This is a genomic window from Aquirufa aurantiipilula (genome assembly GCF_019923745.1).
Taxonomy (GTDB): domain Bacteria; phylum Bacteroidota; class Bacteroidia; order Cytophagales; family Spirosomataceae; genus Aquirufa; species Aquirufa aurantiipilula.
Window position 1 is genome coordinate 288356 of the sequence record NZ_JAANOG010000002.1, and the last position, 57671, is coordinate 346026.

At 38.4% G+C, this 57671-nt stretch carries 57 protein-coding genes and 1 tRNA gene (2 of these 58 running past the window's edge); 26 read left to right on the forward strand and 32 right to left on the reverse strand.

The window, feature by feature from the left end:
* The 3 genes in view from bamA to G9H60_RS03145 are tightly spaced (at most 30 nt apart) and all read left to right on the forward strand, a layout consistent with a single transcriptional unit that may run on beyond the window.
* Window positions 1-1495: the 3' portion of an outer membrane protein assembly factor BamA gene (gene bamA / locus G9H60_RS03135; protein ID WP_262899931.1), read on the forward strand. 1166 nt of this gene lie to the left of the window's left edge; 1495 of the gene's 2661 nt are visible here — the last part of the coding sequence; its start codon lies off the left edge, out of view; the stop codon is at window positions 1493-1495.
* A gap of 17 nt (window positions 1496-1512) precedes the next feature.
* The gene (locus tag G9H60_RS03140; protein ID WP_223142650.1) at window positions 1513-2076 is read left to right on the forward strand and encodes an OmpH family outer membrane protein; all 564 of its coding nucleotides are present in this window, start codon (window positions 1513-1515) and stop codon (window positions 2074-2076) included.
* Between the two features lie 30 nt (window positions 2077-2106).
* Window positions 2107-2709: an OmpH family outer membrane protein gene (locus G9H60_RS03145; protein ID WP_223142651.1), complete on the forward strand. Its 603-nt coding sequence runs from the start codon at window positions 2107-2109 to the stop codon at window positions 2707-2709.
* 322 nt (window positions 2710-3031) lie between these two features.
* Here the strand turns inward: G9H60_RS03145 and G9H60_RS03150 are convergent, their stop codons facing one another.
* From G9H60_RS03150 to G9H60_RS03170, 5 genes are all read right to left on the reverse strand, one after another.
* Window positions 3032-4366: a DEAD/DEAH box helicase gene (locus G9H60_RS03150; RefSeq protein WP_223142652.1), complete on the reverse strand. Its 1335-nt coding sequence runs from the start codon at window positions 4364-4366 to the stop codon at window positions 3032-3034.
* A gap of 88 nt (window positions 4367-4454) precedes the next feature.
* On the reverse strand, window positions 4455-4931 hold the full coding sequence (locus G9H60_RS03155; RefSeq protein ID WP_223142653.1) for a Dps family protein: 477 nt from the start codon (window positions 4929-4931) through the stop codon (window positions 4455-4457).
* 165 nt (window positions 4932-5096) lie between these two features.
* A complete protein-coding gene (locus tag G9H60_RS03160; RefSeq protein ID WP_223142654.1) occupies window positions 5097-5825 on the reverse strand; it encodes a sulfite exporter TauE/SafE family protein in 729 nt (242 codons plus the stop codon).
* 29 nt (window positions 5826-5854) lie between these two features.
* Complete coding sequence (locus G9H60_RS03165) at window positions 5855-6499, reverse strand: lipoprotein signal peptidase (RefSeq protein ID WP_223142758.1); 645 nt, start codon at window positions 6497-6499, stop codon at window positions 5855-5857.
* Between the two features lie 2 nt (window positions 6500-6501).
* On the reverse strand, window positions 6502-7674 hold the full coding sequence (locus tag G9H60_RS03170) for a proline dehydrogenase family protein (RefSeq protein WP_317197216.1): 1173 nt from the start codon (window positions 7672-7674) through the stop codon (window positions 6502-6504).
* Window positions 7675-7814: 140 nt separating this feature from the next.
* Here G9H60_RS03170 and G9H60_RS03175 point away from each other — a divergent pair, with 140 nt between their 5' ends.
* Entirely contained in the window at window positions 7815-8909 is a 1095-nt protein-coding gene (locus G9H60_RS03175) for a chorismate mutase (protein ID WP_223142656.1), read from the forward strand.
* 106 nt (window positions 8910-9015) lie between these two features.
* On the opposite strand, the gene G9H60_RS03180 is transcribed toward G9H60_RS03175, so the two are convergent.
* Window positions 9016-9912, reverse strand: a complete 897-nt coding sequence (locus tag G9H60_RS03180; protein ID WP_223142657.1) for a DMT family transporter — start codon at window positions 9910-9912, stop codon at window positions 9016-9018.
* 74 nt (window positions 9913-9986) lie between these two features.
* On the opposite strand from G9H60_RS03180, the gene G9H60_RS03185 reads away from it, so the two are divergent.
* The 4 genes from G9H60_RS03185 to gatC are packed head-to-tail and all read left to right on the forward strand — an operon-like array spanning window position 9987 to window position 12334.
* Window positions 9987-10358 (forward strand): RidA family protein, encoded by a 372-nt coding sequence (locus G9H60_RS03185; RefSeq protein WP_223142658.1) that lies wholly within the window; start codon window positions 9987-9989, stop codon window positions 10356-10358.
* Window positions 10359-10364: 6 nt separating this feature from the next.
* Window positions 10365-11867: a glutamate--tRNA ligase gene (gene gltX, locus G9H60_RS03190; protein ID WP_223142659.1), complete on the forward strand. Its 1503-nt coding sequence runs from the start codon at window positions 10365-10367 to the stop codon at window positions 11865-11867.
* A 1-nt stretch (window position 11868) separates the two neighbouring features.
* Complete coding sequence (locus G9H60_RS03195; RefSeq protein ID WP_166231475.1) at window positions 11869-12060, forward strand: hypothetical protein; 192 nt, start codon at window positions 11869-11871, stop codon at window positions 12058-12060.
* Entirely contained in the window at window positions 12047-12334 is a 288-nt protein-coding gene (gatC, locus tag G9H60_RS03200; protein ID WP_223142660.1) for an Asp-tRNA(Asn)/Glu-tRNA(Gln) amidotransferase subunit GatC, read from the forward strand. The genes G9H60_RS03195 and gatC overlap by 14 nt, the downstream gene beginning before the upstream one ends.
* Here the strand turns inward: gatC and aroB are convergent, their stop codons facing one another.
* Window positions 12335-13363: a 3-dehydroquinate synthase gene (aroB, locus tag G9H60_RS03205; protein ID WP_223142661.1), complete on the reverse strand. Its 1029-nt coding sequence runs from the start codon at window positions 13361-13363 to the stop codon at window positions 12335-12337. It abuts the gene before it with no gap.
* 142 nt (window positions 13364-13505) lie between these two features.
* Here aroB and G9H60_RS03210 point away from each other — a divergent pair, with 142 nt between their 5' ends.
* Window positions 13506-14489, forward strand: a complete 984-nt coding sequence (locus G9H60_RS03210; RefSeq protein ID WP_223142662.1) for a pyruvate dehydrogenase complex E1 component subunit beta — start codon at window positions 13506-13508, stop codon at window positions 14487-14489.
* A 242-nt stretch (window positions 14490-14731) separates the two neighbouring features.
* Here G9H60_RS03210 and G9H60_RS03215 read toward each other — a convergent pair whose 3' ends face one another.
* On the reverse strand, window positions 14732-16207 hold the full coding sequence (locus G9H60_RS03215) for a Do family serine endopeptidase (RefSeq protein WP_262899932.1): 1476 nt from the start codon (window positions 16205-16207) through the stop codon (window positions 14732-14734).
* Between the two features lie 337 nt (window positions 16208-16544).
* Between G9H60_RS03215 and lysS the strand changes: the two genes are divergently transcribed.
* A complete protein-coding gene (lysS, locus tag G9H60_RS03220) occupies window positions 16545-18260 on the forward strand; it encodes a lysine--tRNA ligase (RefSeq protein WP_223142760.1) in 1716 nt (571 codons plus the stop codon).
* 148 nt (window positions 18261-18408) lie between these two features.
* On the opposite strand, the gene G9H60_RS03225 is transcribed toward lysS, so the two are convergent.
* Window positions 18409-18603 (reverse strand): cold-shock protein, encoded by a 195-nt coding sequence (locus tag G9H60_RS03225; RefSeq protein WP_109322468.1) that lies wholly within the window; start codon window positions 18601-18603, stop codon window positions 18409-18411.
* Window positions 18604-18925: 322 nt separating this feature from the next.
* On the opposite strand from G9H60_RS03225, the gene G9H60_RS03230 reads away from it, so the two are divergent.
* A complete protein-coding gene (locus G9H60_RS03230) occupies window positions 18926-19147 on the forward strand; it encodes a PspC domain-containing protein (RefSeq protein ID WP_223142663.1) in 222 nt (73 codons plus the stop codon).
* Here G9H60_RS03230 and G9H60_RS03235 read toward each other — a convergent pair.
* Entirely contained in the window at window positions 19144-20151 is a 1008-nt protein-coding gene (locus G9H60_RS03235; RefSeq protein WP_223142664.1) for a glycosyltransferase family 2 protein, read from the reverse strand. The two genes, G9H60_RS03230 and G9H60_RS03235, sit on opposite strands and share 4 nt — an antisense overlap.
* A 103-nt stretch (window positions 20152-20254) precedes the next feature.
* Here G9H60_RS03235 and G9H60_RS03240 point away from each other — a divergent pair, with 103 nt between their 5' ends.
* Complete coding sequence (locus G9H60_RS03240; RefSeq protein WP_223142665.1) at window positions 20255-21967, forward strand: amino acid permease; 1713 nt, start codon at window positions 20255-20257, stop codon at window positions 21965-21967.
* Window positions 21968-21993: 26 nt separating this feature from the next.
* Here G9H60_RS03240 and G9H60_RS03245 read toward each other — a convergent pair whose 3' ends face one another.
* Genes G9H60_RS03245 through G9H60_RS03255 form a run of 3 tightly spaced genes read right to left on the reverse strand, consistent with a single transcriptional unit; the run spans window position 21994 to window position 24152 of the window.
* A complete protein-coding gene (locus G9H60_RS03245; RefSeq protein ID WP_223142666.1) occupies window positions 21994-22686 on the reverse strand; it encodes a zinc metallopeptidase in 693 nt (230 codons plus the stop codon).
* 4 nt (window positions 22687-22690) lie between these two features.
* Window positions 22691-23173, reverse strand: coding sequence for a D-glycero-beta-D-manno-heptose 1-phosphate adenylyltransferase (rfaE2, locus tag G9H60_RS03250; RefSeq protein ID WP_223142667.1), 483 nt, complete (start codon window positions 23171-23173; stop codon window positions 22691-22693).
* The gene (locus G9H60_RS03255) at window positions 23157-24152 is read right to left on the reverse strand and encodes a lysylphosphatidylglycerol synthase transmembrane domain-containing protein (protein ID WP_223142668.1); all 996 of its coding nucleotides are present in this window, start codon (window positions 24150-24152) and stop codon (window positions 23157-23159) included. Before G9H60_RS03255 ends, rfaE2 begins: the two co-directional genes overlap by 17 nt.
* A 133-nt stretch (window positions 24153-24285) precedes the next feature.
* Between G9H60_RS03255 and G9H60_RS03260 the strand changes: the two genes are divergently transcribed.
* Genes G9H60_RS03260 through G9H60_RS03270 form a run of 3 tightly spaced genes read left to right on the forward strand, consistent with a single transcriptional unit; the run spans window position 24286 to window position 27213 of the window.
* Window positions 24286-25095: a glycogen/starch synthase gene (locus G9H60_RS03260; RefSeq protein WP_223142669.1), complete on the forward strand. Its 810-nt coding sequence runs from the start codon at window positions 24286-24288 to the stop codon at window positions 25093-25095.
* Complete coding sequence (locus G9H60_RS03265; protein WP_223142670.1) at window positions 25046-26416, forward strand: DUF4270 family protein; 1371 nt, start codon at window positions 25046-25048, stop codon at window positions 26414-26416. Before G9H60_RS03260 ends, G9H60_RS03265 begins: the two co-directional genes overlap by 50 nt.
* An 11-nt stretch (window positions 26417-26427) precedes the next feature.
* Window positions 26428-27213, forward strand: coding sequence for an amidohydrolase (locus G9H60_RS03270; protein WP_223142671.1), 786 nt, complete (start codon window positions 26428-26430; stop codon window positions 27211-27213).
* Here the strand turns inward: G9H60_RS03270 and G9H60_RS03275 are convergent.
* Window positions 27210-27917 (reverse strand): ABC transporter ATP-binding protein, encoded by a 708-nt coding sequence (locus tag G9H60_RS03275; RefSeq protein ID WP_223142672.1) that lies wholly within the window; start codon window positions 27915-27917, stop codon window positions 27210-27212. The genes G9H60_RS03270 and G9H60_RS03275 overlap by 4 nt on opposite strands.
* 90 nt (window positions 27918-28007) lie before the next feature.
* Between G9H60_RS03275 and G9H60_RS03280 the strand changes: the two genes are divergently transcribed.
* Window positions 28008-29228, forward strand: a complete 1221-nt coding sequence (locus G9H60_RS03280; protein WP_223142673.1) for a bifunctional 3,4-dihydroxy-2-butanone-4-phosphate synthase/GTP cyclohydrolase II — start codon at window positions 28008-28010, stop codon at window positions 29226-29228.
* A gap of 237 nt (window positions 29229-29465) precedes the next feature.
* Here G9H60_RS03280 and G9H60_RS03285 read toward each other — a convergent pair whose 3' ends face one another.
* Window positions 29466-30371, reverse strand: coding sequence for a prohibitin family protein (locus tag G9H60_RS03285; protein ID WP_223142674.1), 906 nt, complete (start codon window positions 30369-30371; stop codon window positions 29466-29468).
* 187 nt (window positions 30372-30558) lie between these two features.
* On the opposite strand from G9H60_RS03285, the gene G9H60_RS03290 reads away from it, so the two are divergent.
* From G9H60_RS03290 to kdsA, 3 genes are read left to right on the forward strand one after another with little or no spacing between them, the layout of a single operon-like run.
* Window positions 30559-31287 carry an ABC transporter ATP-binding protein gene (locus G9H60_RS03290; RefSeq protein WP_223142675.1) on the forward strand — a complete coding sequence of 243 codons (729 nt, stop codon included), beginning with the start codon at window positions 30559-30561 and terminating at the stop codon, window positions 31285-31287.
* Between the two features lies 1 nt (window position 31288).
* On the forward strand, window positions 31289-32329 hold the full coding sequence (gene murB, locus G9H60_RS03295; RefSeq protein ID WP_262899933.1) for a UDP-N-acetylmuramate dehydrogenase: 1041 nt from the start codon (window positions 31289-31291) through the stop codon (window positions 32327-32329).
* A 1-nt stretch (window position 32330) separates the two neighbouring features.
* The gene (gene kdsA / locus G9H60_RS03300) at window positions 32331-33140 is read left to right on the forward strand and encodes a 3-deoxy-8-phosphooctulonate synthase (protein ID WP_223142676.1); all 810 of its coding nucleotides are present in this window, start codon (window positions 32331-32333) and stop codon (window positions 33138-33140) included.
* On the opposite strand, the gene G9H60_RS03305 is transcribed toward kdsA, so the two are convergent.
* The 12 genes from G9H60_RS03305 to G9H60_RS03360 all read right to left on the reverse strand — a co-directional run bounded on the left by G9H60_RS03305 (window position 33135) and on the right by G9H60_RS03360 (window position 44143).
* Window positions 33135-33272 carry a hypothetical protein gene (locus G9H60_RS03305; RefSeq protein WP_223142677.1) on the reverse strand — a complete coding sequence of 46 codons (138 nt, stop codon included), beginning with the start codon at window positions 33270-33272 and terminating at the stop codon, window positions 33135-33137. The two genes, kdsA and G9H60_RS03305, sit on opposite strands and share 6 nt — an antisense overlap.
* A gap of 186 nt (window positions 33273-33458) precedes the next feature.
* Window positions 33459-35093, reverse strand: a complete 1635-nt coding sequence (locus G9H60_RS03310) for a ComEA family DNA-binding protein (RefSeq protein WP_223142678.1) — start codon at window positions 35091-35093, stop codon at window positions 33459-33461.
* Window positions 35094-35159: 66 nt separating this feature from the next.
* Window positions 35160-36098 (reverse strand): hypothetical protein, encoded by a 939-nt coding sequence (locus G9H60_RS03315; RefSeq protein ID WP_223142679.1) that lies wholly within the window; start codon window positions 36096-36098, stop codon window positions 35160-35162.
* Between the two features lie 2 nt (window positions 36099-36100).
* The gene (gene rnc, locus G9H60_RS03320) at window positions 36101-36847 is read right to left on the reverse strand and encodes a ribonuclease III (protein ID WP_223142680.1); all 747 of its coding nucleotides are present in this window, start codon (window positions 36845-36847) and stop codon (window positions 36101-36103) included.
* Window positions 36848-36851: 4 nt separating this feature from the next.
* A complete protein-coding gene (fabF, locus tag G9H60_RS03325) occupies window positions 36852-38099 on the reverse strand; it encodes a beta-ketoacyl-ACP synthase II (RefSeq protein WP_223142681.1) in 1248 nt (415 codons plus the stop codon).
* A gap of 123 nt (window positions 38100-38222) precedes the next feature.
* Window positions 38223-38459 (reverse strand): acyl carrier protein, encoded by a 237-nt coding sequence (locus G9H60_RS03330; RefSeq protein WP_092019417.1) that lies wholly within the window; start codon window positions 38457-38459, stop codon window positions 38223-38225.
* A gap of 164 nt (window positions 38460-38623) precedes the next feature.
* Window positions 38624-39541 carry an ROK family protein gene (locus G9H60_RS03335; protein WP_223142682.1) on the reverse strand — a complete coding sequence of 306 codons (918 nt, stop codon included), beginning with the start codon at window positions 39539-39541 and terminating at the stop codon, window positions 38624-38626.
* A 76-nt stretch (window positions 39542-39617) separates the two neighbouring features.
* Window positions 39618-40073: a YkgJ family cysteine cluster protein gene (locus G9H60_RS03340; RefSeq protein WP_223142683.1), complete on the reverse strand. Its 456-nt coding sequence runs from the start codon at window positions 40071-40073 to the stop codon at window positions 39618-39620.
* Between the two features lies 1 nt (window position 40074).
* Window positions 40075-40656: a thymidine kinase gene (locus G9H60_RS03345; protein WP_223142684.1), complete on the reverse strand. Its 582-nt coding sequence runs from the start codon at window positions 40654-40656 to the stop codon at window positions 40075-40077.
* Window positions 40657-40704: 48 nt separating this feature from the next.
* Window positions 40705-41463 (reverse strand): succinate dehydrogenase/fumarate reductase iron-sulfur subunit, encoded by a 759-nt coding sequence (locus tag G9H60_RS03350; protein ID WP_223142685.1) that lies wholly within the window; start codon window positions 41461-41463, stop codon window positions 40705-40707.
* Between the two features lie 9 nt (window positions 41464-41472).
* On the reverse strand, window positions 41473-43452 hold the full coding sequence (locus G9H60_RS03355; protein ID WP_223142686.1) for a fumarate reductase/succinate dehydrogenase flavoprotein subunit: 1980 nt from the start codon (window positions 43450-43452) through the stop codon (window positions 41473-41475).
* A gap of 22 nt (window positions 43453-43474) precedes the next feature.
* Complete coding sequence (locus G9H60_RS03360) at window positions 43475-44143, reverse strand: succinate dehydrogenase cytochrome b subunit (protein ID WP_223142687.1); 669 nt, start codon at window positions 44141-44143, stop codon at window positions 43475-43477.
* Window positions 44144-44316: 173 nt separating this feature from the next.
* On the opposite strand from G9H60_RS03360, the gene G9H60_RS03365 reads away from it, so the two are divergent.
* Both G9H60_RS03365 and G9H60_RS03370 read left to right on the forward strand, forming a co-directional pair.
* Entirely contained in the window at window positions 44317-47157 is a 2841-nt protein-coding gene (locus tag G9H60_RS03365) for a T9SS type B sorting domain-containing protein (protein WP_223142688.1), read from the forward strand.
* Entirely contained in the window at window positions 47157-47531 is a 375-nt protein-coding gene (locus tag G9H60_RS03370) for a thiol-disulfide oxidoreductase DCC family protein (protein WP_223142689.1), read from the forward strand. Before G9H60_RS03365 ends, G9H60_RS03370 begins: the two co-directional genes overlap by 1 nt.
* Here G9H60_RS03370 and G9H60_RS03375 read toward each other — a convergent pair.
* Window positions 47512-48609, reverse strand: a complete 1098-nt coding sequence (locus G9H60_RS03375; protein WP_223142690.1) for a hypothetical protein — start codon at window positions 48607-48609, stop codon at window positions 47512-47514. The two genes, G9H60_RS03370 and G9H60_RS03375, sit on opposite strands and share 20 nt — an antisense overlap.
* Before the next feature lie 100 nt (window positions 48610-48709).
* On the opposite strand from G9H60_RS03375, the gene fabD reads away from it, so the two are divergent.
* From fabD to G9H60_RS03400, 5 genes are all read left to right on the forward strand, one after another.
* Window positions 48710-49591: an ACP S-malonyltransferase gene (gene fabD / locus G9H60_RS03380; protein ID WP_223142691.1), complete on the forward strand. Its 882-nt coding sequence runs from the start codon at window positions 48710-48712 to the stop codon at window positions 49589-49591.
* 134 nt (window positions 49592-49725) lie between these two features.
* Window positions 49726-49799: transfer RNA gene (locus tag G9H60_RS03385), tRNA-Gln, on the forward strand.
* Between the two features lie 120 nt (window positions 49800-49919).
* A complete protein-coding gene (locus G9H60_RS03390) occupies window positions 49920-50417 on the forward strand; it encodes a tetratricopeptide repeat protein (protein WP_223142692.1) in 498 nt (165 codons plus the stop codon).
* A 148-nt stretch (window positions 50418-50565) separates the two neighbouring features.
* Complete coding sequence (locus tag G9H60_RS03395) at window positions 50566-51729, forward strand: hypothetical protein (protein ID WP_223142693.1); 1164 nt, start codon at window positions 50566-50568, stop codon at window positions 51727-51729.
* Window positions 51730-51840: 111 nt separating this feature from the next.
* On the forward strand, window positions 51841-54021 hold the full coding sequence (locus tag G9H60_RS03400; protein WP_223142694.1) for a sialate O-acetylesterase: 2181 nt from the start codon (window positions 51841-51843) through the stop codon (window positions 54019-54021).
* On the opposite strand, the gene G9H60_RS13540 is transcribed toward G9H60_RS03400, so the two are convergent.
* The 4 genes from G9H60_RS13540 to G9H60_RS03420 form a co-directional block, all read right to left on the reverse strand.
* Window positions 54018-54878 carry a TonB-dependent receptor plug domain-containing protein gene (locus G9H60_RS13540; RefSeq protein ID WP_223142695.1) on the reverse strand — a complete coding sequence of 287 codons (861 nt, stop codon included), beginning with the start codon at window positions 54876-54878 and terminating at the stop codon, window positions 54018-54020. The genes G9H60_RS03400 and G9H60_RS13540 overlap by 4 nt on opposite strands.
* Window positions 54879-54889: 11 nt before the next feature.
* Complete coding sequence (locus G9H60_RS03410) at window positions 54890-56173, reverse strand: AGE family epimerase/isomerase (RefSeq protein ID WP_223142696.1); 1284 nt, start codon at window positions 56171-56173, stop codon at window positions 54890-54892.
* Between the two features lie 2 nt (window positions 56174-56175).
* A complete protein-coding gene (locus G9H60_RS03415; RefSeq protein WP_223142697.1) occupies window positions 56176-57165 on the reverse strand; it encodes a bifunctional heptose 7-phosphate kinase/heptose 1-phosphate adenyltransferase in 990 nt (329 codons plus the stop codon).
* 138 nt (window positions 57166-57303) lie between these two features.
* A protein-coding gene (locus G9H60_RS03420; protein ID WP_223142698.1) for a GyrI-like domain-containing protein crosses the window boundary here: on the reverse strand, window positions 57304-57671 show its 3' portion. 115 nt of this gene lie beyond the right edge of the window; the window shows 368 of its 483 coding nt (coding positions 116-483); its start codon lies beyond the right edge, outside the window — the gene reads right to left on this strand; the stop codon is at window positions 57304-57306.

Genomic DNA, 57671 nt, shown 5'->3' on the forward strand with positions numbered 1-57671 from the left:
TACCATCAATAAGGTTATTTTGAATGGAAATACGAAAACCTCCGACCACGTGGTTATGCGTGAAATTCGTACATTACCAGGACAGAAATTCAACAAATCAGCGATTATTCGTACTGTTCGTGAATTATCCCAAATTGGATATTTTAACCCAGAAAAAATCACACCGAATCCACAACCAAGAGCAGATGGTACAGTAGATATTGAATATAACGTGGAGGAAAAACCATCCGATCAAATTGAATTATCAGGAGGTTGGGGAGGCTATGTAGGCTTTGTGGGTACCTTGGGGGTAGTTTTCAATAACTTCTCTGCTAAAAATTTAACCAATTGGGCAGCTTGGCGTCCATTACCTGCGGGAGATGGACAAAAATTAGCGGTTCGTTTTCAAGCGAATGGTGCAGCGTTCCAAAATTACAGTTTGACATTTACAGAACCTTGGTTAGGAGGGAAGAAGCCTAACTCATTCTCTATTGCTTTGAATCGAAGTATTTCCTATCCTTACCAGTTTAGAACTACTGGTTATGGTGGCGGAGGCTATGGTAGTGGCTTAGGTGGCTACGGTGGTGGTTATGGCGGATACGGCGGTTACGGTGGATATGGAGGCTACGGTGGTTACGGTGGAGCCTACGGAGGTTATCAGAGTTATTCAGTCCCAGATTCATTATTGTCAGCTCACTTTAATGTCAATAGTATCACATTCAGTTTAGGAAAGCGTTTGAAGTGGCCAGATGATTATTTCTCTTTGAGTCACTCACTTTCTTTTTCTCAGTATGATGTAGATCGTTATTATACTTGGGCATACCCTCAAGGTATTTCCACCTCGGTAACTTTCATGACGAATTTCTCACGAAATAGTATTGATAATCCTACATTTGCTCGTTCGGGATCTAGTTTCTCATTAACCGCTTCATTGACACCTCCATATTCTTTATTAGGAGGAAATAAAACTGGACAACTTATTGAGTACCACAAATGGATGTTGGATGCAAGTTGGTTTAGTCCATTGGCTGGTAAATTTGTCTTACACACAAGAGCTCACTTAGGTTTCTTGGGGTCTTATGGAGGAAAGGAAACGACTCGATTTGAGCGTTTTGACCTAGGAGGATCTGGGATGGTACAAGGTTTCTCATTCAACCGTGATATTGTTGGCTTAAGAGGTTATAAAGATCGTGTTATAGGACCATCAGGATCTTATGGAAACGGTGGTGTTGCTTACAATAAATTTGTGATGGAGGTGCGTTATCCTGTGTCATTAAATCCATCAGCAACAATTTTCGTGTTGGGATTTGCAGAAGGAGGAAACAACTTCTCTACCTTATCTGATTACAATCCGTTTAATTTGTATAAATCTGCAGGTTTTGGAGCTCGTATATTCATGCCAGCCTTTGGTATGATTGGTATTGATTATGGTTTTGGATTTGATAAACCTAGACCAGGGGATTCTGATTTTGGACGTCAGGCCTTTACATTCTCCATTGGTCAACAGATTAGATAGTGATTTAGCAGCATACAATGAAAAAGTCGATTTTTTTCTTAATTTTGATGCTTACGGTGCTAGGACAAAGGTCATTTGCACAGAAATTTGGATACATTGATACGGAATTTATTACTTCTAAAATGCCTGAATATAAACAAGTTCAAGGCAAGATAGATCAAATGACAAAGCAATGGATTCAAGAGATTTCAACTAAAAATGAGGAAGTCGCTAAATTAGAAAGAGACTATAAATTAGAAGAGCTATTGTTGACAGAAGATTTACGTCAACAAAGGTTAAGTGCCATTCGTCAAAAAGACAATGAAGCAAGGGCTTTTCAAAATAAGATATTTGGAACAGAGGGGGAGTTGTTTAAGTTCAAACAGGCAGCTTTGAAACCGATTTTGGACGAGATATCCAAAGCAGTAGAAAAGGTAGTTCGACAAAAGCGATTAGATTTCTTATTTGATAAAGCAAATGATGGATTGGCAATGATTTATACCAATCCAGTACACGACTATTCTGATTATGTATTAGAAGAATTGGGATTGGAATTAGATCCTAATTTGGTCGATAAATCAACCGATAAATTAAACAAGTAAAAGAAAAATAATAATCAATTAAACTCACGTATGAAAACCAAATTTTTGTTGGCCATGGGCCTAGTGTTCGGAATGGCTGTTATGCCTCTTAAGGCGCAGATTAAGATCGGATTTATCAATGCAGATTACATATTAAGTCAAATGCCTGAAGCTAAACAAGTGGAAGAAGATTTGAAAAATACGCAAAAGCAATACGAAACCTTGTACCAAGGAAAGGTAAAAGACTTTCAAGATAAATTAGCTGTATTCGAAAAATTGCCAGCTAGCACTGCTGATATCATCAAACAAGATAGAGAGAAAGAATTACAAAATTTACAGACTTCTATCCAGGAATTTCAGCAAAATTCTCAGTCTTCTTTACAAAAGAAACAAGCTCAATTGTTACAGCCATTGTTAAAGAAAATTGAAGAGAATATGCATGCGGTAGCTAATGAAAATGCGTATACTTATGTATTCAATTATGATGCTGGTATGGGAACAGCCCCTATTTTATTGCACTACCCAGCGGATGCTAGCATCTCTGATTTGGTGTTGAAGAAAATGGGAATTACGCCTAAGCCAGTAACGGCTACTCCAGCTGCTGCAACTACTGCTCCAGCTACGAAAACGGCTACTCCAGCAACCAAGAAATAAGATACTATTTACTGTAGAAAAGGGTGCAAGTTTAACTTGCACCCTTTTTTTATGCCATATCATTTGATTGATAAAAATGAATTATGGAGCATTTTACCAAGTAATTGATTGGATTAGTTGCTAGTTTTGCCAAAGATTTGTCAACTTTTAAAAAGTTGACAAATCTAAGAATCAAGAATCAAGAATCAAGAATCAAGAATCAAGAATCAAGCTCAAGCTCAAACCTAAACGAAAGTCCCAATTCAAGTTCAAAAATCAATCAGCAGCCTTCAGACCTGTGCATCTGCCTAATATCTAATAACTAATACCTATCACCTAATCCCTAAGCCTTTCCTCCCTGGTATTTATTCTTTTTCCAACCCGTATAAGGAGTATTCTTTTTAGGCGCGGTAGTGCCTGAAGCATTGGCCCCAGCAGGAGCACCTGTACGAGGTGTACCACTGTTCCTATGCGAGGATGTAGCTCCAGCTGCTCTAGGTGGGCGCTGTGGCTTTACAGCCTTTTTAACAATGGTATGATTCATTAATGGATAAGGATGATCCTCTATCACTGGAATTTGTTTACCAATTAATTTTTGAATATCCCGTAAATATTCTTTCTCTTCTGCCTCACAAAAACCTATGGCTATACCACTTGCTCCCGCTCTTCCCGTACGACCAATACGGTGTACATAGGATTCAGGAATATTGGGTAATTCATAGTTAATGACGTGGGTTAATTCATCAATATCAATACCTCGCGCAGCAATATCAGTGGCAACAAGTACTCGAGTCAATTTGGATTTGAAATTATTCAAGGCCGTTTGTCTAGCATTCTGCGACTTATTTCCATGGATGGCTTGAGAATTGACTCCAGCTTTGGTTAAATCTTTTGCTACTCGGTCAGCTCCATGTTTCGTTCTTGTGAAAACAAGAGCTCTTTCAATGGATTTATCTTTTAATATATCAATCAATAATTTACGCTTGTTATCCTTATCCACAAAATAAACCACTTGGTTGATAGTGTTTGCCGTAGAGGAAACAGGTGTTACTTCTACCTTAGATGGATTGTGTAAAATGCTATTGGCCAATTCTACAATGGCAGGAGGCATGGTAGCTGAAAAGAATAAGGATTGTCTTCTTTGGGGTAAACGAGCAATGACCTTCTTGACATCATGGACAAAGCCCATGTCCAACATACGGTCTGCTTCATCCAATACAAAAAACTGGATATTTTGAAGGCTTATAATTTTTTGATTCATCAAATCCAACAATCTTCCCGGTGTAGCCACTAAAATGTCTACTCCAGCACGAAGTGCTTCCACTTGACCATGTTGACTAACCCCTCCAAATATTACTTTGTATCTTAAATTCGTATTTCTACCATAACTCTCGAAACTTTCTCCAATTTGTATGGCTAATTCACGCGTAGGTGTTAAAATAAGACTTCTGATGAGTCTTTTACCTGCTGGCAAATGCTTATCTTCTGTAAGCAGTTGTATAATAGGTATTGCAAATGCGGCAGTTTTACCTGTACCTGTTTGGGCACATCCCAATAAATCTTTTCTGTCCAAAACTAAAGGTATAGCTTTGGCTTGAATAGGAGTGGGGGTGGTATAACCTTCTGATTGTAAAGCCTTCAGAATAGGCTCAATTAACTTTAAATTTTCAAATGACATAATGCCTTTTTGTTTATCGACCGGATTGTTTTGATTTCTTGATCACCGGTCGGACGAAAAGGAACTCGTTGTCTAGAAATTAGACGTATTATTTTTTAAGAAATGCAGCGAACATCCAGATTAATTTCTCTTGCTCACGAATGTAATCGCTCATTAACGCATTAGTACCTTCATCTTGTGCATCAGAAGCCAAATTCAATAATTCTCTCTCTAAAACGATAAGAGCTTGAAAGCCTTCCAAAATATGAGATAAGGCTTCCTTTCCATTGGATACATGTTTCACCTCTTTAATTGTAGCTGTAGCCACATAATCCGTGAAAGAATGTAAGGGAGTATGGCCCAAAGTAAGAATTCGCTCGGCTATTTCATCAATTTTCAATAAAGCATCATTGTAGATTTCTTCAAACTTTAAATGCAGTTCAAAGAATTTTTCACCTGAAATATTCCAATGAAAACCTCTTGCATTGATATAAAGTATCTGATAGTCAGCTAAAAGAATGTTCAATTTAGCTGCTAGTTCTTCTGCTTTTCGACTGTCTAGTCCGATGAGGTTCGTGTTAGCCATGATTGATGAAAATAATTATTACGCTGTTTGTTCAAACGGAAAATTCAATGAATTGGTTCAATTGATTGGATATAGCTCGCCTAATTTGATGCAATTTCGGCATTATTCAGCTAGTAACACATTATTCGGTTAAAAAATCTCAATTTGACTATCGATGGAGCTAGTTTAATCCTGAAAATAATGGATGGTTTGAAGGACAGTAGTAATGATGATGACCGACAAAACTAGGTAATGAAATACTTTTTCTGAAATTTTAGTCAAAATCATCTTTCCCAAATATGTGCCTACAATACTGATGATAATTAAAAATGGAATCAATATAAGATGCTCCTGATGAAAATAGCCTTGAGAAAGATAGACGACAGCTCTGCTTAAATCTACACCAAAATCAATAACAGCAGAAGTGGCAATAAATACATCTTTTTCTAATTGAAATGCCGCCAAAGTTATCCCGCGGATGGCACCTCCAGTGCCAATCAAGCCAGCTAAAAAGCCCGAAATAGCTCCACCTGTGTACAGATTTTGATTGTTTTTTTGGATTCGTGTATGAGCACCAGACATCAAATAAATGGACAAAGCCAAAATGATGATGTTCATGCTTAATTCAATCTTTTTTTGCGGGATATAATTAGTGAGTAAGGCTCCTAAAATGACAAAAAGTACTGCAGGGATACCCAATTTTAGGACTATATTTTTGTCAATCCCATTTCTGAACAAAAGAATTTTAGAAGTATTACTGAAGACATGAAATACTGCCGTAACACCCAATACGATTTTGAAATCTAAAATTAAGGAAGCCAGTGGTACAAATAAAATGGATGAACCAAAGCCACTAACTGTTCCGATTACTTCGGCTAATAGCGCTAAAAAAAAGAAGAGGGTATAGGTTTCCATTCTTCAATATAGCAATTTGACATCACAAATTAGTTTATTTCATCTTCTTCCTTGCCGGTTTCCAAAGATTCTGGGCTCGATTCATCCACTAGTTCCGTTTCATGTTTTTCCAAAAACCTATTTTGAAAGATTAGAAAGAGAACCACTCCACAAAAAATGGAAGCATCAGCAAAGTTGAAAATAGGTGTCGAATAATAGCTGCCACCCCATATTGGCACCCAATTAGGTAATATGCCTTCCCAAATATCAAAAAAGAACATGTCGATCACTTGTCCGTGAAACCAAGTCATCGGAGCATTTGCGGGAGCATTATTAAACCAAACTCCATAAAAAATGGAATCAATTAAATTGCCTATGGCGCCACCTAAAATCAATCCCATGCAAACCAATAAACCCGCATGCATTTTTTTCTTGGTGAAACTGTAGAGATAATACCCTATGCCAAACATAGCAATAATGCGGAAACTAGTGAGCATAAGTTTGCCATAAATAGTTCCTAGTTGAATCCCAAATGCCATGCCAGGGTTCAATGTATAATGTAATTTGAAATAACTACCAATGATTTCAATTTGACCAAAATATCCGGGCTCCATGAAAAAATGCACCGATAGTTTAATGGCTTGATCAATAAGTATGATGGCAATGCTGACTAAAAAGTAGCGGTAATTTTTCAACTTCATAGGTTTTTTCTTCGGCTCACTTCTTTTTGTAAAAGGGCAAACTCTCTTGACGTTTGACCCGCAATGGAGCTATTTTCTTCAGCTCGACGGAATAAATAAGGCATAACGGCAGAAACTGGCCCATAAGGCACATATTTGGCTACGTTATATCCTGAAGACGCTAAATTGTAAGAAATATTATCTGACATGCCCAATAATTGAGCAAAGTAGATATGGGGATGGTTTTGTGAAATTCCTTTTTCCTCCATCCATTGGCAAAGTAATCGACAGCTTTGCTCATTATGCGTTCCAACACAAAAATGAACTTGTTCTAAATGATCTAAACAAGCTTGTATTCCTAAGTTGAAATCACGGTCAGTCGCTTCTTTTTCTTTGTGCAATGGCTCAGAATATTCATCTTCGTGGGCTCTCAATCGCTCTTTTTCTAAATATGCACCACGCACTAATTTTACCCCTAAGAAATAGGATTGATCCTGTGCCACCTGAATAGCGTGATGTAAATTCTCTAACATATCAACGCGATACATCTGGAAAGTATTAAAAATAATGGCCGTCTTGTGATTGAAGCGCTGCATCATTTCATAACACAATTCATCGATGGTGTTTTGAATCCAACTCTCTTCAGCATCTATGAATAGCCTAACTTCTTGATTATAGGCTTCTTGGCAAATTTCAATTAAGTAATCTTTGCTTTTTAAAAAGTCAATTTCTTCTTCTTCAGACAGTCCTTTTTCAGTTTGGTATTTTTCCAATAACTCACTATTGAAAATCCCAGTCATCTTGAAGACCGCATAAGGAATAGCACTACTTTCGTGCGACTGAATAATTGTTTTAAGGATTTCATTTTTAGTTAATTGGAAAGATTTGTCGTTTTCTTCCCCCTCAACCGAATAATCAAGAATTGTACCAATATGAGCTTTATCTAGTTCTTGGATAGTAGTTTGACACTCCTGTATGGATTCTCCTCCGCAAAATTGGCCAAAAAGAGTAGTTTTTATTATTTTTTTAACAGGTAAATGCAAGAAAAGGAACAATTTGATGAAAAAAGTCCCTAACTTTACAAGCCAATTTTGGTTCATTATCGCAAATATCCAATAGGACTTGCGGAGTTGAAAATCACTTTTAGAAGCAAAGGCGATTTGGGTGTCCTCAAAAGATAGCTTTTTCAAGTTTTTCGAAGATGTTTGGTGGGTCATTTTTTTTAAATTGCCTGCAAATATAAGTGAATAAAATTTAACCGAATCTGTAACACAAGAATATTAATATTAAAACAGTTTTGAGCTTAGGCTCTTTTAATCTATCCAAATTTATGAATGCCAATTTAGAAGTAGTGCCGATGCAAGAATGGATTCAGACAGATGGCAAGCCGCTTATCATTGCGGGACCTTGTTCTGCTGAAACTGAGGATCAAGTATTAGAAACAGCCCGCCGTATCAAAGCGGAAGGTTATGCGCATATTATGCGTGCTGGTGTTTGGAAACCTCGTACTCGTCCAGGAAGCTTTGAAGGCATGGGAGAGCCAGCTTTAAAGTGGTTGGTTGAAGCAAAGAAAGAAACAGGATTACCATTAGCTATCGAAGTAGCCACTCCAGAGCATATTGAATTAGCACTGAAGTATGGTGTTGATGTTTTGTGGATTGGTGCTCGTACAACTGTTAACCCCTTTAATGTACAAGACCTAGCAGATGCCTTGAAAGGTGTAGATATCCCTGTATTAGTGAAAAATCCAGTTAACCCAGATTTAGCTCTTTGGGTTGGTGCATTCGAACGTTTACAAGGTTCAGGAATTAAGAAATTAGGTGCTATTCACCGTGGTTTTTCTAATGCGCAAGAAACAAAATACCGTAACTCACCTATGTGGGCTATGGCTGTGGAATTGAAGCGTTTATTCCCTCAAATGCCAATCATTGGTGATCCTTCACACATGGCTGGTAAGCGTGCTTTATTGATGGAATTGTCTCAGCGTATCTTGGATTTGAACTACGATGGTATGATCATCGAAACTCACCGTGATCCAGATGCAGCTTGGTCTGATGCTTCTCAACAAGTTACTCCAGAGAAATTAGGAGAAATGTTACGTGAATTAGAAGTTAGAAAAGCTAGCTATGGTGCCGACTTTTCTGATGAATTAGCTGCATTACGCGAGAAAATTGACAATATCGATCGTGAGTTATTAGAAGTATTAACTGCTCGTATGGCCGTAGTTGAAAAACTAGGAGAATACAAGCGCGATAACAATGTAGCTGTTTTACAATTAGATCGTTGGAAGCAATTACATGGCGACCGTGCTAATCAAGCTAAAGGTTTAGGTTTATATCCTGAGTTTGTAGAAGAATTATTCAAATTGGTTCACTTAGAATCTATCCGTAAACAAACGGAAGTTATGAATTCAGCTACAGCTTAATTAATAATTGATAATAAAGCTCAAAAGGCCAGCAAATGATCGCATTTGCTGGCCTTTTTTTGAACCTAGATAGCGTATCAAAGGCAGTTGAAGTTAAGTAAATCATTTATTTTTTTGAAATCTGATAACTTCCAATGAATACCAAAGCCATTCCAATCATCACCGTCAAATCAGGAAGTCCATGCCCTAAGATGATTTCTATCAAAATAGAAAATATGACTGCACTATTTCCTACAGCTCCCACAATACTCGTCTTCTCAAATCTCAGTGCTTGAGTAGTGAAACTTTGAACACCTAATGCCAAAAGTCCCATGATGATAATCTCGATGTACTGAGTTCCTTGAGGATTAACCCATTGACCTGACCAAAAGCTATTAGGCAAATTCCCCCAAGTTCCTAAAATTAAGGAGATACAGGATGCCGTAAAGCCAGCAGCCATGAATGAAAAGATTACCCATCGAGAGTCGTAGTATTTTTGAGCTTCTTTTATAGCCATATAGCCAAGAGCGGTACCTATAGCGTACAATAAGCCAACTGAATGGTTTTGCCAATGTTTATCTGCTGAAGGTTGGAATATCAACAAAATACCCATGAATCCCATTAAAAGAAACAAGACTTGTTTACTTTTTAAACTTTCGGTAGGTATCCAAATAAAGGTGAATATGGCAATGAATAAAGGAAAGGCTTGTCCATAGGTATTCGTTAAGGACAAACCCAAGTGTTCTAAAGCATAAAACAGGCAATACAAAGTAAAGGCACCTAATAATCCTCTGAATATCAGAAATCCTAATTTGCCACCACTTTGTATAGCAGGATTTTGCCAAAGGCTGACAATTAAAAAGGGTAATCCAACAGCATTTCGAAATAAGACCAATTCGACTGAAGGAAAATGCTTACTCATATTTTGTGCCATAGCCGACATCAAAGCAAAACATAAGGAGGATAAAAGCATGAAGCCAATTCCTTTGTTTTTGCTGATGAATGGATGGATTTTAACAGGCATATTTTAGGGAGAAAGCTTGTCGGAGATTCAATAATCCTTATTTTTTGGTAACTTGCATTTCTTTTTTCAAAGGTATGACAAAAAAAATAATTTTATCGGATTCAGCTCCAGCTGCAATTGGCCCCTATTCTCAAGCGGTTGCCATTAACGGGGCCTTATATGTTTCAGGTCAAATTGCCATTTCGGTATTGGAAGCTGGAGGAGATATTGAAGAAGAAACACACCAAGTATTGAAAAACCTAGGCTACATTTTGAAAGAGGCGGGTTATGACTATGAAGATGTTGTAAAATGCTCCATTTTTGTTAAAGACATGAATCACTTTGCACAGATAAATCAAGTATATGCCCAATATTTTTCTGTGAATCCACCCGCTAGAGAAACAGTGGAAGTAGCTCGTTTACCTAAAGACGTTCGTGTAGAAATTTCTTGTATTGCCCATAAATAAATTCATATGCCTAATTCAGTACGTGTTCGTTTTGCCCCAAGTCCTACAGGACCATTGCACATTGGTGGGGTTCGAACAGCCTTATATAATTTTTTATTAGCTCGTAAATTGGGTGGTACTTTCATTTTACGTATTGAAGATACCGATCAAGCTCGTTTTGTTCCAGGTGCTGAAGCTTATATCTTAGAAAGTTTAGCTTGGTTAGGTATTTCACCTGATGAAGGTATCGGTGCTGGTGGGCCATTTGAACCTTACCGTCAAAGTGAAAGAAAAGAGATGTATAAAGCCTATGCCGATGAATTAATTCAATCGGGTAAAGCCTATTATGCTTTTGATACTTCGGAAGAATTGGATGCTATGCGTACCACCTTTGAAAATCAAGGCTCAGCCTTTCAATACAATGCGGTGACGCGTGTTAAATTGCGAAATTCTTTATCCCTTTCTAAAGAGGAAGTAGATCAATTATTGGCCAATAATACACCTTATGTAATCCGATTAAAAGTTCCAGCCAAAGGTGAAATTCGCTTTCAAGATATTATACGAGATTGGGTTCATGTGCATACCTCCAGCATTGACGATAAAGTGTTGATGAAGTCTGATGGCATGCCGACCTACCACTTAGCCAATGTGGTAGATGACCATATCATGCAAATTACGCATGTAATTCGGGGAGAGGAATGGTTGCCATCTGCCCCATTACATATATTATTATATCAAGCATTCGGTTGGGATGCTCCACAATTTGCCCATTTACCTTTATTGTTAAAACCTGAAGGAAATGGTAAGTTATCCAAAAGAGATGCTGATTTAGGAGGATTCCCCGTATTTCCTTTGGAATGGAAAGATCCACAAACGGGAGCCATCTCAAAAGGCTTTAAGCAAGAAGGATATCTGCCAGAAGCTACCTTGAATTTCTTAGCCTTTTTGGGCTGGAATCCAGGAACAGAACAAGAGCTTTTTTCATTGGATGAATTAATTGCAGCATTTTCTTTGGAAAGAATTAATAAAGCTGGAGCCAAATTTGATGTTAAAAAGGCACAGTGGTTTAATGAGCAATATTTGAAACAACATGATGCGAAAGAACTAGCGGCGACTTATTTGCCTTCCATTGAGGCTGAGAAAGGTGAAGCTTATGTGCATTTATTTTTAGATCGAATTACTTTTCCGCAACAATTGGGACAAATGGTACAAGAATTTTCTGAGTTTCCAGCTAGTTACGATGAAGCCGTTTTGACCTCAAAATGGAATGCTGAAACCAAACAAGCTTTAGAACTTATTTTAGGGGCACTGCCAACTTGCACCCATTGGCATGCAGAAGAAATTAAACAGTGTATTTCACAATGTTTGGAAGTAGCTGGAATTAAAATGGGTAAAGTAATGCAGCTATTTCGTGTAGCAATGAGTGGAAAAGGAGCAGGTCCAGATTTAATGATATCTTTGGAACTTTGGGGAAAAGATCAAGTGTTAGCTAGACTAAATAAAGCATTGGAAAAATTTCCCAACATTTGATATGAAAGATAAATCAAAGAAAACCAAAGAAAAAGCGCCTAAAGTACATCCTGATTTGGCTGGCTTTGAGATGAATATTGATTCATTTGGGCAAATTACTTCTACGTTAAATCGCGATGCATTGAATGCTTTTTTGGATAAAGAGATGCCAGATGATAAAAAATTAAATCCTAAAAACGATGAAAGTAAATAAGGAAGATGTTATTAAAATTGCTCATTTGGCTCGTCTAGAACTTAAGGAGGAAAAAATTCAAGACATGCAAGATTCCATCAATAAAGTGTTGGATTGGATGGAAGCATTAAATGCTGTAGATACATCGTCGGTTGAGCCATTGGTACACATGACCCCCGCAATCAATCATTTTAGAGATGATCAAGCCAAAGCTATGTTGGATCGTCAACATGCCTTGAACCTAGGCCCAGATACCAATGAAAGTTATTTTAAAGTACCTCAAGTAATCGAATAATTAGCCAATGTAGTATTGTAAGGCTTTTTTCATTTCTGCCTTACTTACTGGGATATCGTATCCACAATCTCCAATACCGGTTAATAAAGAGAACCGAACCTCATTTCCGAGGTTCTTTTTGTCTTGCATGGTCAAACGGATAATTTCAGGAATTTCACTTTCTTGGATGGTTACTTTTCCATAAGTAGCAAATAGGTATGCCTCAATCTCTTCTAATTCGGCTAAACTGATTAAACCTCTTTCATACGAGAGGAATGCTTCTGTGATGATTCCTACTGCCACAGCTTCACCGTGTAAGATTTTCCTTTTCCCCTGATTCAACAAAAATGTTTCAACGGCATGCCCCAAAGTATGTCCTAAATTGAGGATTTTACGGATGCCCGCTTCTTTAGGATCTTTTGTAACTATGGCTTCTTTAATAGCGACAGAATGTGCTACTAAGGTGGCAAAATTGTTTTCTTGCCAATCCACTTGACTTATTTCAGACCATTTTGCGGCATCTCGAATTAAACAATGCTTGATAATTTCAGCGAAACCAGACCTTTTTTCTCTTTCAGTCAATGTTTCTAGGAAATTTGGATCAATGAGCACCGTTTTAGGTAATTGGAATACCCCCAAATGATTTTTGAAACCTTGAAAATCGATACCCAATTTACCTCCTACACTTGCATCAACTTGAGCCAATAGGGTAGTAGGTATTTGAATGAAATCGATACCTCTTTTATAGGTTGATGCACAAAATCCTCCCATGTCACCAATAACTCCTCCACCCAAATTGATCATTAATGCATGTCTATCTAAATTTGCTTGGGTCATAACTTCCCAAATTTTTACACAAGTAGTTAGGTTTTTATTCGCTTCACCTGATTTGATGACAACCTTAATGAAATTTTTAGGTAGAATATTTTCAATCTTAGGTAAACAATGTTTTTGAGTTAGCTCATCCACTAATACAATAACTCTAGAATAGTTTTTATGGGCTAAAAAAGCAGGTAGAGAAGTGGAAATAGAAGCTATTTGAACAGACATAAGATGTAAAATTGGTATTAAAGTTTAAAAATACCACGAATTTCTCAAAATGGGCAATTTGAGAACCTAATTTTGGTTTTGTGGTATGCTTTTTCTTGCCTAATTTTGCGCGGTTATGTTTTTTCATACACCTTAAAATTTTATGAGAGAGATTCAATTCAGAGAAGCCTTGCGTGAGGCAATGCAAGAAGAGATGCGACGCGATGCATCCGTTTTTTTAATGGGTGAGGAGGTAGCAGAATACAATGGTGCATACAAAGTTTCCCAAGGTATGTTGGATGAGTTTGGTCCAGACCGGGTAATTGATACTCCGATTGCAGAATTAGGTTTTGGTGGTATTGGAGTGGGAGCTGCGGCCAATGGTTTACGTCCGATAGTTGAGTTTATGACTTTCAACTTCTCCTTGGTAGCCATTGATCAAATTATCAATTCGGCCTCTAAAATGATGTCGATGTCTGGTGGTCAATATTCTTGCCCTATTGTTTTCCGTGGTCCTACGGGTAATGCGGGTCAATTGTCATCTCAGCACTCATCCAACTTTGAAAATTGGTATGCCAATACTCCAGGTTTGAAAGTGGTAGTTCCATCTAATCCAGCCGATGCCAAAGGTTTATTGAAAGCCTCCATTCGTGATAACGATCCCGTTATTTTCATGGAATCGGAATTGATGTATGGAGATAAAGGATTGGTACCAGATGGAGAATTTTTAATTCCAATTGGTAAAGCTAACATCGTGAAAGAAGGAAAGGATGTTACTATTGTCACCTTTGGAAAAATGCTTTCTCGCGTGGTAATGCCAGCTGTAGAAGAATTAACTAAAATGGGTATCAATGCTGAGGTAATTGATTTACGCAGCGTACGTCCAATTGATTACATCACAGTGGTAGAATCCGTTAAGAAAACTAACCGTTGTGTGGTTGTTGAGGAAGCCAATCCATTGTCGGCTATTTCTTCTGAAATTACCTATCACTTACAACGTTGGGCATTTGATTATCTAGATGCACCAGTAGTACGTGTTAATTCTAAGGATTTACCTTTGCCATACGCGCCAACCTTGATTGAAGAAATTTTACCTAGTATTGAGCGTACAATTCAAGCAGTAAAAACAGTTACTTACAAAAAGTAATTCGAATAAAATATACGTGTCAAGAGCCGAGCATAAACTCGGCTTTTTTTGTGCCCAGTTCACATATGGTATTAATATCAACTTATTGGACAACATATGTATTTCAAAAAACGTTATGAACGCTCAACGCTGTCAAGGTTTTGAACCTTGACAGCGTTAGGGAATTAGCGTTCAAAAACACAAAAAAGTCCCCCAATTTTGGGGGACTTTTAAATTTTCAATACCTTAAATTGTCCTGAATCTTACAAGACATAAATGAAACGTGAACCGTCTACATCAACTCCTTCTAATTTAATTCGGCCTTTGCGCGCTTCTAATAACTGAACAGCCTCCTTTGGATCACTAACAGCTTTATCGTTTATTTTTGTGATGATAGAACCTTTAGATAAACCATACATTTCTAGTCGGCCATCAGCTAATACCTCAATGATTTTTACACCATTACTAACTTTGAATTTCTCTTTGTCTGCGCTACTTAGTGTTCCAAATTTGGCCCCTAAAAATTCAGACTTAGTAGACTCACCTACATCTCCTTTTACAATGGAGGTATTCCCGTCTTTGTTTTTCAACGTTACTTTGAATTCCTTGGTTTGACCATCACGATTTACTGTCACTAAAATGCTTTCACCCGGACGCTTTCTTCCTACTATTTCCATTAATTTGGATGAAGATTTGGTATCGGTTCCATCGATTTTAGTAATGACATCATTGATTTTGATACCGGCATCTTTTGCTGCCGAATTTTCTGAGAATCCACCTACATAAACCCCATCCTTAGATTTAAGGTCTTTTTCCTCTGCCAATTTGGCATTTACTTCGGTAATACTCACACCCAAGAAACCACGTTGTACATTGCCATATTTAATCAAATCAGATGACACTTTCTTTACAATACTTACTGGGACAGCAAAAGAATAACCTGCAAATTGGCCAGTTCTAGAATAGATAGCTGTATTGATACCAATAAGTTCCCCTTTTAGATTAACCAAGGCGCCCCCAGAATTTCCTGGATTTACCGCAGCATCTGTTTGAATGAAAGATTCTAGAGGATTGGTATCTCCATCACGGTCAATGATGTTTTGACGGCCTTTAGCGGATACAATACCCGCAGTAACTGTTGATTCCAAGTTAAAAGGATTTCCCACAGCTAATACCCATTCCCCTACTCGCAATGCATCTGAATCTCCGAATGTCAAGAAAGGTAAATTTTCTGCCTTGATTTGAATGACCGCCAAGTCTGATGAAGGGTCAGTTGAAATTACTTTAGCTTTAAATTCACGCTTGTCATTTAAAATTACACTCACTTCTTCTGCCTCTTGTACTACGTGGTTATTTGTCACAATGTATCCATCTGAACTAATGATGACCCCAGATCCAGAAGCTTCTTGTGTTTGTGGAGCTTGTTGGCGTCGACCACCAAATGGGTCTCCAAAACCGAAAAAGTCATCAAATGGACTGGAGGATTGACGACCCTGACGAGCTGTCATTTTAGTTTTAATGTGCACCACGGCAGGAGTTGTTTTTTCTGCTGCAAAGGTGAATTCGCCGGGATTTCCGGGGACATTTTGAATGTTGGAAACAGAACTTGTAAATGCTGAAGGTGCATCACCTATGGTGTGCGAGGAACCTAGATTAAGTAAAGAATAGGCGCCAAGAGTGATTCCGCTAGATAGTAATGCGATAATCACATACGTTTTAAGGTGGTTTTTGATTTCCATAATTTTAAAAATGCGTTAGATTTTTGTTTTGCTAATTTAACGCAAATTGTGTGCCATTGTTCTGTCCTAACTATTTTATTAACAAGATTTAAGAATTGGCAGAATGACTGTTTTATGTTTCCAATAAAAACTGACAAAACAACAAGTAATAGGACTTTGGAAAAATTGAATTAGTCAAATTGTCCAGCATTTAGCAATCGCTATGTTCTATTATCCAGCTTTTTTGTCATTTTATTTTGATTACCAAAGAATATTCAGCCTGAGATAGAAGTCCATTTTTTAATCGGCCTATAATTGGTTAATTTTGCAATTCATTTTAGAAATTAGCAAATACCCCATGGTTTTAAGTGAGCAAGAACAACTAAGAAGACAGAAAAGATTGGATTTAATGGCATTAGGCATTGATCCTTATCCAGCAGAAGCTTACCCCGTTTCTGTTTATGCCAAGGAAATTTTGTCTGATTATTCCGCAGAGGCTGCCAACTTTCAAGACGTAACTTTGGCAGGTCGATTGATGGGTTTTCGTATTATGGGAAATGCATCTTTTGCAGAATTACAAGATGCAAGTGGCCGTATTCAATTGTATTTCAGAAGGGATGATTTGTGCCCAGGAGAAGATAAAACCTTATATAATACAGTTTTCAAAAAGCTTTTAGATATTGGGGATATTATAGGTGTAAAAGGATATGTCTTTACTACTCAAATGGGAGAAATATCAGTGCATGTACGCGAATTCACTCTTTTGTCTAAAGCATTAAAACCTTTACCCGTGGTGAAAGAAGCCGAAGGACAAACCTTCGATGCTTTTTCTGACCCAGAAATGCGCTACCGCCAGCGTTATGTTGATTTGATTGTTAATCCTTCAGTTAAGGATATTTTTATCAAAAGGGCGAAAATCATTTCTACCATGAGGTCCATCTTTGATGAGCGTGGTTGGTTGGAAGTAGAAACACCCGTTTTACAAGCAATTCACGGAGGTGCTTCGGCCAGACCATTCAAGACGCACCACAATACCTTGGATATGCCTCTTTATTTGCGAATAGCCAATGAGTTGTATTTGAAGCGTTTAATTGTTGGAGGTTTCGATGGCGTATACGAGTTTGGTAAAATGTTTAGAAATGAAGGTATGGATCGTACCCACAATCCAGAGTTTACTTCATTAGAGTTTTATGTGGCGTATAAGGACTATCACTGGATGATGGACTTGACGGAAAAAATCTTTGAAACAGTTGCTCAAACCTTACATCAACAAACGAAGGTAATGGTAGGTGAAAATGCCATTGAGTTTGCTGGACCTTACCCTAAATTATCCATTTCTGAAGCCATTTTAAAGTATTCAGGCGTTGATGTGGATGCTTTATCTGAAGATGCTTTGCGTGCCAAATGTCTCGAGTTTGGTATGGAAGTAGATGAACAAATGGGAAAGGGCAAATTAATTGATGAGTTATTTGGGGAGAAAGTCGAAGCGAATTTAATTCAACCAACATTCATTATTGATTATCCTGTTGAAATGTCACCTTTGACTAAAAAACATCGCTCAAAGGAAGGTTTAGTAGAACGATTTGAATTATTTGTAAATGGTAAAGAAATCGCCAATGCGTATTCAGAATTAAATGACCCAATCGATCAAAAAGAGCGATTTGAGGACCAATTGAGGTTAGCTGAGAAAGGTGATGATGAAGCCATGGCTATGGATCATGATTTTATACGTTCTTTGGAATATGCCATGCCGCCAACTTCTGGTATCGGTATAGGAATAGACCGTTTGACTATGTTGATGACAAACCAAGCATCTATTCAAGAAGTATTGTTCTTCCCTCAAATGCGTCCCGAAGTAATAAAAGAAGTGTCCTCTGATGCTGATTTTATACAAGCTGGTGTGGCTGAACATTGGATTCCTGCCTTACAAAAAATGGGAATCTTGACTTTGGAGGCTTTGAAAGCGGCCAATCCAAATAAAGTCTTTAATGATTTAGGAGGCTTGCGTAAAAAATTGAAGATAGAAGCGGCAATGCCAAGCAAAGAAGAAGTTGTTGCTTGGATAGAATCATAATTTTATCACTGCTTAAAATCAAAAAAGCCATCTCGAAAGATGGCTTTTTCTTTTCTCTTTATTAGAGATCAATGTTGCAATTTTAATAGGATAACCTAATATATATTGGAAAATACTGATTTGCTCTAATCAAGGACATGTAAGAAAATTAGATTTTCTTTACATTGATAGCGTTAGCTCCACGCTTTCCGTCAGTTACTTCGTAGGAAACGCTGTCATTTTCGCGGATCGTAACACCAGCTAAGCCAGTTACGTGTACAAAAATGTCTTCACCTGTTTGATCGTCAACGATGAATCCGAAACCTTTCGTCTCGTTGAAAAATTTTACTTTACCAGTTTGCATAAAAAATTAATGTTAAAAATTAAATCTTAAAGAATTTTAGACGCAAGAATTTTGACTGGGACAAACTTATAGAATCAAATGGAGTGTAAACCGGGAAGATACTAGGAGGGATGAAGTCGAGAATTTTGCTGAATTAAAACTTTTAAGTGTCCAAATGTATATAAAATTCAATTGCATGCAAGCAAATTCAAATTAAATATTACAAATTATCAAATATTTTATTTTATAATTGTAATATTTGTATAATTATTTGAATTATTCAAATTCGATGTCTAGAAACGGGTAATTAATTAATATTTTTGTAGGTATTAAATTTAGCTACATGGAAAAAGTAAAGTATTTCGTTGAAAATCAAGCTTTTGGAGTTTGTACTAGATTAGGAGAGAAGTTTAAAATTTCCACCTCCAGCATTCGATTATATTTCATTTACACCTCTTTCATCACCATGGGGTCTCCCATCATTCTTTATTTAATTCTTGCTTTTTGGATGAATATTCGTCGGTATTTACGCCAAAGAAATAACCCAACAGTTTGGGAATTCTAGAATTTTAAATCAGTAAATTTTTTCTTTTTTTGTATAAAATAGTCCCAAATGATGGATTTGGAATAGCTATTTATGTCTGTACGTCTTACTAATTCTGTTGCCAAGTTCTGTTTAGGATGTTGAAATAACACATAGTAGTAAAAAGAAAAATGTGCTTTAAGAATGGCCCAAATTAAAGATAATTCACCTGATGTTAGATATTTTATTCCCGCTAATCCATCTGCTGCCATTCGTAATAAAATGATGACATATTTTTTCAAGCCGGATTGATTCTTATATAGTAATATTAGATTATTTCTAAAGTTCAAATAGGTTTTAAATGGATTTGCTTTGTCCAGAGTACCGCCTCCAACATGTTTGACGGTACTTTCTGCTACGGCAGCAACTTGATATCCAGCTCTTTGAAATCTCCAACATAAGTCAATCTCTTCCATGTGAGCAAAAAAGTAATCATCTAAACCTCCCACTAACCAATATAGGTCGGCTCGTACCAACAAACAGGCCCCTGTTGCCCAATTGACTAGGCTAGTTTTGTATTGACCATTATTTTTTTCCAAGGTATCGAATATTCTACCTCGACAAAACGGAAAGCCCAACTGATCCCAATAGCCACCAGCTGCACCAGCATACTCAAAATGGCTCGGGTTTTGATAGTCTAAGATAAAAGGTTGAACAGCAGCTATTTGTGTATTGCTTTCCATGTAATCAATTAATGGATTCAACCAATTTTCACTCGGTTCGATGTCAGAATTCATTAAAACGAAGTAATCTGCTTGAATGGATTTCAATGCTCGATTATAACCTCCAGCATATCCTAGATTACCTTCGCCAAGTAAAATATGCACTTCAGGGAAATGATTTTTCAGGAAGTCAACAGAATCATCCGACGAACCATTATCCGCAACATAGATGGATCCGACAGGACAACTAGCTATCACGGAGGGTAAGAATTTTTCTAAAAAATGCTTTCCATTAAAATTTAATATGACAATCGCTACCGACATAATCTTCCTTTGTTACAAAGGTAAGTAAATCGTTCAAATTAGAATTTATTCGGGAAAGATGTATTTTTGTTAATCTTACCATCACATCAACTAATCAAATTGCATGAATTCATCCTTTTTTCGCAAAAAGTCCATTGATAAAATAGTTTCTGATCAAATCGAAATTGAAAAGCTGGAAGGTGGATCCATGGTTCGGAATTTGGGAGTGCGTGACTTAACTTTTTTGGGAGTAGCCGCAATTATTGGAGCTAGTATTTTTTCGGCCATAGGGCAGGCTTCCGCCAATGGTGGTCCGGCAGTTTCTTTATTATTTGTATTTACGGCGGTAGCTTGTATGTTTACAGCCTTTTGTTATGCTCGATTTGCCGCAACTGTCCCTATCAGTGGAAGTGCATATACTTACGCTTATACCAGTCTTGGAGAGATAGTTGCTTGGATATTAGGATGGAATCTCTTGTTGGAATATGCTATTTCCAATGTAGCTGTCGCTATTTCTTGGTCAAAATATTTTGTTGATTTAGTCGAGGGTTTGGGTTATCATATTCCTGATTACTTGACCATGGATTTTTTGTCGGCCAAAAGAGCTTATTCTGAAGCCCAAGTAGCCATGTCTCAAGGACAATTATTAGAATCTCTATCCGTCAATGTTCGTGAAGGTTATGCCGCTTATGCAACTGCTCCTTTGTTATTTGGCTGGCATTTTGTGGCCAATATTCCAGCTTTATTAATCACGGCAGCCATTACTTATTTAGTATATATTGGTATCAGAGAAACCAAGAACATGAATAATATTTTGGTTATTCTTAAACTTTTGGTGATTGTCATTGTAGTGGGAGTGGGAGCTTTTTATGTGCAGGTTGACAACTGGTCGCCTTTTGCACCAAATGGCATTAGCGGCGTATTAAAAAGTGTGGCAGCGGTTTGTTTTGCCTACATTGGCTTTGACTCTATTTCCACGACAGCGGAAGAATGCACCAATCCCCAGCGCGACATTCCTAAAGCCATGATGTGGGCCTTGATAATATGCACGGTTTTGTATGTATTAGTTACTTTAGTACTAACCGGAATAGTTCCTTCTGCATCACTCGCTGGCATAGAAGATCCATTGGCATATATGTTCACCCAAGTAGGTTTACATGGAGTAGCAGGGGTGGTTGCCGCCAGTGCGGTAATTGCCTTAACAAGTGCTTTGTTAGTGTATCAATTGGGCCAACCAAGAATTTGGATGACCATGTCGCGTGATGGATTATTGCCTAAAGCTTTTTCAAACATTCATCCTAAATACAGAACGCCTTCTTTTTCAACCATCATGACAGGTGTTTTGGTGGGGATTCCTGCCTTGTTTGCCAATTTAGAAGAAGTCATCAATCTAAGTAGTATTGGTACCTTATTTGCCTTTGTATTGGTTTGTGGAGGGGTATTGATTTTAGATTTAGATCCTGAAAATCAAAAGAAATCCAAGTTTAAGATTCCGTACATCAATGCCAAATATTGGATAGGGTTATGTTTTGTGATTTGCCTGTATTTCTATTTACCCACTGCAGATGCCTGGTCAAACTATTGGTCAGCACATTGGGTAGGCGAGGCACGAGTAGATCATTTCTTACTTTCTGCTTTCTTTCTAATTTGGATAGTATTAGCCTACTTTAGTTTTACGATCAATTTATCCTTGATACCCGTTTTGGGATTATTGGTTAATCTGTATCTGATGACTCAAATGGGAGCGACCAACTGGGAACGCTTCTTGTACTGGTGTATCGCAGGATTTGTGATCTATTTTAGTTACAGTTATCGAAAGAGTAAATTACATGTATAAAAAAAGGGCCCAAGGGCCCTTTTTTGTTAGTCGTTACTTCTTCGACCACCTAGTAAATTTAAGTAGTAGAGCAATTGTGCCAACATGGCTAATGCCGCTACTACATAGGTCATTGCTGCCCACCAAAGTGCATCTTTTGACATTTCATATTCACTGGCATTGACAATTTGGTTGTTTTTAATCCAGGCTAATGCTCGATTAGAAGCATCAAATTCTACTGGTAAGGTAACAAAGCTGAATAAAGTAGCTAAGGCAAAAAGAGCCACTCCAATACTCAATAAAGTTGCATTTCCTGTGGAATATAAAATCATCATACCAATCATTAATAAAATGGGCATGAATCCATTTGCAATGTTCAATAAAGGAACCATGGCGCTTCTAAACTGTAAAAAGGAATAAGCCTTGGCATGTTGAACAGCGTGGCCGCATTCATGAGCTGCTACTGCAGCTGATGCGGCATTTCTGCCATGAAAGACATCTGCACTTAAATTTACTGTTTTGTCACTTGGGTTATAATGGTCAGTCAATTGTCCATCTACAGAAATAACGCGCACATCGTAAATGCCATGATCCGCAAGCATTTTTTCAGCGATTTGTTGGCCAGATAAATTACTCTGTAATGGTATTTCTGAATACTGTTTGAATTTGGATTTTAATCTCCAAGAAATCATCATTCCGATAACTCCAAAAAGGATGGTTAAAACATATATTCCTGTCATTTTTTTATTTTTTAAGTTTGTTAATAATTCCTGTTGTTGAATAATTGGGTACTAAATCAATGGTACTAACTTCTCCTCCTGCTGCTAATACCTCTTTTGAACCGACAATGGTATCAATGGTGTAATCGTTTCCTTTGATTAGAACATCGGGTAAAAGAGCTTTGATCAATTCTAAAGGTGTTTCTTCATCAAAAATGATCACCATGGAAACAAATCCCAAAGCCGCTATTAATCGAGCACGTGCATATTCTGAATTCACGGGTCTTTCTGGTCCTTTTAATTCTCTGACAGATCGATCTGAATTGACGGCAACAATCATTTGATCGCCTGCTTGACTTGATTTTTCTAGGTAATCGACATGTCCAAGGTGTAAAATATCAAAGCAACCATTGGTAAAAACGACTTTTTGCTGGTCATTTTTCCATGTTTTGCGAATTTCAATAGCTTCACTGAGTGTATGAATCTTATGTTCACTGAGAGTTGACACTGCTTGTTTTTTTAGGTAAGAAAAGAGTTAAAATAAAACTGATACCCCCAAATAACAAGATCGTTGCCATTTGAGTTCCGTGAAAAAAAGTAGCTAGAGCGGTGGCTTCTTTCATGGGGATTTGATAGAAAAATAAGGTGGATGCCACCAAACTATGGTAGGCCCCGATTCCACCTTGAGTAGGAGTAGCCATGCCAAAAGTGCCCATCACTAAAATGCTTAATGCAGCCGAAAAACCTAGGTTTTCACTACTCGAAAAAGCTAAAAGCAAGGTATATGCATTCAAGAAATAAGCAACCCAAATAGCTAGGGTGTAGATCAAGAATAAGCCTGGTTTTTTAACGTCTTTGATACTGATAATGCCATCAATCCAGCCTGAAAGTATTTGTCCAACCTTGGAACTTTTTGAGAGTACTTCCCATTTTGCAAGGATGAAATCTTTGGTGAACCATAAGGTGATAAGTCCGATTAAGCCAAGGATAATCAAACCCATGATTAAGGTCAAAGGTGGAGTATCTGTTTGTGGAAATAGGAAAGATTGGATGGGCTTCCATTCGACTAAAAATGTAATTCCAACTAAGGCTACGAGGCCTAATAAATCGACAATTCGTTCCGTAATGACTGTCCCAAATGACTTTTCAAAAGGAATATCGGCGGTTTTTTGAAGGGAACCACAGCGAGAAACTTCACCCATTCTAGGAACGATAAAATTGGCGAAATAACCAATGAGGACAGCTGAGAGGGTTCTGACTTGGCCTGGTTGATAATTTAGACTATCGAGTAATTGTTCCCAACGTAAGGCTCTTAACCAATGTGAAATCAAGGAAATGACAATGGCTACAGTTACCCACTGGTAATTTGCCTGTAATAGCGTTTGGTAAATATCATCCCATTCTAGTTGACTTTTGGAAAATGCCCAATACAAGAGTGAGGCAGCTAATAAAGTCGAGAATAAGTACTTAAGAATGGATTTTATCATGTTGTGGTGATGGATTTCGAGAATCACAAGGCAAAATAAAGAGCTTTGCTTAAATTATATAGCTGGAATCCGATAAAATTTTTATATTTTTGCAAAGTTTTTTTGGGATAATTTTCCCCTAAATCAATTTAGAATGTCCAAATTACGTATTCTTTACGTTTCGAGTGAGGTTGACCCTTTCCTTAACACCTCCAGAATTGCAGACTTCGTTCGTAACCTTCCAACTGCCATGCAGGAGAGGGGAATGGAGATTCGAATCTTGGTTCCAAGATTTGGTTCTATCAATGAACGCAAAAACCGTTTGCACGAAGTAGTTCGGCTTTCCGGAATCACCATTCCCATGGGTGAAGAAGAAAAACCGTTAACGATTAAGGTCGCTAGTATTCCTGCAGCAAAATTGCAGGTTTATTTTATTGATAACGAAGATTATTTCCAGCGTAAATTTGTTTTAAATGACAAAGAAGGAGCATTCTACGAAGACAATCATGAACGTGCTGCATTCTTCTGCAAAGGAGCATTGGAGACGGTTGTGAAATTAGGTTGGTCGCCAGATGTAGTTCATTGTAATGATTGGATGTCGAGCTTAGTGCCATTGTACATCTCAACACATTACAAAAACCATCCAATCTTCAAGGATTCAAAAACTATTTTCTCTCCTCACAATTCTGAATTTGATTTTACGTTCTCTAATGACGATTTGTTAGAGAAAGTGAAGTTAGGCGAAATAGAAGACGAAAATTTAACTAGTTTAGCAAATTCAGATTATTCCGCCTTCATTAAAATTGGAGCAGAATATGCCGATAAAGTAGTATCATTAGAAAATGCGGAAAATAGCCGTATCCAATCCATCATTGATGAATTCAAATCAAAAACCTATCAAAATATTGCCGAAAATGATCTCGATTTCTTCGAAAAATTGTATTTGGAATTGGCCGGCAATTAAATGGGTAGGGATTCTTTCCCTTTTCCTTACTTCTTGTGATTTGCCCAAAGAAATTGGGTCTGATTTATTTAGTGTAGAAGTTGGTTTGAACTATACGGATTCATTGAGTATCCAATCATCTACGGTATTAATTGACTCAATTTACACGAATCAAACGGGTGCATTTTTAGTTGGTTCTCATCAAGATCCTATATTAGGAACCATTGCGGCCTCAGCATTTACGCAAATAGCGAATGTAGATACGTTGAAAAGTAAAGAGACTTCCATCTTGGATTCCTTGAAAATGAATTTGATTTATCAGTCTTTTGTGGGTGATACAACTCAGAAACAGACCATTTCGATTTATCGCTTGAAGGACAGTGTGAGTCGCAATGTTGATTATTTCAGTACATCAGCAATTCCTTTTGATCCTACACCGATAGGTACACACTCATTTTTTCCTCGTCCTATTAAAGCAAAAACAGCAAATGGGGATTCGTTGAAGTACGATACCTTAAGCTTTAAGATGAATGCTTCTTTCGGAAGAGAATTATTAGGAAAATATACAGACAAAACCATCGCAGCAGGTGGAGCAGCCTTTAGAGAATATTTTAAAGGAATGCACATTAAATCTAGTTCAGCTGGAAAAGCAGCCATTATTGGATTTACTCCAACGTACTCGGTTATGACATTACACTATCATAATCCGAATGATACAATTAAATATGCCATCAATTATTATTTTAGTTTATCAACGGCTTTAGTAGCAGAAATTCATGGTCGATTTAATCAATTGAACATTGCTCGCTCGGGTGTTTTGGGGAATTTACAAAAGCCAGGCGACAGAATTCCGGCTTCTCAGACTAATATGGTGACATACGTTCAGTCGGGAACAGGTTTAGCTACAAAATTGGAAATACCTTACTTATTGAATTTAAAGGGGAACAAAAATGTGGCCATTAATAAAGCGGAATTAGTTATCCCTGCAGCTGATTCGTATGAATTATCAAAAACGCTAGGATCATTATCCTTAGTAGAAACTGATGCTAGCAATAGAACGCTTAAGAATGCCTACGGTTTACGTTATTTATTAACTGAAGGTGGATCCGGAATCCAAACGGCAAATTTTGATTCAGGTTCTAAGACCTATAGTTTTAATATTACCACGGCCATTCAAAATATCATTGCCAATAACCGTAAGAATTTTGCTATTTTGGTTACAAGTCCATTGACGAGTAATTCCGCAGGTTTTAGCCGAATTATTGGTGATAATATTCGATATGTGCCTTTGAATGCAAGTAAAATCAAATTGAAGGTTTATTATACTTACATTGCGAAATAATTCCTAAGATTATGGATTCCCCGAATAGCCATTTACGGGTGAGTATGGTACAGACATCCCTTGTTTGGGAGAATCCTGCTGCCAATTGCGCTATTTTAGAGGAGAAATTACAAGCTTTACAAGGTAAGACGGATGTAGTTGTTTTACCGGAAATGTTTCTAACAGGCTTTAGTATGAGTGCCGAAGGGGCAGATTTCCCCAAAGGAGCTCAAGTGCAATGGATGCAAATGATGGCCAATCGGCTCGATGTATTGTTGATAGGGAGCCTTAAAATCAAAGAAAATAATCAATTCTATAATCGACTGTTAGCCGTTTTTCCTGATGGAAAAATAGTTGCTTATAACAAGCGCCATTTGTTCCGAATGGGCAATGAACATCAGTTTTATAGCCCAGGGGAGGAACATGGGATTTTATCTTTTAAATCCTGGAAAATAGCCTTATTTGTGTGCTATGATTTACGTTTTCCGGTTTGGTCTAGAAATGTGCAAATGGCTTACGATTTAGCTATTTATGTGGCGAATTGGCCTGCTGTGAGAGCTCATGCATGGTCTACTTTACTAAAAGCGAGAGCTATTGAAAATTTAGCTTATGTGGTAGGAGTGAATCGAGTAGGAAAAGATGCCAATGACTTGGATTACCAAGGAGATTCGGTGATAGTTTCGTTTAAAGGAGAAGAAATAGTTCATCTTTGGGATGAAGATACCATACAAACTAGTAGTATTTCCAAGGAATCCTTACAAGAATTTAGGGATAAATTTCCGGCTCATCTTGACGCCGACGCCTTTGAATTGAATTAGGTAGTTTTATCTTTAAAGAAAGCTGCCAATCCCCCAGTATAGTTTTGAGCTTCCTGAAGCGAGCAATCGGCTACTAAATTTCCATGACTGATCAGTAAAATGCGGTCGCAAATGGATTCGACTTCAGTTAATAGGTGACTTGAAAACAAAATAGTTTTACCCTGGCTTAATGATTGAATCAATGATCTGATTTCAGCCATTTGGTTGGGATCTAGGCCACTTGTGGGCTCATCTAAGATTAGTACAGATGGATTATGAAAGATAGCTTGTGCTAGTCCAACTCGTTGCTGGTATCCTTTCGATAATTCTGATATTTTCTTTTTTTTCTCTTTTTCTAGTCCCACCAATTGAATAACTTCTTCTATTCTCTTTTTTCTCTGAGAAGTCGAAATACCATGAATTTTACCAATAAAATCCAGAAATTCCTGAACGTACATGTCGGGGTAAAGGGGATTGTTTTCAGCTAGATAGCCTACTTTTCTTTTCAATTCCAAATTATGATCTTTTACATTCAGACCAAGTACTTTGGCTTCTCCTTCGCTAGCTGGAATTAAACCAACTAGCATTTTGATGGTGCTTGATTTTCCTGCCCCATTGGGTCCAAGAAATCCAATGATTTGACCTTCTGAAGCTTGAAATGAAATGGAATTGACGGCGATTTGTGCACCGTAAATTTTAGAAAGATTGGCAACTTCAATCGACATACCTGGTAAGGGATAGATTATCTGACAAAGGTAGTAAAATGGGAACTAAATCTGCTTACCTTTGTGTTTTGGTTCATAAAGCTTAAATACATGCAGGAAGATTCCATTCGTTTGGATCGTATTGAAGATGCGATAGAAGATATTCGACAAGGTAAAATTATCATTGTAGCCGATGATGAGGACCGAGAGAATGAGGGTGATATGATTTGTGCATCCGAGGCTATTACTCCTGAATTGGTCAATTTTATGATTCGAGAAGCACGCGGTTTGATGTGTGTTTCATTGACAGATGACCGCTGTGGAGCCTTAGGACTCGAAATGATGGTAGATAATAACACCACTTCACATGAAACACCATTTACAGTTTCGGTGGACCTATTGGGAAATGGTTGTACTACCGGTATTTCTGCTTCTGATCGTGCCAAAACCATTCAAGCACTGGTTGATCCCTTGACAAAACCAAGTGATTTGGGACGCCCAGGTCATATTTTTCCTTTGAAAAGTAAATCAGAGGGAGTGCTTCGTCGGACTGGACATACAGAGGCATCCATGGATTTTGCTCGATTGGCTGGATTTCAACCTTCAGGTGTGCTCATTGAAGTATTAAATGAAGATGGAAGTATGGCACGTTTGGCAGACCTTCGTCGGATTGCCGATAAGTTTGATCTTAAGTTGGTGACAATCAAAGATTTGATTGAATATCGTTTAGATAAAGAATCCTTAATTCAACGTGAGATTGGAGTTGATATGCCTACTCAGTGGGGAAATTTTGATTTGATAGCTTTCAAACAGAAAAATACGGGAGATACTCATTTAGCATTGGTGAAGGGTACTTGGGAAAAGGATGAAGCCATTATGGTGCGTGTGCATAGTTCTTGTGTTACGGGTGACATCTTTGGATCTTGTCGTTGCGACTGTGGCCCTCAATTGCACAAAGCCATGGAAATGGTGGAGAAGGAGGGAAAAGGGGTGGTATTGTACATGTTCCAAGAAGGAAGAGGTATCGGTTTGTTGAACAAATTGAAGGCTTACAAATTACAGGAAATGGGTCGTGATACCGTAGAAGCTAATTTAGAATTGGGTTTTGCGATGGATGAACGGGATTATGGGGTTGGAGCGCAGATTTTAAGAAATTTAGGTGTCAAGAAATTGAGATTAATCTCGAATAATCCTAAAAAGCGAGCTGGTTTATTGGGTTATGGATTGGAAATTATTGAATCTATTCCAATTGAAATTAACCCTAACCCACACAATCAACAATATTTGCAAACAAAACGAGATAAAATGGGACATTCCATTTTGAGGAAATAATCAAAGTAATGATAAAAAAACGCTCTCATTCGGGAGCGTTTTTTTATGACTATTTCTATATAATCAATGAATCTGTAATTGCAGTACACTAAGTTTGCTCTATATCCAAGTTAATTCAAGCAATATACTCGAAAATTGACTCCTTAGTTGGATGAGAAAATAGATCAAATTTCTATAGAATTAAACAAGGCAGCTGAAGATTTGAGCGATATCAATTGGTCTTTATAAACTCACTATTTAATTTCCTCCCAAGATAATCGGGCTACTTTTTCCATTACCCATAATGATGATTTTACTATTGGGCGATTTGGCTAATTCTTTTTGAGCCAAGATGGATTCATATTGTAATTGACGATCGCTTAGTCCTGTAGATAAGATGCGTTGGTAATCCGCTATACCTTGAGCTTCCACTCGTTTGCGTTCGGCTTCTTGCTTTTCTTTTTGTAGTACGAACTGCATTTTTTGGGCATCCTGCTCAGCATTGATTTTAGATTCAATACTTTGTTTTACTGAATTTGGCAAAGTGATGTTTCTAATTAGCAATTGTTCCAAAATTAGGCCTCTGTTTTTGAAATTGGATTCGATATCCTTGAAGATTCGATTTTGGAATTCATTCCTTTTTTTCGAGAACAAACCTACCGCATCGTAATAAACAGCATTGTCTCTTATTTTGGTCCGCGTAATTGGTCGAACTACTTTGTCCTTGTAATCTAGACCAATTTTTTTAAATATATTGGGAGCCTCTTGAGATGATATTTTATACAATACGGTTAAATCTACGATTACTTCTAATCCATCGGCGGTTAGTACTCTAATCGCATCATCCCCTTCTTTGTCGCCTTCATCATGCACCCCAGACATGGTGTAGTTTTGTGTTTTGGTATCAAAAATGAAAATATTGGATAAGGGATTGACAAAGTTTAAACCACTGTTCAAAATTTGTGGTTTAACACTTCCAAATAAGCTTTGTACCCCAACTTCGCCTGCTTCAATCTGCTTAATAGTTGAACTCAGCAAGCCTAAACCAGCTAATGCAATTCCTCCAATTTTGAAGGCTTTGCTATATTTAGAAAATACTAAATTGGGATTGGCAATAATATTTCCAATGACCAGTAAAACGATTCCAACGACGATGAAAAACATAGGATATAGGTAGTGTTTAGGATTAAAAGGACTAATTGGGGTAAAGTACAAAGAATAGTATACCTATGCAATCAATTTATGTTTTTCGAAATTATTCTGATGTTAATGGCTAACTCTAGCTTTGAAAATAATTTGGCTAAAAAAAATGACATTCTTCATTTTTGGCAAAATATGCCTAATTTTGAATATGATTGAAATCAAAAACATACACAAAGAGTTTGATGGAAAAGTTGTTTTGGATGGAGTCGATGGCTGCTTCCAAAAGGGCAAAATCAACATGGTGATTGGTGGTAGTGGAACCGGGAAAAGTGTATTATTGAAGTGTATGATTGGTATTTTGAAGCCAGAACATGGTAAAGTCTTGTATGATGGTCGGGATTTTGTAACAGCGTCCAATGATACCATCAAATCTATCCGTAGAGAAATGGGAGTTCTTTTTCAAGGAGGAGCTTTGTTTGATTCAAAAACGGTATTGGAAAATGTTCGTTTTCCTCTGGATATTTTAACGCACCAAAGTATAGAAGAGAAGAATGAACGAGCTTTAATCTGCTTACAACGAGTAGGTTTGGAGGCAGCGGCTAGTCAAATGCCTTCGGATATTTCCGGTGGTATGAAAAAACGGGTAGGTATTGCTAGAGCCATAGTGATGAATCCTAAATACTTGTTTTGCGATGAGCCTAATTCGGGATTAGACCCTTTGACAGCTGTTAAAATTGATTTATTGATTCAAGAGATTACAAAAGAGTTTAATATTACGACAGTCGTTATTTCTCACGACATGAATTCCGTTCTTCGAATGGGAGAATATGTAATCTTTTTGAAAGATGGCAAAAAGCTTTGGGAGGGTAGTAATAAGACCCTGATGAGTACTGAAGTGCCAGCTTTACAAGAATTTTTATCTACTAAATTGCATTAATATGCCTTCTTCAGTTGCCATGCCCCGAGTATTGGAAAATTATTCCCTCCAATCGCTCAATACCTTCGGAATTGAGGCCAAGGCAAAGTATTTTGTAGAAATTCGTTCCATCGAGCAGTATCGAGCATTATTGAATTCGGGGCTATATGCCCATATTCCGCATATTTTTTGGGGTGGAGGAAGTAATGTACTTTTAACCGGAGATTTGAATGCTTTGGTGGTTAAAGTAGCCATAGATGGAATTGAAGTCATCAAAGAAGATGATCAACATGTGTGGGTGCGTGCAGGGGCTGGTGTTGTATGGCATGATTTTGTCCAATACACGGTTAGTCATCATTGGGCAGGTATAGAAAATTTATCGCTTATTCCTGGTACTGTAGGTGCTGCTCCTATGCAAAATATTGGGGCTTATGGCGTTGAGATTAAAGATACATTTGATCATTTACAAGCATTTAATTTATCAAGCCATAACTTAGAAACTTTTGATGCGGAAGCTTGCCAATTTGGTTATCGGGAGAGTTATTTCAAACATGAAGGGAAAGGTAAATATGTGATCGCTTATGTTTGTTTTAAATTGAGCAAAGTAGCGAATGTTATAACCTCTTATGGTGCAATTCAAGAAGTATTATTAGCTAAATCCATCACCCAGCCTAGTATTCAGGACGTTTCTAACGCTGTCATTGAAATAAGACAAAGTAAATTGCCTGATCCTAAAGACATAGGTAATTCTGGGAGCTTTTTTAAAAATCCAACTTTAGATAAGAATCGTGCCGCTGAATTGATGGAAAAATATCCTCAAATCCCCCATTATCCTGTTGTCGGAAGTACAGATATTAAATTTCCAGCTGGTTGGCTGATTGAACAAGCGGGATGGAAAGGATTCAAGGATGGAGATGCAGGGGTACACGCCAAACAGGCTTTGGTCTTGGTTAATTATGGCCATGCCGCAGGCAAGCAAATTCTGACATTATCAGAAAAAATTAAAGAGTCTATTCTCAGCAAATTCGGTGTACAACTAGAAACCGAAGTAAACATTTTATAATATGTCCTTACCTTATACAACAAGTCAAGATAAAACGCCATTTTTCTTGATGGCAGGCAGTTGTGCCATAGAAAGCAAAGATTTAGCCTACGAAATAGCCGAAAGGATTAAGCAAATCACGGATTCTATGGGTATTCCCTTTATTTTCAAAGGGTCATATCGCAAGGCAAATCGTACTAAAATAGATTCATTTACGGGTATTGGTGATATTCTTGCCTTAGAAATACTAAAAGAAGTAGGAGCGCATTTTCAAGTTCCTACGGTGACGGATATCCATGAGAGTTCTGAAGCAGCTATGGCTGCGCCTTATGTGGATGTATTGCAAATTCCAGCATTTCTTTGTCGTCAAACAGATTTATTAGCAGCCGCTGCACAAACGGGTCGAGCTGTTAATATCAAGAAAGGCCAATTTATGTCGGGGGCTTCCATGAAATTTGCCATTGAAAAAGTGAAGCATGAGAATCCTGAAGTCTTGGTTTATTTGACCGATCGGGGAAATTCATTTGGTTATGGCGATTTAGTAGTTGATTTTAGAAATTTACCAGAAATGGCTGCTTTTCAGGTTCCTGTTATCATGGATTGTACGCATTCATTGCAAAGACCTAATCAAGGATCTGGAGTTACCGGAGGACAGCCTGCATTGATTGAGACAATTGCCAAAGCTGCCATTGCAGTGGGAGCGGATGGTTTATTCATTGAAACACATCCCAATCCTTCCATAGCTAAGTCAGACGGAGCTAATATGTTGCCTCTTGATCAATTGGAAGGACTTTTGGAAAAATTGATGAAAATTAGAGAAGCCATTTTATAAGTTATTCCAAACTATTTGTAGGCTGATATCCGTTTTGTGTGAGCCTGTAATGAGGTCTAAACCAGATCCTATTTCATCTCGCTCCCAATAATCAGTTCTCCCAATTTTGGTGGAAATGTTTAGGTGTTCCATGCATTTATATTGTACCACGAGACATGTTCTCATTCCTTTTCCCGAATAGGCGGGTAATGAAAATGCATAAGGAAGGCTTGGTTCATAGGCATACATTCTACTGTCGTAATCACTACTTTGAACAAAAGCGATTCTAGCCTTTATTTGCCATTTCTGACCTGATACTTGAATGTCATTGAGCCACAGTCATCCCCAGTCTTTTTGAGCTGGAGAATGGATGTAGGTGACCATCAGTCGACTGTGCCAATCCCATTGTCTATGAATTGCTTTTTTGAAATCACCACTAATCTGCCATTGATGTTTTCTGATGATATCTGAAAAAGGCTTTGGAGCATCTTCTTGCTTGGAGGTCCATTTCATTTGGATAAATAAATTGTACTGATTTCTTCGTTCCAACTGATATCTACTTAAGGCCTCCCAGCCCCATGTTTTGGATTGACTAACTTGATATTTTGGCGCTGGGAATAGAAACAGATCCAAGTAAGAAGATAATCGGCTTCTTTTAGACCAACGGTATTGGTTACCGAGAAATAAACCTAGCTCATTGCGTACTTCGGAGTTTTCGCCAAATGCTTGTGCTTGTGGACTAAAATAGGAGGAAGATTGGTAACGGATAACATAAGAGAAATCATTAACCTTTGATTGTGCCCAAGCAGCACCTTGAATAAAAGCCCAAGAATTAGGACTAGATATAGCCATTTCGGTCATCCATTGGGCTTTTTTCCAAGGAAAATTAGCCGAAATGGACGTGTTGATGAGTTCTTGTCCTTGCCATTCTGACGCTTGATAGGATTTTGTAGCATTTCTTTTTGGGATAGACCAACGATTCCAAACCACATTTGCTTGAATGGTAATAGGATTGGTTTTGGCATGCCAAAAAATGGAATTACCAATACTCCATTCTTGTACTCGGTTTATTTTGTCGATTTCAGTTGAAGTACGATGTAATCCACTAGTAATAAGGGAAGAATAGAATTCTGTATCTGAGGAATCTCTCTGAATACTAGCGTCCCAATTTCTTTTGGAAAGAAAACTTTCCATACCCCATTGTTTTCTTTGGAAGCCAATTAGTAAGCCTCGGTAAAATCCCGATTCCATGCTGGAACTATAAGGTAGGCCACCTTGATGGAATTTTTGAGTTGAAATGATGCTTTCGTAACTTTTGCCTAGGCTAAATCCTCCTGCCTGAACCAGGCCTTGTCCCCATTGGTTGATGAAATCTCCTACAATTATTTTATGGATCCAGCTTTTGGGTTTATTCCAATGCACATAGAAACTACTAAAATCAGTCATGGAACTTTCTCCGGCATCTTTCTGCAGTAAGAATCCAAGACCTAATGACTTGCTTATTTGGCCTTTATATCGGTGAAGCTCAGCATATGGGCTATTAAAATATCGGACTTTGCTCCGGCTATCTGGAGGGCTAAATCCTTTTTTTTCTTCAGCAGTAAATTCCCAGCGATGAATCCAAAGGTGTTTGCTAGAGGCCATTTTCCATGGCTCAATTGGGCTTTGGCAACTGATAAAATCTTGAATGCGTTTTAGGGTGGGAAGGTCCCAGTCGGGGATTGCTTGTAATTCCCATTTACTAAGAAATGGACCTGACGAATTTCTAAACTCAACGAATGATTGGATTTGCTTGGCATTTAATAAGCCCAATTGATACCAATCAGCAGCTTTTGCCTGATTAATATCAATGGGGTTTTGCAAATAATGCTGAAAAGTACTTTGTCTTATTTCAGATTCATCCCACGTTTGAGTATCGTCGACTTGGCCGCGGAGAGAGAAAGTGCAAAGAAGTATGATGGCTAGGTATTTCACTTTTTTTAAGTGAAAATAGCTAGTCTAGGCCATGAATCTGATCAGTTACTTGATGAAGAAAATCACTTAGTTGAATTTTCTACGAATCATTTCGTGTAATTCATTCCAAGACTCTTCATTGTCGGCCCTTTGGAACTCGGCATAACGATGTTGGATGATTTCTTGCCAGGTGTGGCTTTCAGCTTCTTTATCAATGAAGTCGATCAATTGGTTCAAATGGTGGCCTTCTCCATCAAAAATGGATTGGATGAATTTGATTTTTTGGTTTAAGCTAATACTATTGGCCAAGGTTTCTGTCATTTTAGTCTCCACTAAAGACTTTAACGAACCGTCGTTCCCTTGAAGTTTTTCAAAGACTTTCTCAGAAGTAGAATCAGCGATTACTTCCATGATTTTTTTTGCAGCCGGGGCTTGATCTTTATTTTCTTCTTGGAAAAAACTGCTGGAAGTAGTTGTAGCGGCTGGAGCAACTTGAACGTTTTCAATGATGATCTCCGTTACAGGCTTGGCAGAACTGGACTCAGGAGCGATTTCTTCGATAATTTCAACGGTATTATCGGATTCTATAATAACCAATTCAGGTTCAGGAGCGACATCTTCAGGTAAATCTTCTAGGACTTCTGGGGCTTCAAAATATACCTCTGCAGTTAAAAGAGTATCAGGACTTATCTCTTGACTTTCAGCTCCAAGGGAATTGTATAAATAATCGGATTGAGCACTAGAGGTGTTGATTTCTTGGATCCATTGATTCCAAATGTGATTTGGAAGTGTAACTTGTAATACTAATGATCGAGTGATGTTATCCCATTTTTCTTGGAATCGATGGTTTTGCCAATCAAAACAAGGAAGTTGATCTTGAACACGTTGACTTTGTAATTGCATCAATAATTCAGATTGCAAAACTTCCAAAGTGGCAGCGGGAATTTCTTGCTGTAAAATATCTTGAAAAGTACTTGATTGACCTTCTTCGGTCCAGTAATGAAGCAAAATATTGGGCGTCGGCATCTTTAATTATTTATATCCAATTCTTCACAGGCTTTCATCGCAGCTGTTTGTTCTGCTTTTTTCTTGGAGTAACCTTTTCCTTCGGCTACCTTCAAGTTATCTACAAGAACGATGGCTGTAAATTCTTTATTGTGGTGTTGTCCCTCTTCATCCAGAGTAAAGAGTACTTTTTTCCCCTCTTTTTGTGCCCATTCAATGAGTATGGATTTAAAGTTGGGATTATTTTGAACCACCGTTTCTAAGTCGAAATACTGGGTTAAAATCTTTTTGATGATGAATTTTTGGGTAAAGGCAAAACCTTTATCTAGGTAAATAGCACCAATGAATGCTTCTAGGGCATCTCCATACATGCTGGACCGCGAAAGTATGGTTCTTTTTTGGTTTTCATATTCAATTACCTCATCTAAGCCTAATTTTCTTCCTAATACATTGAGGGATTCTCGGCTGACCATTCTGGATCTAATTTCAGTTAGGAAACCTTCGTCTTTAAATGGAAATTTTTGGAATAGATAGGTAGCTGTAATCATGCCGAGTACAGAGTCACCTAAAAACTCGAGGCGTTCATTGGATTCTTTGAATGATTTGGCAATACTATCCTTGGAGGCAGAAGCATGTAAAAAAGCCAATCGATAGAGCGATAAGTTGGATGGACTTTCGCCAATCAAATGGGTTACAGATTTCTTTAGAAATTTCTCTCTTTCATTTAGTCGGGTAGGATTCAACCAGCTTAACACCGAGAGAATTTTCATAAGCCTATACTTTTCGGAAAATGACGGTAGCGTTATGTCCACCAAAACCAAATCCATTGCTCAATGCAACGTTTATTTTTCTAGCTTTTCCTTGATTTAGTGTCAAATCTAGATTTTGATCAATTGCTGGATCTAAATCCTTGCAGTTGATGGTTGGAGGAACAAATTGGTGTTGAATGGCTAGGATAGAAGCTACAGCCTCTACAGCACCTGCACCACCCAATAAGTGCCCAGTCATTGATTTGGTAGAAGAAATACTCATTTTGTAAGCATGTTCACCAAAACAATCTAAGATAGCTTTTAATTCTTGAGGGTCACCAATAGGGGTAGAAGTACCATGTGTATTGATGTAATCTACTTCTTCTGGCTTGATTTGAGCATCTTCTAATGCATCAATCATGGAAAGTAAGGCACCGTATCCTTCTGGATGTGGAGCGGTAATGTGGTAAGCATCGGAAGAAAATCCACCACCGATTAATTCGGCATAGATTTTAGCTCCACGAGCTTTAGCATGTTCGTATTCTTCTAGGATTAATGCACCTGCACCTTCTCCAACTACGAAACCATCACGGTTTACATCATATGGACGAGAGGCAGTTGCGGGATCATCATTTCTTTCTGACATGGCTCGCATGGCAGTAAATCCACCAACTGAGGCAATGGTCACTGGAGCTTCAGAGCCACCCGTTACACAGATATTAATACGACCTGTACGGATGTAATTGAAAGCATCGATGATGGCATTGTTCGCGGATGAACAAGCGGAAACAGTTACGTAGTTTGGACCACGGAAACCATTTCTGATTGAAATTTGACCTGAGCTAGAGTCAGCAATCATTTTAGGAATAAAGAATGGGTTGATTTTAGGCGTTCCATCTCCTTTGCCGAAATAAATCATTTCGTCTTCAAAGGTTTTTAAGCCACCAATACCCGATCCCCAGATGACACCGACTTTATTTTTATTGATTGCTTCCATGTCGAAACCTGCATCCTTGATGGCTTCATCAGAAGCTACAATGGCATACTGGGTGAATGGGTCCATTTTGCGGGCCTCTTGACGTGGAATGAACTCTTCAACACTAAAATTTTTAAGTTCACAGGCAAAACGAGTTCTGAATTTTTCAGCATCGAATTTGGTAATAGGGCCACATCCACTTTTTCCGGTAGATAAACCTTCCCAATATTCACTAACTGTATTTCCAATAGGGGTAAGGGCTCCTAAACCCGTTACTACAACTCGTTTTAACTCCATAATTATCCTGGTATTTTAGGTTTGAAAAATAAAAAATGTCAATTCGTAAGGGTGATTTTCTAAGGAACTAGGTTCCTGAGTCATTACCAATTACCAATTGACATCATTATTATTTCGTTTCGATTACTTTGCGTTCTCTTCCAAGTAGGTGATGGCTTGTCCTACAGTTTGGATATTCTCTGCTTGATCATCTGGAATAGAGACGTTGAATTCTTTTTCAAATTCCATAATCAACTCTACCGTGTCTAAGGAATCAGCTCCTAAATCGTTTGTGAAAGATGCCTCAGGTGTAACCTCAGATGCTTCTACTCCTAATTTCTCAACGATGATGCTTTTTACTTTTTCTGCAATATCTGCCATTTCTAAAATATTTTGGGGTTCAAAAACGATGCAAAGATTAGAATTAAAACTTAGATTATCAAACAAATTTTAAGCCTAATTGCATTATTAAAATAAATAATTAGATAAAAATAATTCTTTTTTTGAATTGTTTAAAATTCTTGCAATTGATTTATAACAAACCATTAAAAACAAAGGGAAGCTGCTCCTAAAAGTCCAGCATCATTTCCTAAAAGTGCTTTTTTAATACTTAGTTTTTTCAAGTAAGCAGGGGTCAACCAATAATTCAATTGTTTCTCCATGCTGGGTAAAATAAATTCAAAAGAGGCTGATAAACCACCTCCAATAAAGATGTTTTTGATATCTAGAATTCGGATTAATGAAACAATCATATCGCCTAACATTTCACCCACTTCATTCCAAATGGCTAATGCTAATTCATCACCTTCTTCTGCCGCAACCACTAAAGCTGTCGTTGAAATGGAGCCATCCGCCGCTAGAACAGTTTTACCTTTATATGCCGCACGCATGGCAGTTGCCATTTGTAATAATTCTTTTTTACCAATATTTCTCTCCAACACTTTACCATTTCTTGATGGTACGTGTCCTGGTTCCATGGCGTTTCCATCTCCACCTAAGAAAATTTTACGATCAATGATTGCTGCGCCACCAATACCCGTACCTAAGGTTAAAAAGATGAAATCTTCGGGCATGCTTTCTTTTTCAGGGGAGAAATAAAATTCACCTAAAGCAGCTGCATTGGCATCATTTTCCATGAAAAATTCATGATCAGGAAAACGTTTCTCCAACATGGAAATTAAATGAGCTCCATCAATTTCTGGAATTGCTGTAATCTCAATTAACGTTTTACGGTTTTTTGTTAAGATACCAGGTAAACCGATACCTACTTTATGCACATGTTTGTGTTGGAATAATTGCAAGGCAATCGCATCAGCTAGGCGTTCTAAGAAGTGATTGGATTCTCTCCAAGTGGCTGTGTCGTAACTTTGAAAATTAGTAATATGGCCAGTTTCTGGATGAACTATGCCCATTTTAACTCCTGTTCCTCCTACATCAATTCCTAGATATTCTGCTGCTTCCATGCGGTCTTTTGGTTTAATTTGCTGCGAATTTCTTTAAAATTACGCGCATATTCAAATATTCTTGGGGCAATTTAGATTAGTTGTAGATTCTTTCCAGTTTTTCCATGATTTGAGATACGGCTGGACAGATCAAGGCATTCTTTTGTGTAAGTTTAAGAATTCCAAGCATATTTTTTCGGTCAGTATGGGGGTATTCCCGACATGCCTTGGGTCTGTGTTCATAAATATCACAGGCATTATCTTCCAATAAAAAGGGGCATGGACTAGCGGGATAAACCCAATCCCCATCGGCATCTTTGATTAAATAGGTATCCAAAAAGTCAGATACTTTCATTTTTAAGTGCTTAGCCACCCGTTGGATATCTGTTTCATTCCACATGGGACTGGTGGTCTTACAACAATTACCACATTCTAAACAATCCATGTTTTCAAATACAGCTTCATGTGCTTTTTCAAATTGCGAATCCAAATCTTTCGGTTTTTTGGCCCGAATGCGTTGAAAGACTTTAGTGAAACTGGGATCTCTTGGCATGTTAAATATGTGTGAAGCAAGTTCGACAAAGCGCTTCATAGCTTTCCGACTCACCCAACATCACAGTTTGCTGCTGTTGTACAATTCGATGGGAATATTGAGCGACACCTCCACATTTCACACAAACAGCATGTACTTTGGTGATATACTCAGCAATGGCCATTAAACCTGGCATAGGACCAAAGGGAAGACCTTTGAAATCCATATCTAAACCGGCAATAATCACACGCTTACCTTGATTGGCTAAGGTATTGCATACTTCGATGATGTTTTCATCAAAGAATTGTGCTTCATCCAATCCCACCACATCACAACTTCCAGCTAGTAAAAGTATTTCACTCGAACTATGTACTGGAGTGGAGCGTATGGAATTATGATTATGAGAAACAATGTCTTCGTCGTGATAACGTGTATCGGCAGCCGGTTTAAAAATCTCCACTTGTAATTGGGCGATTTTAGCTCTTTTCAGTCGACGAATTAATTCTTCTGTTTTACCTGAGAACATGGAGCCACATATCACTTCCACCCAACCACTAGGATTGGTATTTTGAGATGATTTAGCATGATTGGGCTCTAAAAACAAGGCATGAAAAAGCCCCTTGATTCCAAGGGGCTTAGTTTTAGTTAAATATTATTTGGAGGTAAATACCGAAGAGAAGTACTCACGATTCATGCGAGCAATATTCTCAATGGAAATACCTTTTGGACATTCTGCTTCACAAGCACCTGTATTAGAACAAGCACCAAAACCTTCTTCGTCCATTTGAGCGACCATCGCTTCAGCACGTTTAGAGCGCTCTGCTTGACCTTGAGGTAATAAAGCCAATTGAGAGATTTTTGCTGAAGTAAATAACATAGCAGAAGCATTTTTACATGCTGCTACACAAGCACCACAACCGATACAAGCCGCTGCAGCAAATGCTTCATCAGCATCATCTTTCGGGATTGGTAGGCTATTAGCATCTTGAGCATTCCCTGTATTGACAGAGATAAATCCTCCAGCTGAAATGATACGATCAAAAGCAGAACGATTAACTACTAAGTCCTTGATCACAGGGAAAGCTTCTGCTCTCCAAGGTTCAATGGTGATGGTTTGCCCATTGCTAAAGCTACGCATGTGCAATTGGCAAGTAGTAACACCTTTGTTAGGTCCATGAGGGCGGCCATTGATGTACATGGAGCACATACCACAGATACCTTCACGACAATCGTGATCAAAAGCTACTGGATCATCACCTTCTTCGATAAGACGGTTGTTGAGCACGTCAATCATTTCCAAAAAGGACATATCCTCCGAAATACCACTTACTTGGTATGTCTCGAATTTACCCGCAGTTTGGGCATTTTTTTGTCTCCAGATTTTAAGCGTCAGGTTTAAATTTCCTTCCATGTTATCGAATTATTTATAAGATCTTTGAGCAATTTTAATGTTTTCGAATTTCAAATCTTCTTTGTGTAATTCGAATTTAGATTCACCTTGGTATTCCCAAGCCGCTACGTAAGCGAATTTTTCATCGTCACGCAAGGCCTCTCCATCCTCAGTTTGGTATTCTTCACGGAAGTGTCCTCCGCAACTTTCTTGTCTATCTAATGCGTCTTGGCACATTAACTCTCCTAATTCTAAGAAGTCAGCCACACGGCCAGCTTTCTCTAATTCAGGATTTAAGTTGTTGGCTTCACCAGGAATACGAACATCACTCCAGAACTCTTTGCGTAATGCTTGTATCTCCGAAATGGCCATTTTTAAACCTTCCTCGTTACGAGCCATTCCACATTGATTCCACATGATTAAGCCTAGCTTCTTGTGGAAGTAATCCACTGACTTAGTACCACGGATATTCATTAATTTGTCAATCTGGTCTTTTACCGCTTTTTCTGCATTGACAAACACCTCACTATCAGTAGATAGGGCAGGAGTTCTGATTTCAGACGCTAAATAAGCACCGATCGTGTAAGGAATCACGAAATAACCATCTGCTAAACCTTGCATTAAGGCAGAAGCTCCTAATCGGTTAGCACCGTGATCTGAGAAGTTTGCTTCTCCCAAAGCATATAAACCTGGAACCGTAGTCATTAAGTTGTAATCAACCCAAAGGCCTCCCATGGTGTAGTGAACAGCTGGATAAATACGCATCGGCAATTCATAAGGATCTTCTCCTGTGATTTGCTTGTACATATCAAAAAGGTTACCGTATTTTTCTTTAACGACTTCCTTACCCATCAATTGGATTTCTTCATCACTAGCGTGGTGAATATTTCTTTTATTGGCTTCCGCTTTACCGTAACGGATGATTGCCGCAGCAAAATCCAAGTAAACGGCCATTTTTGAAGTACCAACTCCATAACCTGCATCGCAACGCTCTTTGGCTGCACGAGATGCAATATCACGAGGTACCAAGTTTCCAAAAGCTGGATAACGGCGCTCTAAGTAATAATCTCGCTCATCCTCAGGAATTTCATTGGCTTTACGTGGATCATCCTTCTTTTTAGGTACCCAGATACGTCCGTCGTTTCGTAATGACTCCGACATCAAGGTTAATTTCGACTGGTGATCACCTGAAACAGGAATACAAGTTGGGTGAATTTGTGTGTAACATGGATTAGCAAAGAAAGCTCCTTTTTTGTGCGCTTTCCAAGCTGCTGTCACGTTAGATCCCATGGCATTTGTCGACAAGTAGAATACGTTTCCGTAACCCCCTGTACACAACAATACGGCATGTCCAAAGTGACGCTCTAGTTCACCTGTTACTAAATCACGGGCGATAATTCCTCTTGCTTTACCATCTACCACCACCACATCCAACATCTCATGGCGAGTAAATAATTCAACATTACCCATACCTACTTGGCGTTGTAAGGCCGAATAAGCACCTAATAATAATTGCTGACCTGTTTGTCCAGCTGCGTAAAAGGTACGTTGAACTTGCGTTCCACCGAATGAACGGTTGGAAAGCAAACCACCATATTCACGTGCAAAAGGAACACCTTGGGCCACACATTGGTCAATGATATTTCCTGAAACTTCGGCTAAACGGTGCACATTGGCTTCCCGTGCACGATAGTCACCACCTTTGATGGTATCGTAAAATAAGCGGAAAGTAGAATCACCATCGTTTTGATAGTTTTTCGCAGCATTGATACCCCCTTGAGCGGCAATCGAGTGCGCACGACGAGGGGAATCTTGAAAGCAGAATACTTTTACTTTATATCCTAACTCAGCCAAGGAGGCGGCAGCAGAAGCTCCTGCTAAGCCTGAACCTACGATGACCACTTCCAAATTACGTTTGTTGGCAGGATTTACTAAAGAAACACTGGAACGGTATTTGGTCCATTTTTCGGCTAAAGAACCTTCTGGAATTTTTGCGTCTAATTTTGTCATATTAATCGTATCGGCTGAGGAATTAATGAATCAAATTAAAATGGAATGCGATAGGCATAGCGGCAAATAAAGCGGCAATGATGATAGCATAAGCAGCACCGATGCTCTTGATTGCCGGTGTGTATTTCGGATGGTTCCATCCAAGACTTTGGAAGGCACTCTGAAATCCATGCAATAAGTGGTAGCCTAATGAGATACATCCTAACACGTAAATAGCTACTACTATGGGGCTTTGAAATACAACTTGCATCTCATTATATAATGTATGCTCTTCCGTTAAATTGTCGGTTAAGCGAGAGAAATACCAAAAATGCTTTAAGTGAATGATTAAGAACAATAATAATAATGTTCCTAAGAGTCCCATGGAACGAGAATACCATTTACTGTTAGCCGCACCGTCGATAACGGCATAGGCTACAGGACGCTTCTTTTTGTTGTCCATCCATAAACGTAAACCGTCTAAAATGTGGAGTAACAAACCTCCAAATAATACGATTTCCATGGTGCGAATGATGGGATTCTTTGCCATGAACTCTGCACCCTCGTTAAACGTAACCCCACCATCGTTTAAGAATATGGTGGCATTAAGACCGCAGTGAACAATGAGGAAGCTAACTAAAAAGAGGCCGGTGATTGCCATTAGGAGCTTTTTTCCTAGAGATGAATTAAGTGATTTAGATAACCAAGCCATAAATGAAATTTATTTTGATTGAAGTAAACATTCGCCCACATTAACCAAACGCGAAAATTTAGGACATAAAACTACAATTGATTCGTGGGTCTTTCAAATATTCGATTAAAAAAACCGTTTTTTTTATTTTTTTCGAATTGCTTAATTAACTTTCCATATTACAAATTTGTTTTATGTCGTATAAAAATTATTCCGCCTACATTCTTGCCTTCATGCTTAGTTTTTTGGGAATGATTTTCCAGGCTGAGGCAACCCACTTAAAAGGGGGGGAGATTACAGTAAAGCGGATTTCTAACGTCAGTCTTACCTACGAGTTTACCTTAACCACTTATACTGAGGATAATAGAGCAAATCAAGACCAAACAGATGTGAATTTTTGTTTTGGGGATGGTTCGGGAATATTCAAAGCAAAACGACTTTTACCCATCGTTAACCTGGGCAATGGTACATTGAAAAACACCTACAAAATTGAATATACTTATCCTGCGCCCGCCTTATTTTATAAAGTTTCCGTAGCTATTCCCAATCGAAATGATGGGGTAAGAAATATCACCCGTTCAGTGGAAGTTCCCTTTTATGTGGAAACCATTTTCTCCATAAACTCGGGTTTAGGTCAAAACTCAACCCCTTTATTACTGAACCCTGCGGTTGATTTAACGGCAGTGGTCGGTCAGCCTTTCATCCATAACCCCAATGCTGTGGATGCTGAGGGAGATAGTTTAGCCTATCGTTTAACCGTTTCTCGTTATGGTGATTACGAAACATGTAATCCAACAAGTCGCGGTATCACGGCACCTAATTTTAGACAGCCCAATGAAGTGTCCACCATTGCGTCATCCTTCACCATAAATTCATTAAATGGTGATTTGATTTGGGATTCTCCTCAGGAATTGGGGATTTATAACTGTGCCTTTATCGTTGAAGAATGGCGAAACGGTATCAAGATTTCAGAAACGGTTCGAGATATGCAGATTGAGGTGAAGGATTTAGATAATAAAGGACCTAAAATAGTTGTGCCTCCAGATGTTTGTATTCAAGCAGGTACCTTAATTCGTGAGACAGTTTCAGCAGCTGACGTTATTTCTCGTTCGGGTAGATTAGATCCTGTGACCATAATTAGTTCAGGAAATGTGTACCCAATAGATACCTCATATGCCATCAAGCAGCCATTTGCCACCTTTGTATCTACTCCTAAACAAACAGGTACGGCTACAGGTACTTTTACTTGGCAGACTGCATGTCAGCATATTCGTAAAGAAACGTATGATATTTTCTTTAAAGCAGAGGATAATCCTCCTACGGCGATTGGTGGAGGCGTGAAGCTGGTGGATAGTAAAATTTGGAAGATAAAAATTATAGCTCCTTCTGTGAAGAATTTGGTAGCCAAAATTCAGCCAACCAAAGGTTCGGCCCTACTGACTTGGAGCCCCTATGCTTGTTCTTTACCAGGCGCAAAAATCATCGTTTTCCGTAAACAAGCTGCTTGTGCTCCCGTTGTAAATAAGTCCTGTGAAACTGGCATGCAATTGACAGGATTCACCGAAATAGCTCGGTTGAACGCTGGAGATGTGCAGTTTGAGGATACCAATAAAGGAGCAGGATTAATGAAAAATGCCAATTATGTTTACGTATTGGTCGTTGTATTTACTAATTCTAGCGGTCAAACGGATTATAGTCCGATGTCGAATTCCAGTTGTGCCTTTATTCCTTCTTCAGCTCCTTTGATGACGAATGTCTCTATCCAGAAAACAGATGCTAGTAATGGAGAAATACTAGTTCGCTGGTCTAGACCTTTGAACCTTGATACAAGTTTGTATAAAGGTCCTTATCAGTATCAAGTTATGCGCGCTGAAGGTAATGGATCGACGAATTTTGTAGCTATAGGAAGTCCAATTGCTGCTTCCATTCTTCAAGCCAAGAATGACACATCCTATGTGGACAAAGGATTGTCAACAGAATCTAAAATTTATCGTTATCGGGCAGATTTTTATTACACCAGCAATGGGCAGTTCAAATTATTGGATTCTCCTAGCCCAGCTGCACAGGTGCAATTGGTGGCACAATCAGCAGTTAGATCCAATAAGTTGGCATGGTCAGCTGATGTCCCTTGGTTAAATGATTTTCAAGTTCACCGTGTTTATCGAGAGACTCCACGTGGTTCTGGTAAATTCAATCAAATTACCGAAGTTTCTGTGGCTGGCCCTAGTACCTATACGTTTACTGATCAAGGAACTGATTTTTATACCAAAGACGGAAAGTTTGACGTAACGCTTTCCCCAGATTCTACGTATTGCTATTATGTAGAAACTTTGGGTTCTTATGGAGAAGGATTCCCTGCCATGACTTTGATCAATGCCTCTAAAATTGTGTGCTTGAAACCTCAGTCTGACGTAAATCCTTGTGCTCCCAAACTGAGTTTATCGGCTCCTGATTGTGCCGCCTTGGACGGATCTTTGAATTGTAATTTTACCAGCTTTACAAATCAGTTGACATGGCAACCCACATTAACAGGAACTTGTGACCAGAATATTGCTTCCTACCGAATTTATTATGCACCTACTGCGGCAGGGCCATTTACCAAGATTGCTGATGTGAGCGATTTACGCTATTTACATCAAAAGAAAGATTCATTCATTGGTAGCTATTATGTCACTGCCATAAGTCAATTAGGAAAGGAAAGTCCCAAGAGTGAAACCTTGAACCAGGACAATTGCCCTTCTTTTGAATTGCCTAATTTATTTAGTCCAAATGGTGACTTGAAAAATGACGTTTGGTTACCTATGCGCTGCCCTCGATTTGTGAAAACGGTCGTTTGTAAAATTGTGGATCGTTATGGTCAACTGATCTATGACTACAATGGAACAGGAACTGATTTCGGATGGAATGGAAAAGATAGTTCAGGAAAAGAGATGGCTGCTGGAACTTATTTTTATACGGTAGATGTTAGCTTTGATGTCAATGATCCAAGTTTGAAAACTAAAAGTTTAAAAGGCTGGGTCGAACTAGTTCGCTAATGAAAACCCCAATATTCATCGACGGTAATTGTCGCTTTTGTCGCTTTTGTGCTAAAGTGCTGCGCCAAATGTGTGGAGATAAGATACAGATTGAATTTCAAGGATCTGAATTGTATCAAAGCTATGTCATGAAATTTCCAGATTCCAATTGGGAAGTGGATAGCATCAAAATGGTGCATAAGGATGCTGTTTTGATAAAATCAAAAGCTATAGAGCAAATTTTATCATTGGCGCCATGGTATTATCAAATCCTGCGGATGTTCTTTTTTTTACCAAGCGGACTTTTAGATAGAGGCTATGATTTCATTGCCAAAAATCGATTGATTTGGGGTAAAGCAGTAGATGCTTGTGAAATTAGCGACTACGCAAAATAGGCGTCATTTGACTGAAAACTTTAGGGTCAAACACGATATCCCATTTTCTTGCTGCTTCTTCTAGACCAGCAAAATTAAAGTGTGTACCATCCCAACGAAATCCAGCACCGACCACCGATTGTAGATTGGCACCTTCAATGACATTGGGTAGGGTTTTCAGCATGATATTTTGCGCTTCTTGCACGTGTAAATCTTCTGTTTTATTGAGTCCACGATTACTTCGTGCTAGCATAAAACTGAGATTTTTGCTTTGGAGTATTTCACGGGTATAATCCATGTATACTCCCGTGTATTTAATGATGTTGTCCATAGAAGTGGTCGCGTCATTTTCTCCGTGTATGACTAGCACAGCCCTCAATCCACTTTTGGGTACCTCGCTCAAGATTCTATTTTCAAAAAAGGAGTATGGGTATCTTTTTTTCCAATCGAAAAGTGAACTACTAAACTCCAAACCTAAAGCAGATTTACCCCATTGCTCCGAAGTGGATCCCCCGATTCCGGTGCTGTAAATTCGAATAGGCACTTGGTATCTGTTTTTTAATTTGTCGGCTAATCTTCCCCAAAATGCGACGACATTACTTTCTGAATATTTGACAATCTCACACCATTCTTTGTCGTAATCAGTTAATTCATAGGGAGGCTGGCCTTCAGCTAAAGAATGTCCAATCACAGCAAAAATTTCACCCACTTTGAATGGTGATTGACTTAATGTGCTATCACTTACAGTTTTGGAATCTTGAATTAATTTGATTTCTGGGTAATAGCCACCAGCTTGAAGAACGAATTCCCCTTTGAATTTAGACCCCTCTTTACTTAGGTTCAGCCAATCGCTTTCTTTTCCACCCAATATGTTTTTAAATTTCACTTGGGCTGAGGTGAATGATTGAGAGCTTTGTCCGACCAATACGATTTTTCCTTGATTATTAAGGTCTCTTTGAACAAAAGTCCGACTATTTGCAGCATCAATTTGTATACTACCTTGGCTACTGATGGATGGATTAGTCTCTTCTTTTTGGCATGAAATAAATAGCAATAGGCTTAATGGTAGCGCTAAGAAAGATAAAAAACGATAGAACATGCAATTGAAATTTAAGAGCGTTTCAGATAGCCAGAAGATTAATTTATCTTTGTCAAAGATTGTCAATCTTAAATCAAAAATATAACAAAACATAATAAAAATGAAGGCATTCGTATTTCCCGGTCAAGGATCCCAGTTTCCAGGTATGGCCAAAGATTTATATGAGAACTTTGCTTTAGCGAAAGAAATCGTGGATGAGGCGGATCAAATATTGGGTTTTTCTTTATCGAAAGTCATGTTTGAAGGGACTGATGAGGATTTAAAACAGACGAAAGTGACTCAACCTGCGATTTATTTACACTCTGTTTTAGTGGCTAAATTAGGGAAAGATTTTGCTCCAGTCATGGTGGCAGGACATTCCTTGGGTGAGTTTTCAGCTTTGGTAGCGGCAGGTGGATTATCTTGGCAAGATGGATTACGTTTGGTGTATCAGCGTGCTTTGGCTATGCAAAAAGCTTGTGAAATAGTACCTAGTACCATGGCAGCAGTTTTAGGTTTAGCGGATGCGGAAATTGAACGTATTTGTGGTGAATTGAATGGTGAAGTGGTGGCAGCTAATTACAATTGTCCAGGCCAAGTGGTAATTTCAGGAAGTGTATTAGGAATTGAAAAAGCAGCAGAATTATTGAAGGCAGCAGGAGCAAAGCGAGTTTTAACATTGCCTGTGGGAGGAGCCTTCCACTCACCTTTTATGGAGCCTGCTCGTGTGGAGTTAGCAGCAGCTATAGAAGCCACAACAATCGAGCGACCTATTTGCCCGATATTTCAAAATGTGACGGCGAAGCCTTCTCAGGATCCTGTAGAAATTAAACAAAATTTGATTGCCCAGTTGACAGGTGCGGTCCGTTGGACTCAGTCTGTGGAGGCCATGGTTGCTGCAGGTGCAACAGACTTTATTGAGTGTGGCCCGGGTAAGGTTTTGCAAGGTTTGGTCAAGAAAATTAGTGCTGATGTCCAAGTTGCTTCCATAGAGCTGGCATAAGCAGCTTTGTCAAGTGCAAATTAATTGCTTGATTTAGAGCCTCCAAGCTGATTTTGGATGAAATAATTCAATTTTTTTTGAAGCACATTTGATAATTCGCTTAGGAGGTCTTATTTTTGCATTCGATTTGGAATTGACCTATGGTGTAAAGGTAACACATCTGATTTTGGTTCAGTCGTTCTAGGTTCGAATCCTAGTAGGTCAACCACCCTTTCCCTCGCTGATTTTTCGGCGGGGGATTTTTTTTGTTTTGGTAAATGGAAAAGTAAAATTGGATTTTTACTTAGCTACTCTTATTTTTAATAAAAGCATATTTAATTCGTTGCCTTTGAAATACTTACTAATCATATCCTGGTTTTTTCTGATATCCTGCACTAGCCAATTGCAGTATCAAACAGGTATCTCAAAATTTACCAATCAAGATTATTTGGGGGCCAACATGGAATTTAGTGAAGCGCTTTTGAAAGATAAACGAAATGATGAAATCTATTTTGCACGAGCAGCAAGTCGGAGTTTAGCAGGATATCATTCATTGGCCATTGCTGATATGAACAAAGCGATCAGTTTGAATGATTCCCGTGCTGACTATTTTTACTTTCGCGGCTATTTTAAATCCCAATTAGCTTATCATAAAAGTGCCATCAAGGATTATTCCATTTGCATAAGCAAGGCTCCTTGGTTTGCTGAAGTTTATCGACTCCGAGCCTTATCATTTATAGAGGTAGGTGATTTGAATGAAGCTTGTCTGGATATTCAAGAAGCAATCGCATCAGGAGATACAGCTTCTTACTCATTACAAGAAAAATATTGCTCTAAGAAGCTATAATACTCATAATTTCCATACACGAGGAACTTGCGATTTATGGGAAATGTAATAATTTAGTAAAAAATATAATTAAACTTAAGCGGTAAGAACATATATAAGGCCTGAAATAAGCTTTTCTATGTTGTCACTGCTTTTTTGAGTTTTACTAATGATTCCAAATATTCCCAATATTTTTCGTCGGTGGAATGATATAATAAGTCAATGGGCCCAACATCAATTGGGAGTATTTCTCATTTGCTTGGCCCTTTTTGCTGGTTTTTCCATTCTATATTTTCCCAAAGTTATTCAGAAGCGCATGGATAATTCTTGGACAAGTAATGATAAATATATGATTGATTTTGTCAATCGAAAGATAGAACATCCATTAGTGGCGATGTTGGGGAATGATTCCAGAGAACATTATGCCAAAAGGGAATTGCGCATCACGCCTTATTTGATAGGGAAGGTGTTTCATTTGAATGCAATACGACTGTTCTATTTACAAGTTTTATTATTGCCTTTCTTTTTATTTCTGTTTTTTAATTTGGTTCGAAGGCTATCAGGAGGAGACGCGCCCATAGCTTTTTGGTCCACAGCCTGTATACTATTTACTTATGTAGGGCATTCATTTGTGTACGATACGCTATTTTACGATTCCTATGCTTTTGTGTTTTTATTGATAGCCTTCTATTATTATGATCGCATTTGGTCTGTTTTGGCCTTAGTTTTAGCTTTTTTTGTGGATGAGAGAAGCCTATTTCCCGCATTGAATATATCCTTGTTGTATTTATTTCAAACAGGTATTCCTCTAGGGAAATGGTCTGTGATTTTGAAGGATTTTTTATGGAAAAATAAAGGAACACACTATCTTTTGTTCAGCTATTTTTTATACGCCATTGTGCGTTATTATTTATATTCTAATTACCATTTAAATACCCCCGTGGGAAAACATGCTGGTGTACAGCTGGGATTTGCTTTTTTGCATGGATACAAATTGCCATATGCTCTATTTTCAGCTTTGAAATGGGCGATAATTTTACCCCTTATCGCCATGGTGTATTTCGTCAAGCATCGGATTTGGACGGTGGCTTGTTTTTATTTTGGCACTTATTTAGCCTCATTTTTAGCGGCCACGGCGGTTGACGATGTGACACGAAGTCTCACCTTTTGTTTCCCCATAATCTTCGTACTTTTTTTATTGATTCATCGTTTAAAAGAGCAAGAGAATGCTCGGGTATTAATTTGTCTTTTGTTTTTAGCCAACTTTTTGACACCAACTTACACCTTGCTAATGCATTTAGAACGGATTTCTCCGCTCAATTGGATTTTTTAAGTACCAAGCTCCTTGATTCGTCGAGACTTTAGTTAATTGATTTCCCTAAGCGGATGCTTTTTACTATTTTAGCACCCAAATTTTGAAAACTTACCCGTCAAACACCCAACCATGAAATATTTGATACTATGTTTTACCGTGTTCATTTCAATACAATTACATGGTCAGGTATCCATCGTTTTTCCTCATAATCGGCAAGTTTTTCAACGTGATGCTAATAATGAAGCTCGTTTATCCATTTTAGGAAATTGTTCACAAGAGATTAGTTCGATTCAATATAGGTTAGAGCCCGTAAAAGAAGGCCAGGGAACATTAATTAATTGGACTAGTATCAATACTAAGCCAGTAGCTGGCTTTTTTCAAGAGATCATTACCGCCAAAGGAGGTTGGTATACCTTGAAAATCAGGACTTATCAAGGTACTCAATTGAAAGATTCTACGCAATTGGATCGAGTGGGTGTAGGGGAGAATTTCATTATTTCGGGTCAATCCAATGCACAGGGAGGGAATAGTCGTCGTGCCACAGAAAGTTCATCTAAAGACGACCGTGTCAATGTGGCTAATGTGTATAATTATTTTAAAGATTTCAATAATTCTCCTTTTTATCGCTATTTAGGTTTTTTAAATACGGATTTTCCATTTACAGATTTTCAACATTTAGATGATAAAACTACAATAGGTCCCATGGGTTTATCCAATTATTATTGGGCTAGATTAGGAGACCGTTTGGCAGAGACTTACAATGTTCCCATTTGTTTTATCAATACAGCTTGGATGGCAACCGTTATGCGAAATTGGTATGAGTCATCCTTACCTAATGCCAAACCATCACCTAATCCTTTTGATCCAAACATTTCTTATGATGCCGGTTTTCCATTTAAGAATTTAAAACGAGCTGTAGAACTTTTTGGTAAGAAAAATGGAGTTAGGGCTATTCTTTGGCACCAGGGGGAAACAGACTCATATGGATACCGTTTAGACCCATTGGAGATACGGAAAGTGAAAACGGATACCTATCAACAGAATTTTAAGGATATGATCAAAAACTTGCGGACACAAACAGGGGTGGATGTCCCATGGTTAGTTTCCCAAGTATCCTATGCAGCTGGACTAGTGAATGGAGCATGTAGTGTTTCCTATACGGATGATTTGTTGCTTAGAAAGCAGGGTGACATGGTGACGGAAATTAGTGGTATTCCAGAAATATATTTGGGACCCTACACCGATGTGGTGGAGATTCCTCGTAAGACTGATGCATTTTCTGAATGTGTCCATTTCTCTCCGGATGCCTATGAGGAATTGGCATATCTTTGGTTAGAAAAAATTTCTGGAGCTATAGCTAAAAAAGCCAAGGCGATAACTCCCAAATCCTTACCTAGTTTTTCCGTGATTTGTGATAATACCAATGCCACAACTCTGAGTGTTGCCACACAAGATAGCATTCAATGGTTCAATGAAAATGCACAACTGTTAAGTAAAGTTAATACCATTCAAATGGCACAGTCGGGAACTTATTCTATGCGCCTACAAGATGGGGTGGGGAATGAATTTAGTGTACCATTGTTCCAATTTAAACCGCTTCAGGTTCCTGCTACACCTCTTATTTTAGTCAAGGGAGATACCTTATTTTGCCAGGGAAATTCGGTAGAATTGCAGGTAGCTGCAAATTCAGATCTAAACTATGTTTGGAATACAGGTGCACAAAGTTCATTGATTACAGTAAAGGACAAAGGTTCATTTCAAGTAAAAGGAACGAATAATTACCAATGTACTACAGCATTTTCAAAGGCTGTAACTACCAAAGTTTTTGATATTCCTGCAGCTCCTGTGATTACGCAAGAAAGCCCATATTTCCTAAAGACCTCCGTTTTAAAAGCTAGTGATACCAATTTGTTTTGGGAGTTTAATCAAAATGTGTTGACGGAAAAAAGTACCATATTGCGGGTTCGTGACTCTGGGACTTATTCTTTGTATCTAACCAAAACCTATATTCCGGGACCAACTTGTGCATCTCCCAAAGCTAGTTACAGTTATACTTTGCCAGATGATATGGGGGTAGTCGTATTCCCCAATCCAGTGGTAAATTCTTTATCGATACAATCTAGAGCATCATTGGCAGGAGCCTTAGTTCGAATTTATACCCTTGATGGCCGATTGGTGATGGATTCACAAATCAGCCAAGATGGGTCAGCTCAATTGAGTGTACAACACCTTTCACAAGGCTCATACAAATTATGGGTTAGAACAAATGATCAATTGGAATACGTGAAAAACATCATCGTTAGTCATTAATTATAATCTTGTTCTAGGTATTTTTTTAGTTTGATTTTATCGTCCGACTTTTGAAAATCAGAGGCAGCTTTGCCCCAAGTCCAAAGGGTATATGATAAAACTAAATCTCTAGGTAAATCTGCTGGAATGCCAGAGCTAATGCCTCCTTTTTTAGTTTTGATTAAGACCACACCGTTGGCACCTCTAACGCCATAAATAGCGGTTAATGAAGCATCTTTTAACACTTGAACAGACTCAATGTCGTTGGGATTGATGGTGTTTAAATTACCAGTTACTGGCACATCATCTACCACATACAAAGGGCTATTGGAATTGATGGAGCCATAACCGCGAACGCGCACCATGGTGGCCCCTCCTGGAGAATTATCGTTGCCTACGGTTACGCCGGCTACTTGACCAATCATCTTTTGATTGACGCTAGCGGCATTCACATTGGCTAAATTCTTATCCGTTAATTTGGCAGGAGCGCCATTGTCTTTGGCTTTTTCTTTGGCAGGAATTCCCGCAAAATTCTTTTGAATGAACTCAATGCCTACACCGGCTTGTCCAGCAGTATTCTTCGCTTTATGAATTTTTATTTGCTGTATTTGATGAATCGGGATGACAGTTGTGTCATAAAATGGACCTTTGGTAAATACATCCTTGGGGTCGTACAGGTAGATGAATAAACTATCTCGACGAATCGAAAAAGTTCGACTTGCTTCCAGTGCTTGGCTTTTATTCGCTAAAGCACTGGAAGAGGTCGTTTTGCTGAAATACGTACTTAAAATCTGACTAACTTCTTGAGGAGAGGTGGAAGCTTGTCCACACACGGAACCACTCGCAAATACAAACAGGGAAAAGAAGACGTATTTCATGGCTTTATGAGTTAATTAGAGTTAGCTAAGACCTTGGCTGCTTCTCCTAATTTTTCATAGGAAAGAATCATGGATCTTACATTATGGTAGTTAATTTTCCAGGAGTGTGACATATGTCTCCAGATAGGTTCACCCTCTCTAGTCATCAAAGGCCACCACTCACCGGTGTTAAAATTAATCATTTTATCGAAAACAAAACGATGTACCTGACGATAAGCTTTTAAGAAGTCTTGATCTTTGGTTAATAGGTAGGCATCAGCCATACCAATCAGCATTTCAGCCTGTTGCCAAAATTCTTTTTCTTTATCATAGACTTGTCCATCGTGAGAACCTTCTACAAAAACCCCTCCAAATTCCCAATCGATTCCGTGTTCCATCGAATGATAAAAGGCTTTCTTCAGATTGTCCAAGTAGTCGGCTACTGGGAATTTACCTACACGAAGAGCGTGCATCAATAACCAACCGAATTCGGAGTTGTGACCATAAGATGTATTATCTACAGCCGAGGCTTTTTGGCCACCTTCGGCAAAACGGTCCCATCCCCAAACAATGTCGAATTTGATTTGTGGAGCCACAGACCAATCAGCCCAGAATTGAGGAACACCTGTACCGTACACTGGATGCATGATTTTTTGGATTAAAATATCAATGGATTCCTTCAATTTTCTTCGGTGTACTTCTTTGCCACTGGCTTCGTATAAAGTGGTGAATGCTTCCATTAAGTGCATGTGTACGTCCAAGGTTTTGCGATCGCCACCCGGAGAACCAGCACCCATCAATTCCCATTCTTCGGAGAAAAACTCCCAATAGCCGCCCAAATTGGTATCAACAGCATATTTTTGAAGTAGATCAAAGGTCTTTTCAGCATAAGCTAAACCGATTGGGTCGCCGGTGGCTAGGGTATATTCACTTAAGCTATAGATTACAAAACTATGTCCATAACCGATTTTCTGTTTGTTGGTGGCATTTCCTTTACGGTCCATCATCCAATAGAAACCACCATTTTTCTCGTCCCACATTTTTTCAATCAGGTATTTAACCCCATGTTCGGCCATTTCCTTCATGATAGGTCCACCGAAACCGTGACGGTAGGCTTGAGAATAAGTGAATACAGAACGTGTTTGGGCGATTAATGATTTTTCATCAGTGCCAGAGTCATTTCCAAATTCATCAAAATGGGTTAAGTAGCCACCGTATTCTTTATCGATGGTTCTTTTTGACCAGAAAGGCAATAAATGCGCTTCGGTATAGTCTTTAATTTCTTTTCTTAGGGCTTCAATTTCTTGAACATTCATGGTTATAATTGGTTTAGATCTAAAATTTCTTGAGGAGTGGCTTCGCCTGTTTCGCCTAGTTTATGTATAGAAATATGCGCACACAAGGTAGCAAATTCACAGGCTTCTTGTATACTGGCTCCTGCTGCTTTGGCTGCAGAAAATCCTGCTACAATCATATCACCTGCACCCACGGTATCAATGGGGCCTTTGGCAGGAATGCCAGCTTGCCAATGGAAATGATCATGGTCCGCATAAATGAGCCCTCGATCACCCAAGGTTAGCAAAGCACCTTGTCGGCGGTTTTTGACCCATTCTTTAACAATGTCAGGCAGTTTTTCACTGTCTTCCAATAAAGCGGGGTTGATATGTAATAAATGGGCTAATTCAGATTCATTGACTTTCAGAAGGACTTGATTGGCAAAATTCCCTAAGCTACGTAAATCGGCTAGGCCTATTTTGTGTGCCTTATTCATGGCTGATTGTAGCTTTTCAAGCAAATGTTGGTTCAGTAAAGGATATCGAAATTGCTCGTTGATAATTACCCAATCGTATTTATCAAGCTGATTACAGAGGGAATCCACTAAATCTTGACTGGCCTGAACGATATCTTTTTCTTGTGTACCAAAGTCGATCCGATTCAATTCCACCTCTCCCTGCATGGGTTTGGAGTAAGTAGGAGTGTCCATACTTGGCAGCGACTTAAGGTTCTCGGCATGAATGCCTAGATTTTGGCAGTGGAAATTCATATCTCGACCAAAAATATCGGAACCAATCAGTCCAAAAGCAGAGGTAGGAACTCCTAATGTAGCTAGGTTTTTGGCTACATTTCCTGCTCCACCTAAACCTGTTTTGGGGGTTTTGGCCCAATGTACTTCTTTTCTTGTTTCGACAGAAAAGTCGCCGGTTTCTTCTGTTTTTTGGAAGTAAAAATCAATGGCAAAATCTCCAATGACCGCAATTTTCAAGGATTGAATACGGCTTAGGATGTTCCGTAATTGTTCGGGGGACATGCGTAAATGGTATAGATTGAAATAATAGGTTTATAATGATGTAAAGCTAAATAAAAATCGTCAAAAGGGAATTGTAAATTGTAAATGATGAATTATAAATGATCGACGGATTTGATAACATTCTACATTCTTAATTCTTCATTCTACATTCTTCCTTTTTACCGGTATCCATATTTCTTCTTCAGAATTTGGGTCATTATTTTTATACTTTTCTCCTAAGACCTCAAAATGTGGACGGTAATCGAGTTTATATTCGGAAGCAGGTAACCAGGTAGTGAAAATATATTGAAAGATTTGAGGGTCAGCAAGACCTTGGTACTTGAATACCGCGTACAAACCACCTATTAACAGGAGGCTTTCCATGCCTTGGGGAATTGGGGCAGATGGACTTACCTCGATGCATGCCCATTTTACAAAATGGTTCATGGGAGAAAATTCGATAAAATAGTTGGTTGGGTAAATTTGCAAGGAAATCAAATTCGAAGTGTAAGCGTCGGATATTTCAT

Excerpts from the sequence above, each read along its gene's own strand:
- G9H60_RS03140 (WP_223142650.1), top strand. The coding sequence starts at position 1,513 with ATGAAAAAGTCGATTTTTTTCTTAATTTTGATGCTTACGGTGCTAGGA.
- G9H60_RS03145 (WP_223142651.1), top strand. The coding sequence starts at position 2,107 with ATGAAAACCAAATTTTTGTTGGCCATGGGCCTAGTGTTCGGAATGGCT.
- G9H60_RS03150 (WP_223142652.1), bottom strand. The coding sequence starts at position 4,366 with ATGTCATTTGAAAATTTAAAGTTAATTGAGCCTATTCTGAAGGCTTTA.
- G9H60_RS03155 (WP_223142653.1), bottom strand. The coding sequence starts at position 4,931 with ATGGCTAACACGAACCTCATCGGACTAGACAGTCGAAAAGCAGAAGAA.
- G9H60_RS03160 (WP_223142654.1), bottom strand. The coding sequence starts at position 5,825 with ATGGAAACCTATACCCTCTTCTTTTTTTTAGCGCTATTAGCCGAAGTA.
- G9H60_RS03175 (WP_223142656.1), top strand. The coding sequence starts at position 7,815 with ATGAATGCCAATTTAGAAGTAGTGCCGATGCAAGAATGGATTCAGACA.
- G9H60_RS03180 (WP_223142657.1), bottom strand. The coding sequence starts at position 9,912 with ATGCCTGTTAAAATCCATCCATTCATCAGCAAAAACAAAGGAATTGGC.
- G9H60_RS03185 (WP_223142658.1), top strand. The coding sequence starts at position 9,987 with ATGACAAAAAAAATAATTTTATCGGATTCAGCTCCAGCTGCAATTGGC.
- gltX (WP_223142659.1), top strand. The coding sequence starts at position 10,365 with ATGCCTAATTCAGTACGTGTTCGTTTTGCCCCAAGTCCTACAGGACCA.
- G9H60_RS03195 (WP_166231475.1), top strand. The coding sequence starts at position 11,869 with ATGAAAGATAAATCAAAGAAAACCAAAGAAAAAGCGCCTAAAGTACAT.
- gatC (WP_223142660.1), top strand. The coding sequence starts at position 12,047 with ATGAAAGTAAATAAGGAAGATGTTATTAAAATTGCTCATTTGGCTCGT.
- aroB (WP_223142661.1), bottom strand. The coding sequence starts at position 13,363 with ATGTCTGTTCAAATAGCTTCTATTTCCACTTCTCTACCTGCTTTTTTA.
- G9H60_RS03210 (WP_223142662.1), top strand. The coding sequence starts at position 13,506 with ATGAGAGAGATTCAATTCAGAGAAGCCTTGCGTGAGGCAATGCAAGAA.
- G9H60_RS03215 (WP_262899932.1), bottom strand. The coding sequence starts at position 16,207 with ATGGAAATCAAAAACCACCTTAAAACGTATGTGATTATCGCATTACTA.
- lysS (WP_223142760.1), top strand. The coding sequence starts at position 16,545 with ATGGTTTTAAGTGAGCAAGAACAACTAAGAAGACAGAAAAGATTGGAT.
- G9H60_RS03225 (WP_109322468.1), bottom strand. The coding sequence starts at position 18,603 with ATGCAAACTGGTAAAGTAAAATTTTTCAACGAGACGAAAGGTTTCGGA.
- G9H60_RS03230 (WP_223142663.1), top strand. The coding sequence starts at position 18,926 with ATGGAAAAAGTAAAGTATTTCGTTGAAAATCAAGCTTTTGGAGTTTGT.
- G9H60_RS03235 (WP_223142664.1), bottom strand. The coding sequence starts at position 20,151 with ATGTCGGTAGCGATTGTCATATTAAATTTTAATGGAAAGCATTTTTTA.
- G9H60_RS03240 (WP_223142665.1), top strand. The coding sequence starts at position 20,255 with ATGAATTCATCCTTTTTTCGCAAAAAGTCCATTGATAAAATAGTTTCT.
- G9H60_RS03245 (WP_223142666.1), bottom strand. The coding sequence starts at position 22,686 with ATGACAGGAATATATGTTTTAACCATCCTTTTTGGAGTTATCGGAATG.
- G9H60_RS03255 (WP_223142668.1), bottom strand. The coding sequence starts at position 24,152 with ATGATAAAATCCATTCTTAAGTACTTATTCTCGACTTTATTAGCTGCC.
- G9H60_RS03260 (WP_223142669.1), top strand. The coding sequence starts at position 24,286 with ATGTCCAAATTACGTATTCTTTACGTTTCGAGTGAGGTTGACCCTTTC.
- G9H60_RS03265 (WP_223142670.1), top strand. The coding sequence starts at position 25,046 with ATGATCTCGATTTCTTCGAAAAATTGTATTTGGAATTGGCCGGCAATT.
- G9H60_RS03270 (WP_223142671.1), top strand. The coding sequence starts at position 26,428 with ATGGATTCCCCGAATAGCCATTTACGGGTGAGTATGGTACAGACATCC.
- G9H60_RS03275 (WP_223142672.1), bottom strand. The coding sequence starts at position 27,917 with ATGTCGATTGAAGTTGCCAATCTTTCTAAAATTTACGGTGCACAAATC.
- G9H60_RS03280 (WP_223142673.1), top strand. The coding sequence starts at position 28,008 with ATGCAGGAAGATTCCATTCGTTTGGATCGTATTGAAGATGCGATAGAA.
- G9H60_RS03285 (WP_223142674.1), bottom strand. The coding sequence starts at position 30,371 with ATGTTTTTCATCGTCGTTGGAATCGTTTTACTGGTCATTGGAAATATT.
- G9H60_RS03290 (WP_223142675.1), top strand. The coding sequence starts at position 30,559 with ATGATTGAAATCAAAAACATACACAAAGAGTTTGATGGAAAAGTTGTT.
- murB (WP_262899933.1), top strand. The coding sequence starts at position 31,289 with ATGCCTTCTTCAGTTGCCATGCCCCGAGTATTGGAAAATTATTCCCTC.
- kdsA (WP_223142676.1), top strand. The coding sequence starts at position 32,331 with ATGTCCTTACCTTATACAACAAGTCAAGATAAAACGCCATTTTTCTTG.
- G9H60_RS03305 (WP_223142677.1), bottom strand. The coding sequence starts at position 33,272 with ATGGAACACCTAAACATTTCCACCAAAATTGGGAGAACTGATTATTGG.
- G9H60_RS03315 (WP_223142679.1), bottom strand. The coding sequence starts at position 36,098 with ATGCCGACGCCCAATATTTTGCTTCATTACTGGACCGAAGAAGGTCAA.
- rnc (WP_223142680.1), bottom strand. The coding sequence starts at position 36,847 with ATGAAAATTCTCTCGGTGTTAAGCTGGTTGAATCCTACCCGACTAAAT.
- fabF (WP_223142681.1), bottom strand. The coding sequence starts at position 38,099 with ATGGAGTTAAAACGAGTTGTAGTAACGGGTTTAGGAGCCCTTACCCCT.
- G9H60_RS03330 (WP_092019417.1), bottom strand. The coding sequence starts at position 38,459 with ATGGCAGATATTGCAGAAAAAGTAAAAAGCATCATCGTTGAGAAATTA.
- G9H60_RS03335 (WP_223142682.1), bottom strand. The coding sequence starts at position 39,541 with ATGGAAGCAGCAGAATATCTAGGAATTGATGTAGGAGGAACAGGAGTT.
- G9H60_RS03340 (WP_223142683.1), bottom strand. The coding sequence starts at position 40,073 with ATGCCAAGAGATCCCAGTTTCACTAAAGTCTTTCAACGCATTCGGGCC.
- G9H60_RS03350 (WP_223142685.1), bottom strand. The coding sequence starts at position 41,463 with ATGGAAGGAAATTTAAACCTGACGCTTAAAATCTGGAGACAAAAAAAT.
- G9H60_RS03355 (WP_223142686.1), bottom strand. The coding sequence starts at position 43,452 with ATGACAAAATTAGACGCAAAAATTCCAGAAGGTTCTTTAGCCGAAAAA.
- G9H60_RS03360 (WP_223142687.1), bottom strand. The coding sequence starts at position 44,143 with ATGGCTTGGTTATCTAAATCACTTAATTCATCTCTAGGAAAAAAGCTC.
- G9H60_RS03365 (WP_223142688.1), top strand. The coding sequence starts at position 44,317 with ATGTCGTATAAAAATTATTCCGCCTACATTCTTGCCTTCATGCTTAGT.
- G9H60_RS03370 (WP_223142689.1), top strand. The coding sequence starts at position 47,157 with ATGAAAACCCCAATATTCATCGACGGTAATTGTCGCTTTTGTCGCTTT.
- G9H60_RS03375 (WP_223142690.1), bottom strand. The coding sequence starts at position 48,609 with ATGTTCTATCGTTTTTTATCTTTCTTAGCGCTACCATTAAGCCTATTG.
- fabD (WP_223142691.1), top strand. The coding sequence starts at position 48,710 with ATGAAGGCATTCGTATTTCCCGGTCAAGGATCCCAGTTTCCAGGTATG.
- G9H60_RS03395 (WP_223142693.1), top strand. The coding sequence starts at position 50,566 with ATGATTCCAAATATTCCCAATATTTTTCGTCGGTGGAATGATATAATA.
- G9H60_RS03400 (WP_223142694.1), top strand. The coding sequence starts at position 51,841 with ATGAAATATTTGATACTATGTTTTACCGTGTTCATTTCAATACAATTA.
- G9H60_RS13540 (WP_223142695.1), bottom strand. The coding sequence starts at position 54,878 with ATGAAATACGTCTTCTTTTCCCTGTTTGTATTTGCGAGTGGTTCCGTG.
- G9H60_RS03410 (WP_223142696.1), bottom strand. The coding sequence starts at position 56,173 with ATGAATGTTCAAGAAATTGAAGCCCTAAGAAAAGAAATTAAAGACTAT.
- G9H60_RS03415 (WP_223142697.1), bottom strand. The coding sequence starts at position 57,165 with ATGTCCCCCGAACAATTACGGAACATCCTAAGCCGTATTCAATCCTTG.